Source organism: bacterium, from assembly GCA_035703895.1.
Lineage (GTDB): Bacteria > Sysuimicrobiota > Sysuimicrobiia > Sysuimicrobiales > Segetimicrobiaceae > Segetimicrobium.
This window is the reverse complement of sequence record DASSXJ010000248.1, coordinates 1-48548: the sequence shown is the minus strand read 5'-3', so window position 1 is coordinate 48548 and position 48548 is coordinate 1. Positions and strand designations below refer to the sequence as shown.

45 protein-coding genes are annotated in these 48548 nt (G+C 67.6%); 17 read left to right on the top strand and 28 right to left on the bottom strand.

What is annotated here, in order from left to right:
* Together VFP86_16690 and VFP86_16685 are read left to right on the top strand one after the other, a co-directional pair.
* Window positions 1–778: NAD-dependent epimerase/dehydratase family protein (locus tag VFP86_16690; protein ID HET9001278.1), on the top strand; the 778-nt coding region annotated here is incomplete at its 5' end.
* 12 nt (window positions 779–790) lie between these two features.
* Window positions 791–1414, top strand: a complete 624-nt coding sequence (locus VFP86_16685; GenBank protein ID HET9001277.1) for a hypothetical protein — start codon at window positions 791–793, stop codon at window positions 1412–1414.
* Here the strand turns inward: VFP86_16685 and VFP86_16680 are convergent.
* The 3 genes from VFP86_16680 to VFP86_16670 are packed head-to-tail and all read right to left on the bottom strand — an operon-like array spanning window position 1411 to window position 5463.
* Entirely contained in the window at window positions 1411–3033 is a 1623-nt protein-coding gene (locus VFP86_16680; protein HET9001276.1) for a glycosyltransferase family 39 protein, read from the bottom strand. The two genes, VFP86_16685 and VFP86_16680, sit on opposite strands and share 4 nt — an antisense overlap.
* Window positions 3034–4203, bottom strand: coding sequence for a lipid-A-disaccharide synthase-related protein (locus tag VFP86_16675; GenBank protein HET9001275.1), 1170 nt, complete (start codon window positions 4201–4203; stop codon window positions 3034–3036).
* Between the two features lie 15 nt (window positions 4204–4218).
* A complete protein-coding gene (locus VFP86_16670) occupies window positions 4219–5463 on the bottom strand; it encodes an MFS transporter (GenBank protein HET9001274.1) in 1245 nt (414 codons plus the stop codon).
* A 209-nt stretch (window positions 5464–5672) separates the two neighbouring features.
* Here VFP86_16670 and VFP86_16665 point away from each other — a divergent pair, with 209 nt between their 5' ends.
* Window positions 5673–6611, top strand: coding sequence for a farnesyl diphosphate synthase (locus tag VFP86_16665; protein ID HET9001273.1), 939 nt, complete (start codon window positions 5673–5675; stop codon window positions 6609–6611).
* 18 nt (window positions 6612–6629) lie between these two features.
* Here VFP86_16665 and VFP86_16660 read toward each other — a convergent pair whose 3' ends face one another.
* From VFP86_16660 to sufC, 11 genes are all read right to left on the bottom strand, one after another.
* The gene (locus tag VFP86_16660; protein ID HET9001272.1) at window positions 6630–8183 is read right to left on the bottom strand and encodes a molybdopterin-dependent oxidoreductase; all 1554 of its coding nucleotides are present in this window, start codon (window positions 8181–8183) and stop codon (window positions 6630–6632) included.
* 92 nt (window positions 8184–8275) lie between these two features.
* Window positions 8276–8941, bottom strand: a complete 666-nt coding sequence (locus VFP86_16655) for an NADH-quinone oxidoreductase subunit C (GenBank protein HET9001271.1) — start codon at window positions 8939–8941, stop codon at window positions 8276–8278.
* Window positions 8938–9411, bottom strand: a complete 474-nt coding sequence (locus VFP86_16650; protein ID HET9001270.1) for an NADH-quinone oxidoreductase subunit I — start codon at window positions 9409–9411, stop codon at window positions 8938–8940. The genes VFP86_16655 and VFP86_16650 overlap by 4 nt, the downstream gene beginning before the upstream one ends.
* A gap of 10 nt (window positions 9412–9421) precedes the next feature.
* Window positions 9422–10525, bottom strand: coding sequence for an NADH-quinone oxidoreductase subunit D (locus tag VFP86_16645; protein HET9001269.1), 1104 nt, complete (start codon window positions 10523–10525; stop codon window positions 9422–9424).
* A 10-nt stretch (window positions 10526–10535) separates the two neighbouring features.
* A complete protein-coding gene (locus tag VFP86_16640) occupies window positions 10536–11132 on the bottom strand; it encodes an NADH-quinone oxidoreductase subunit B family protein (protein HET9001268.1) in 597 nt (198 codons plus the stop codon).
* A 118-nt stretch (window positions 11133–11250) separates the two neighbouring features.
* Complete coding sequence (locus VFP86_16635) at window positions 11251–11676, bottom strand: SUF system NifU family Fe-S cluster assembly protein (GenBank protein ID HET9001267.1); 426 nt, start codon at window positions 11674–11676, stop codon at window positions 11251–11253.
* Entirely contained in the window at window positions 11663–12892 is a 1230-nt protein-coding gene (locus VFP86_16630) for a cysteine desulfurase (GenBank protein ID HET9001266.1), read from the bottom strand. Before VFP86_16630 ends, VFP86_16635 begins: the two co-directional genes overlap by 14 nt.
* A 42-nt stretch (window positions 12893–12934) precedes the next feature.
* Window positions 12935–13279: a non-heme iron oxygenase ferredoxin subunit gene (locus VFP86_16625; GenBank protein HET9001265.1), complete on the bottom strand. Its 345-nt coding sequence runs from the start codon at window positions 13277–13279 to the stop codon at window positions 12935–12937.
* Window positions 13276–14595 carry a Fe-S cluster assembly protein SufD gene (sufD, locus tag VFP86_16620; protein HET9001264.1) on the bottom strand — a complete coding sequence of 440 codons (1320 nt, stop codon included), beginning with the start codon at window positions 14593–14595 and terminating at the stop codon, window positions 13276–13278. The genes VFP86_16625 and sufD overlap by 4 nt, the downstream gene beginning before the upstream one ends.
* Window positions 14596–14743: 148 nt before the next feature.
* Window positions 14744–16153, bottom strand: a complete 1410-nt coding sequence (sufB, locus tag VFP86_16615) for a Fe-S cluster assembly protein SufB (GenBank protein ID HET9001263.1) — start codon at window positions 16151–16153, stop codon at window positions 14744–14746.
* 17 nt (window positions 16154–16170) lie between these two features.
* Window positions 16171–17007, bottom strand: coding sequence for a Fe-S cluster assembly ATPase SufC (gene sufC / locus VFP86_16610; protein ID HET9001262.1), 837 nt, complete (start codon window positions 17005–17007; stop codon window positions 16171–16173).
* A 226-nt stretch (window positions 17008–17233) separates the two neighbouring features.
* Here sufC and VFP86_16605 point away from each other — a divergent pair, with 226 nt between their 5' ends.
* Entirely contained in the window at window positions 17234–18052 is an 819-nt protein-coding gene (locus VFP86_16605; GenBank protein ID HET9001261.1) for a cyclase family protein, read from the top strand.
* Between the two features lie 3 nt (window positions 18053–18055).
* Here VFP86_16605 and pyrE read toward each other — a convergent pair whose 3' ends face one another.
* From pyrE to gltB, 7 genes are all read right to left on the bottom strand, one after another.
* Window positions 18056–18562 carry an orotate phosphoribosyltransferase gene (gene pyrE / locus VFP86_16600; GenBank protein ID HET9001260.1) on the bottom strand — a complete coding sequence of 169 codons (507 nt, stop codon included), beginning with the start codon at window positions 18560–18562 and terminating at the stop codon, window positions 18056–18058.
* Between the two features lie 40 nt (window positions 18563–18602).
* A complete protein-coding gene (locus VFP86_16595; protein HET9001259.1) occupies window positions 18603–19235 on the bottom strand; it encodes a TetR/AcrR family transcriptional regulator in 633 nt (210 codons plus the stop codon).
* Window positions 19236–19344: 109 nt separating this feature from the next.
* Window positions 19345–19689 (bottom strand): metallopeptidase family protein, encoded by a 345-nt coding sequence (locus VFP86_16590; protein ID HET9001258.1) that lies wholly within the window; start codon window positions 19687–19689, stop codon window positions 19345–19347.
* Window positions 19690–19711: 22 nt separating this feature from the next.
* Window positions 19712–19912, bottom strand: coding sequence for a NifU N-terminal domain-containing protein (locus VFP86_16585; protein ID HET9001257.1), 201 nt, complete (start codon window positions 19910–19912; stop codon window positions 19712–19714).
* Window positions 19848–20774 (bottom strand): PASTA domain-containing protein, encoded by a 927-nt coding sequence (locus VFP86_16580; protein ID HET9001256.1) that lies wholly within the window; start codon window positions 20772–20774, stop codon window positions 19848–19850. The genes VFP86_16585 and VFP86_16580 overlap by 65 nt, the downstream gene beginning before the upstream one ends.
* Before the next feature lie 24 nt (window positions 20775–20798).
* Window positions 20799–21701, bottom strand: coding sequence for a nucleotidyltransferase domain-containing protein (locus VFP86_16575; GenBank protein ID HET9001255.1), 903 nt, complete (start codon window positions 21699–21701; stop codon window positions 20799–20801).
* 181 nt (window positions 21702–21882) lie between these two features.
* Complete coding sequence (gltB, locus tag VFP86_16570) at window positions 21883–26370, bottom strand: glutamate synthase large subunit (protein HET9001254.1); 4488 nt, start codon at window positions 26368–26370, stop codon at window positions 21883–21885.
* Between the two features lie 547 nt (window positions 26371–26917).
* Between gltB and VFP86_16565 the strand changes: the two genes are divergently transcribed.
* On the top strand, window positions 26918–28024 hold the full coding sequence (locus tag VFP86_16565; protein ID HET9001253.1) for a hypothetical protein: 1107 nt from the start codon (window positions 26918–26920) through the stop codon (window positions 28022–28024).
* Here VFP86_16565 and nagA read toward each other — a convergent pair.
* Entirely contained in the window at window positions 28021–29190 is a 1170-nt protein-coding gene (gene nagA / locus VFP86_16560; protein HET9001252.1) for an N-acetylglucosamine-6-phosphate deacetylase, read from the bottom strand. The two genes, VFP86_16565 and nagA, sit on opposite strands and share 4 nt — an antisense overlap.
* Window positions 29191–29309: 119 nt before the next feature.
* Here nagA and VFP86_16555 point away from each other — a divergent pair, with 119 nt between their 5' ends.
* From VFP86_16555 to VFP86_16500, 12 genes are all read left to right on the top strand, one after another.
* Window positions 29310–29786 carry a GNAT family N-acetyltransferase gene (locus VFP86_16555; protein ID HET9001251.1) on the top strand — a complete coding sequence of 159 codons (477 nt, stop codon included), beginning with the start codon at window positions 29310–29312 and terminating at the stop codon, window positions 29784–29786.
* Window positions 29786–31327, top strand: a complete 1542-nt coding sequence (locus VFP86_16550; GenBank protein HET9001250.1) for an ABC transporter substrate-binding protein — start codon at window positions 29786–29788, stop codon at window positions 31325–31327. Before VFP86_16555 ends, VFP86_16550 begins: the two co-directional genes overlap by 1 nt.
* A gap of 43 nt (window positions 31328–31370) precedes the next feature.
* Window positions 31371–32324: an ABC transporter permease gene (locus VFP86_16545; GenBank protein HET9001249.1), complete on the top strand. Its 954-nt coding sequence runs from the start codon at window positions 31371–31373 to the stop codon at window positions 32322–32324.
* Complete coding sequence (locus tag VFP86_16540; protein HET9001248.1) at window positions 32321–33181, top strand: ABC transporter permease; 861 nt, start codon at window positions 32321–32323, stop codon at window positions 33179–33181. The genes VFP86_16545 and VFP86_16540 overlap by 4 nt, the downstream gene beginning before the upstream one ends.
* 10 nt (window positions 33182–33191) lie before the next feature.
* A complete protein-coding gene (murQ, locus tag VFP86_16535) occupies window positions 33192–34091 on the top strand; it encodes an N-acetylmuramic acid 6-phosphate etherase (GenBank protein HET9001247.1) in 900 nt (299 codons plus the stop codon).
* 7 nt (window positions 34092–34098) lie between these two features.
* Window positions 34099–35313, top strand: a complete 1215-nt coding sequence (locus tag VFP86_16530; GenBank protein HET9001246.1) for an anhydro-N-acetylmuramic acid kinase — start codon at window positions 34099–34101, stop codon at window positions 35311–35313.
* Window positions 35310–36404 (top strand): serine hydrolase domain-containing protein, encoded by a 1095-nt coding sequence (locus VFP86_16525; protein HET9001245.1) that lies wholly within the window; start codon window positions 35310–35312, stop codon window positions 36402–36404. Before VFP86_16530 ends, VFP86_16525 begins: the two co-directional genes overlap by 4 nt.
* The gene (locus VFP86_16520; protein HET9001244.1) at window positions 36401–38017 is read left to right on the top strand and encodes a glycosyltransferase family 39 protein; all 1617 of its coding nucleotides are present in this window, start codon (window positions 36401–36403) and stop codon (window positions 38015–38017) included. The genes VFP86_16525 and VFP86_16520 overlap by 4 nt, the downstream gene beginning before the upstream one ends.
* Window positions 38018–38071: 54 nt before the next feature.
* A complete protein-coding gene (locus tag VFP86_16515; GenBank protein HET9001243.1) occupies window positions 38072–39061 on the top strand; it encodes a BadF/BadG/BcrA/BcrD ATPase family protein in 990 nt (329 codons plus the stop codon).
* On the top strand, window positions 39058–39762 hold the full coding sequence (locus tag VFP86_16510) for an N-acetylmannosamine-6-phosphate 2-epimerase (GenBank protein HET9001242.1): 705 nt from the start codon (window positions 39058–39060) through the stop codon (window positions 39760–39762). The genes VFP86_16515 and VFP86_16510 overlap by 4 nt, the downstream gene beginning before the upstream one ends.
* A gap of 13 nt (window positions 39763–39775) precedes the next feature.
* Entirely contained in the window at window positions 39776–41584 is a 1809-nt protein-coding gene (locus VFP86_16505; GenBank protein ID HET9001241.1) for a hypothetical protein, read from the top strand.
* Window positions 41585–41715: 131 nt separating this feature from the next.
* Window positions 41716–42204, top strand: coding sequence for a hypothetical protein (locus VFP86_16500; GenBank protein ID HET9001240.1), 489 nt, complete (start codon window positions 41716–41718; stop codon window positions 42202–42204).
* A gap of 9 nt (window positions 42205–42213) precedes the next feature.
* Here the strand turns inward: VFP86_16500 and VFP86_16495 are convergent, their stop codons facing one another.
* From VFP86_16495 to VFP86_16470, 6 genes are all read right to left on the bottom strand, one after another.
* The gene (locus tag VFP86_16495; GenBank protein ID HET9001239.1) at window positions 42214–43569 is read right to left on the bottom strand and encodes a pyridoxal-dependent decarboxylase; all 1356 of its coding nucleotides are present in this window, start codon (window positions 43567–43569) and stop codon (window positions 42214–42216) included.
* A gap of 37 nt (window positions 43570–43606) precedes the next feature.
* Window positions 43607–44518: a CehA/McbA family metallohydrolase gene (locus VFP86_16490; protein HET9001238.1), complete on the bottom strand. Its 912-nt coding sequence runs from the start codon at window positions 44516–44518 to the stop codon at window positions 43607–43609.
* A gap of 98 nt (window positions 44519–44616) precedes the next feature.
* A complete protein-coding gene (locus VFP86_16485) occupies window positions 44617–45981 on the bottom strand; it encodes an ABC transporter substrate-binding protein (GenBank protein HET9001237.1) in 1365 nt (454 codons plus the stop codon).
* A gap of 74 nt (window positions 45982–46055) precedes the next feature.
* On the bottom strand, window positions 46056–46952 hold the full coding sequence (locus tag VFP86_16480; protein HET9001236.1) for a carbohydrate ABC transporter permease: 897 nt from the start codon (window positions 46950–46952) through the stop codon (window positions 46056–46058).
* Window positions 46949–47905, bottom strand: coding sequence for a sugar ABC transporter permease (locus VFP86_16475; protein HET9001235.1), 957 nt, complete (start codon window positions 47903–47905; stop codon window positions 46949–46951). The genes VFP86_16480 and VFP86_16475 overlap by 4 nt, the downstream gene beginning before the upstream one ends.
* Window positions 47905–48548: glycerophosphodiester phosphodiesterase family protein (locus tag VFP86_16470; GenBank protein HET9001234.1), on the bottom strand; the 644-nt coding region annotated here is incomplete at its 5' end. The genes VFP86_16475 and VFP86_16470, both read right to left, overlap by 1 nt.

The following is a 48548-nucleotide window of genomic DNA, read 5'->3' as shown; positions in this document are numbered from 1 at the left end:
CGTCCACTGCGGTGCGCTCTACTCCTTCTCGCCCCATGACCGCCCGGCGCTCCGGCCGGTCAACGTCATGGGCACGGCCGGCCTGCTGGAGGCCGCTCGGATCGCCGGCGTCGAGCGCGCCGTGGTGACGTCCAGCGCGGCGACCGTGGGCCCGGCCGGCCCGGACGGCAAGCCCTCCACGGAGACCGCGTGGGCGGTGAATGGCACGCGCTCCGCCTACCACCACTCGAAGCTCGAGCAGGAGTACGCCGCGCTGGCGGCGCGCGTGCCGACCGTACTGGTGCTGCCAACATCGCCGGTGGGTCCCGGCGACTGGAAGCCGACGCCGACAGGCCGGCTGATCGTCGATTTTGCGCGCGGCCGCGTCTTCGCCGCTCCGCCTCCGGGAGGGACCAATCTCGTCGCGGTCGAGGACGTCGCGCGAGCCCACGTGCTTGCCCTGGAGCGCGGCCGACCCGGAGAACGGTACCTCATCGGGGGCGACAATCTCAGCCTCGACCAGGTATGGCAGCTGCTCGCGGAGGTGACGGGACGCGCCGCACCCCGCTGGCGGATCCCCTATGCCCTGGCCGTGCTGATGGGATGGATTGATGAAGGGCGCTGCCGGATCCAACCGCGCGCCCAGCCGCGCGTACCGCTGGAGGGCGTGCGGATGTCGGTCCAGCAGATGTACGTCGATAGCTCCAAGGCGAAGACGGAACTCGGGTACCAACCGGGACCGGTACGCGACGCGCTCGAACGCGCCGTGGCGTGGTACCGAGCCCATGGGTATGCGTAAGGAGGCCCCGCGGTGGGGGATGCCGCCGCGGTCACCGTAGTCACGGCCACGCGCCTGGAGGCGTGGGCCGTTCGCCGCACGGTGCGGGGCGCGCGCATCATCGAGGCCGGAGTCGGCCTTCGCCGGCTGCGCCGAACAGAGATCGGCCAGGTCGCGGTCACCTGCGGATTGGCAGGCGCGGTGCGTCCCGGCCTGCCGACAGGGTCGGTCATCATTCCGGACAAAGTGCTCCGGCCGGATGGCGGATGGCTCACGTGCGACCCGTCCCTCGTGGCCGCCCTCGTGGCGGCATCACAGGAGCTCGGATGGGAACCGGACCGCGGCCCGCTCGGGACTGCTTCCACGTTCGTTCGGGGCGCGGCGCGCCAATCGTGGGTCGATCGAGGGTGCGTCGCCGTCGACATGGAGACCGGGCTGCTCACCGCGTCGCGGATCGCTGCCGTGCGCGTCATCCTCGATACGCCGGAGCGGGACCTCTCGGAGGTGTGGCAGCGGCCCGCGCTGGCGCTCGCCCACCCAGAAGTGTGGCGAGAGGCCATCTGGCTGTGCCGGGAGGCGCCCCGGTGCGCCCGGCGTGCCGCCGCGGTCCTCGCGGCGGCGTTGCGCGCGTACGCGCGCCGCGCGGCGACACGTTAGGGGCACCGCATCGAGGCGGGCTTGATAAAGACAAGCGTGCCGCGTCGCTCCGCGAACAGGCTGAGCCCCGACAGCGCCTGTGGCAGCTTTGCCATCTCCTCCCTGGTAATCAGGAGAAACACCCGGCCGGGCGCGCAGAGGTCGCTGTGCAGCGCGGCGGGCGTTTCGGCCCACTCGGTCCGGTGACCGGTGTAGAAGATGAGCGATGACGCGATGTCCATCTTGTACCCGACGATGCGATCACCGGGTTGGAGGACGGGTCGGATCTCGCGGGCCAGCGGTTTCGTCGGAGGCATTTGCGCTTCCACGAGAGGGATGACCCAGGTCAGCAGCGCGAGCCACGTGATCGCCACGGCGGCCCACAGGGCGACGAACGACGCGACCGCCCGGCCTGCCACGGCGAGGAGGAGGACGATCCCGATGCCCGCCGCGAGCACCCAGGCCGGAATCAGCAACGCGTGCCGCGCCGTCTGATACGCCCCCGGATGGTACACGGCGAGATACGCGGCCACCGCCGACAGCAACGCCATGACGAGGATCAGGAGCGCCCACAACGCGGTTGTGATCGGCGGGGTCAGCCGCTTCGACGCAAGGACCGGTTCCCACAGCACGGCGACCCCCACCGCCGCAAATGGAAAGATCGGCATGATGTACCCGGGAAGCTTGGTCTGGGCCGCCGAGTAGAAAAGAAACGGTATCGCCACCCCCAACAGGACGAGCAGGCTGCCATCCGAGACCCGCCAGCGGCGGACGTGCAGCGCCGCCGCGGCCGGCCAAAATGCCGTCCAGGGGAACCCGCCAAACAGCGCCACCGGCAGATAGAGGTACCACGGCCCGGCGTGCTTCTCGACGACCCCGAAATACCGGTGCAGAGTGTAGTACCCGAAGTTGGACGAGACAAAGGCTCGTCCATGCAGCGCGATCTGCGCGGCATACCAGGAGAGTCCCACCACCGCATAGACGGCCAGACCCGCACCCCACGGCACCTCCCGCAAGCTGGCCCATGCCCGGCGCAGGCCGACAAATGCGATGAGTACAAGCCCCGGGAGCACGAGCCCGATCGGCCCCTTCGTCAGGGTGGCCAGGCCGGCGAACAGGAAGAAGCGGACGTACTCGGCGCGCCGGCGAGTTGCGTACCCGCGGTAGAAGGCCCAAACGGCCAGCAGCATCCACGCAAGCAGCACGGTGTCGAACACGGCTAGGCGGGACTGGATCAAGTACTGGAAGGTGACCGCGAGCATGGCCCCCGCGAGCAGCCCGACCCGGGGTCCGAACAGGACCCGACCCAACAATACCGTCGCGTACACCGCGACGATACTGAACAGTGCCGACCAGATTCGCACGGACCACTCGGAGAACCCCACCAGGCGCCCGGTCGCGGCGACGAGCCACAAGTAGAACGGGGGGTGCACATACCAGGGCTGGCCGTTGACATGCAGCGTCACCGGGTCGCCGGTCTGGACAATCTCCGCGGCGATCTCCGCGTAGTTCCCCTCGTCCTGATCGAACAAGGGAGGGACACCGAGCCGGTACAGGTCGAGGAGCGCGCACGCCACCAGCAGAAGTGCGACCGCACAGCGCTCTCGCGCGGTCCATCGAGGATCGGACGGAGAAGCCACCTACGCGATCAACTGGTTGAGACCGAGCCTGTCCAGGAGGTACCCCGCGATCATCGCGGCTCCTCCCGGCCCTCCCTGGCGCGCCCGCCCAATCTGTCCCCTGCGCTCGCGTTCATGCGGGTCCGCGAGCAAGGCCGCCAGCGCAACCCCCGCTTCATCCCACGTCGCAGTGTCGATCAACGCGTCGCCGAGGAGCCGCCGTTGGCCTTGAAGGAAGCCGGGCCTGAACTGTGGCCCCGTCCCCGGGAAGGCCACGACCGGTTTGCCAAGTCCGGCCGCGTGCTCGTGCGCAGCCCCCGCCATGCCCAACACGGCGGTCGCGCGCTCGAGGGCGTCAGAATAGTGTGTCGTGGTCACCGTGACCTCGATCTCCTGGAAGCGGAAATGGGTGGGATCCTTCCATACGCCCCCCTGCGCGGTGATGGTGTGCCTGAGGCGAGCCACGGGCAGCTGGGCGGCCCATGCCAGGAGGATCGCCGGCGCCGGCGTCGTCCGAGCCGAGGCCATGTTGGCAGCCCGCAGCAGGGGGATGAGGTTGTCGTAGGCGGGCGACTTACTCCCCGGCAGCACGGTGACCACCGCTCGGCCCTGAGGCAGACCGAACGTCTCCCCCGAGGGCCGGAGGGCATCCATCATCCAGAACCCACAGAACCGGGCATTCACCCCCTGCGCCCGCAAGACGGTCGCCGTGACCTCGTCTCGCGTAAAGACCTGGCTCGCGAGCCGCCGAAGCAGCCAGACCTCGACCGGATTGTAGGGCGCGAAATACTGCGACTTCGTCCCCGCGAGAAATACCCTCGGGCCGCCCGCGGGGCTCGCCATCGCCAGACAGTAGACATCTCCTGAGACGAGCACGAGATCGACGCGGCCGCGTTGGGTTCGAACGGTCCGGCACTGACTCAACCAAAACCGGAGGATGCCCTGGGCGAGGTCCTCCCGGAAGCTGCGCCACCCGGCGATCCAGCCGAACCCGCCGCTGGGGAACTCGCGCCGGGGTTCGAGCAGCGTGACCCCGGGCGGATAGTGGGACCCAAGACCGACGAGCGGATACACGATGACATCCAGGCCCTCGCGGGGCAGGGCCCGGACCACCTCGGACGCGCCGACATCCTCACCGTACCCGTTGCTGACGACCAGGAGGCGCTTCGGATTCACGCCGCGCAGCGCCATGGCGTGCGTCTCTGTTCAGCTGGGGACATCAGGCGCCTCAATTCGATACAAGGTCTCCATCGATCCTGCCGGGTCTGAGGGCCCGCCGCGCTGCTCTCCTCGAGTGAGGAGATACGTCCCCGCCGCCGTCAACACGGCCGCCATCAGCAGCACCAGCACACGATAGTCGATCACGAAGATCAGCATGGCCCCGAGCGCGATCGAAGCGACTTGCGGCACGCCCAACACCGTGCCGAAGGCGGAGGCCACCCGGCCCTGCAGGTGGGCGGGCGTGGCCCGCTGGACCAGCGTGTTGGTCCCGACGATGATCCACGGGAGCCCGATCCCGAACAGAATCACGCCGAGGACCACCCCGGCCAACGAGGGCAGGGCCAGGAGGGGCGACCCGATCGCGCCGAGCACCAGACCCATCCCGGTGACGGCGCCTTCACCAAGCACGGACATCACCCGTGCGGCCGTCAGGCCACCCACCAGGCCGCCGATCCCCATCACGCCGATCAGCACACCGAGGAACGTCGGGGGACGATGCAGTCCCTGGTCGACCACCGCGAAGATGACGGTCTGACCGAACCCAAACACGCACGACGCCAGGATGCCCACGAGCACCAACTGGCGGAGCCGAACCGTACCCATGATGTGCCGGACCCCGGCCAGCAACTCCACGTCGATTCGAGCGTTCCTCCGCTCCGGCACGCCCTCCGCGACGCGGACGAACCCGATCGCGATTGCCGCCACGAAGAACGTCAGGGCATCCAAGACCGCCACAAAGGCTCCGCCCCGCCACGCGAACAGCGCCGCGCCCGCCATCGGACCAATGAGGTGCAGCCCTTGCCAGACCGTCTGCATCGCCGCGTTGTTCTCCCCCAACAGTTCCCGCGGGAGCATCACGGTGAACATCGCCGACTGCGCCGCGTTGATGATGGTGTAGGACGCACCATACAGGAACACGACGAGGTAGATGAGCCACACGTCCCCTTTGCCGTGCACGAGCAGCAGCAGCAGGACCATCGCGCCGGTCGCCACGTTCGCGAGGATGAGCAGCGGCCGCCGCCGCACGCGATCCACGAGCAGGCCGGAGGCGGGGGCGAAGAGCGCAGGCACGCCGAGGATGAAGAAGATGAGTCCGGCGGCCCCGTTGCTCCCCGTGAGGATCTTCACCCACACCGCCACGGCGAGAAAGAGCGCGGTGTCGCCAAAGAGCGACAAGGCGGTCCCGGCGAGATAGAGTTGCGCATTGCGCAGCGTCAGCAGTCGGCTCATATCACCCCATCGCCGGCAGTTGCGTGCCACAGCGCGACCAGGGTATAATACCACAATGCAGGATTGGAAAATCAGCAGGACATTCGTGACCACCGATCCGGTGGTCCATTTCTTTGGCGGCGAGGCGGCTGGGGACGCGAAGTACCGGACGCCGGCCGAGCGCCGCTGTGGCCGCGCGAGACAGACTCCCCGCTAGCGAGGATGCGTGCGTGTCGGATACCCAGCCCGGTCGATCCTTGACCCTCTCGAGAGAAGCCCTGGACGCGGTGGGGACGCGTCTGGAAGAGCACCGCCGAGCGATCGAGCGCGCGCTCGACCGGTTCGTCGCTGCGGACGACGAGCCGTCCCGGCAGGTGCTCGAGGCCATGCGCCACAGCCTGTTCGCGGGCGGAAAACGCCTCAGGCCGATCCTGGTGCTCGCCGGGGCGGAGGTGGCGGGGATGGCCGCGGAGGCGGTGCTCTCCGCGGCGTGCGCGGTCGAACTGATCCACACCTACTCACTGATTCACGACGATCTTCCCTCGATGGACAACTCGCCGACCCGGCGGGGCCGGCCCACGTGCCATGTCCTCTACGGCGAGGCGATCGCCTTGCTGGCCGGCGATGCGCTGCACGCGTACGCGTTCGAGCTGCTGGCGCGAAATGCGGCCCCCGAGGTGCCGGCCGACCGGGTGGTGAGGGCGATCGCCGAGCTGGCGCGGGGGATCGGACCCCACGGCATGGTGGGCGGGCAGGCGCTGGACCTCTTCGCCTCCGGAGAGCCGTTAGCTGCGGCCGACGTGCACGAGATCCACCGCCTCAAGACCGGATCCTTCATCCAAGCCTGCGTGCGAATTGGAGGCCTGCTCGGTGGCGCGGCGGCGGGAGATCTCGACGCCCTGAGCCGCTACGGCAAACACGTGGGGCTCGCGTTTCAGATCGTGGACGATATCCTCGATGTCGTTGGCGAAGAGACGAAACTCGGCAAGGGCACCGGCAGCGACGCGGCCCAGGCCAAGATCACCTTTCCATCCGTGTTCGGTCTGGCCCCCTCCCGGCGCCTCGCCCAGGAAGCGACGGCCCAAGCGATTCTCGCCCTCGAGCCGCTCGGGGACCGAGGCCGATGGTTGCGGGATCTCTCGATGTATCTCCTCAGTCGCGATCGGTAACGGTCGAGCGGTCCTGAGTTATGCGAAGTGCACCTTCACCGTGTGATAGCCTTGACCGCCGTCGGGCAGCGTGGGCTTCGGCTCCGCGGGCTGCAGTACACCCTTCCCGTCGGTCGCGCGGACCTGAATCGTATAGTCGCCCGGTTTGGGGGGCGTCCACGTCGCCGACCAAAACTGCCAGGTATTTTCGCCGAGCGCCTCTTTGACGGCCGCCGGAAGCCACGTCTTCCCGCCGTCGTGGCTGAACTCCACCTTTGAGATCCCCCGATTGCCGGCGAACGCCCACCCGCCCAACGCGAGATCGGCGCCTTCTTTCGTCTCGACCCGGAATGCGCTGTTGACCTTCACGTAGGCGTCCTGGCTCCACCCCTGCTGCTCCCAGTACCCTTTGGTGCTCCGATACTCCTGGGTGGAGACTTCGATGGAGGTGAGCCACTTGGGCTGCTTCATGCCGTAGCGGTTGATCAGCAGCACACGCACGGGGGCGCCGTGCTTCTGCGGGATCGGCTCGCCGTTCATCTCGTAGGCGAGCAGCGTCAGCGGATCGGTGGCGATCTCCAGCGGAATCGACTCCGTGTACCCGTCCGCGGCATGCCAGATCACCGTCTTCGCCCCCGGCTTGACCCCGGCCAGGGCCAGGATGTCCTTGACGCGCACGCCCTTCCACTTCGCGTTGCCGATCAAATCGCCGCCGACCTCGTTGCTGATGCACTCAAACGTCTGGTGCCGTTCGACCGCCGGCGCGGCCTTCTTGAATTCGTCCAAGGTCAGCTTGAGCGGTTTGGACACCGCCCCCTTGACGTCGAGCTCCCACTTGGCGATATCGACCGTGGGATCGAAGAAGTTCTTGGAGATCTGGTAGAACTGGCCGTTGGGTGTCACTTCCGGCGGCATGCCCTTGACGAGGGCGAACGTCTGGGCGGCCGCCGCAGCCACCCGTGATGCCGCGCTGCCGATCCACGTCACACAGCGCGTCCCCGCGGCCGCGGCCACGAGCACGATGGCCGAACGGCGCAGGACGTCACGCCGGGTGACCGCATCCTGAGAGACGGCGGCCGGTGACGCGCTCGAGGGGACTGTGATCGAACCGACCCCGGCCGGTCCGGCGAGGAGCACCAGCACCACCGCGTACACCACGCTGGCCAGCGCCATCGAGACCGCGGGGGACGTCACGAGGGTGGTCAGCGGGACGCCGAGGAATCCCCCCTCGATGAACGGCAGGAAGGCGTAGGTGAGCAGCACCCACGTGATCACCGCCGTCGCCGCAGCGAGGAGCGGACGCGCGCGGCGCGTCTGCCGGGTGCCCCAGGCGTACACCACGCCGCCGAGCCCGAATCCGACCACGCTCGTCACGATCGCCATGACGAACCCCAGCGGCTTCGCGAGGTGCTGAAGCTTGGCCAAAACGAGCGCGAAGAGTTGATACGGGAGCAGCCGGATCATGCGCTCGGCGAGCGCCTCCGGAAGCGTCGGCATCCCCGTCGCGTAGCGGTAGGCAAATAGGACGAGCATCACCGCAGCACCGCCGGCCGCGCCAGCCCAAAATCCACGCACCAGATTAGGCCGTCTCATGGTCACCCACCTCGGAATTCTTGGATGCTGGGGTCCGTGGCCATGCTAAGCCGCCAGTGTAAAGCTTTGATAAAGTCTGGATAACGCCGGGGTCAGGCGCGCTGGCCGCGGTCGGCCCACTCGTCACCCGTGGCGGCGATCTCCCGCTGGCGTTGGGTCGCCAGGTCGACCAACCACTGAGGATCCTCGTAGACGTAGTCTTTCCGCAGCGGGTGGCCCTTCCAATCGGCGCTCATCATGATGCGCCGGAGGTTGGGATGGCCGTCGAACACAATGCCGAAGAGGTCGTAGATCTCCCGCTCGTGCCAGTCCGCGCCGCGCCACAGCCCGGTCACCGACGGCATCCGCGCATCGTCTTTGGAAAGGGGCACTTTGAGGGTGAGGCCGTGGCCTTTGGCGAGCGAACCCAGGTGGTAGATCATGTCGAAGTGATCCGGCCAGTCGATCGCCGACACGAACGACAGATAGGTGAGATCGAACTCTGGATGGTCGCGGAGCCACCGGCAGACCTCGAGGATGTCCTCTTTCGGCACCAAGACGGTGGGCCCCAGGTGGCGGTACACCTTGGACTCTTCGCGCTTGATAGGCCGGGGCGCGGGCTTCCCCTCGGCTTTGGCCTGGTCGACGGCGGCCTGCCATTCCCGCTCCTTGGCCGCCCACTCCTGGTCGGCCTTCGCCTCTTCCCCGTGCTGCTCGGCGACCAGATCGCGCACGCGGGGGAAGCGCTGCAGCAGCTGGGCGATGCGCTCGGGGATCACCGCCGCGCCCCTCCGACGATGCCGCGGGCGATCGGCTCCTTCGGAGCCGCCTGGTGGAGGTCGTCGAGATCGTAGAGGAGCCGGCCGCGGTTGTACGTGGAGGCCTCGTAGTGGGGCACGAACACAATCGCCTCGGTCGGGCAGACCTCGACGCAGTACCCGCAGTAGCAACACTTGTCCATCTCGATATCGAACCGCGTCAGCACCCGCTCCTTGCCCTTGCCCTCGGCCTCGATGTGGATGCATCGATCGGGGCAGATCCGCTCGCACTGGAAGCAGATGATGCAGCGATCCTTGCCGGTCTCCGGGTCGATCGGCAGCGCCAGAAGGCCATGGAACCGGTGAGACACATCGACCCTCTCGACCGGATACTTCACCGTCACCTTGCGGCGGAGCATCACGCGGAAGCTCAGCCCCAGCCCTGTCGCCAGCGCGGTCACCGCGCGTGTCGCGCGAATCAACAACGGCATCTGGATCCCCCTACCGATCGACGTCCGAGAGCACGATATCGATGCTGCCCAGGATCGCGATCACATCGGCGATCTTCCAGCCCTTCATCATCTCGGTCAGCGCGAAGAGGTTGCTGAACGACGGGGCGCGGATCTTCACCCGGTACGGGGTCTCGCCGCCGTCGCTCACGATGTGGATGCCGAGATCCCCTCGAGGCGACTCCGTGTGCACGTACGCCTCCCCGCGGGGCGCCTTCATGGTCATCGGGACCCGCGTGCGAATCTCGCCGCCGGGCAGGCCGCGCAGCGCCTGCCGGATGATCCGGACCGACTGACGCATCTCCGTGAGGCGGACGAGATACCGCGCGTAGCAGTCGCCGTCGGTGAGCACGGGGACGTCAAATTCCATCTTGTCGTAGACTTCGTACGGTGATGCTCTGCGCACATCGTAGGCGATTCCGCTCGCGCGGGCCACCGGGCCGGACGCGCCCATCGCGAGCGCGTCCGCGCGGTTCATCTTGCCGACCCCCTTGGTCCGAGCGATGAAGATCGGGTTCCCCGTCAAGAGGGTGTCGTACTCGTCGACCCGGAGGAGGAAGTAGTCGAGGAACGCGCTGCACTCCTCGGCCCACCCCTCCGCCAGGTCGGCGTAGACGCCGCCGATGCGAAAATAGACGTGGTGGAGCCGGCCCCCCGTGACCTTCTCAAACAAGTCCAGAATCATCTCGCGTTCGCGGAAGCACCACAGGAACACCGTGGTGGCCCCGATGTCGATCGCCCACGTGCCGAGCCAGACCAGGTGGCTGGCGAGCCGGTTCAGTTCCAGGAAGATCGTGCGAATGTACCGGGCCCGGTCGGGGATCTGGATGCCGGCGAGCCGCTCCACCGCCAGGCAGTAGACCTCCTCGTTGTTGAGGGCGATGAGGTAGTCCATCCCCCGATCGACCAGGGCCACGTTCTGCACGTATGTGCGGTGCTCCATCATTTTCTCGACGGAGGAATGGAGGTACCCGATGTCGGGCTGGACTTCGACGATGTTCTCGCCGTCTAGGGTGACGACCATCCGCAGCACCCCGTGGGTACTCGGGTGCTGGGGCCCCATGTTGAGCATGAGCTCCTCGGTCCGAAGCGCCATGCGCCGCCTCCTACGCGCCGCGAAGCGCCGCGGCGGCCTGCTGCCGCAAGATCGGCTCGCGCTTGATCTTTTCCTGAAGTTTGAGGATCCCCTCGATCAGGGCTTCCGGGCGCGGAGGGCAGCCGGCCACGTACACGTCGACCGGGACGACCTGATCGATCCCCTTGAGGATGGAGTAGTTGTCGTAGTAAAACGGACCGCCGCAGGTCGCGCACGACCCCATCGAGATCACGTAGCGGGGTTCGGGCATCTGCTCCCACAGACGGCGGACGATCGGCGCGATCTTGATCGTCGCCCGGCCCGCGACGATGATAAGGTCGGCCTGCCGCGGCGTGGCGCGTGGGATGATGCCCATGCGGTCCAGGTCGAACCGGCTGGCGTACGCCGCCATCATCTCGATGGCGCAGCACGCGAGCCCGAACGTCAACGGCCAGATCGACGAGGCGCGCCCCCAGTTGAGCGCCGCCTCCACGGTCGTCAGAATGAAGCCGCCTCCGGGAAGGCTGTCCAAGATCGCGACCGCATCCGAGATCGGAGTGACCTGGCTCCCGCGCGGAGCGGCTCCGGCGCCATTCGGCTCGGGCCCCGCAACAAACCCTGTGGACATGGTGGTGTGCTCCCTCCGGATCCCGGTTCGCGCTCGATCCGCCCTAACCCGGCCCTAAAATAACACGGCGGCCCGGCGGTCGCAAATCGCCACCGCGCGTTCCACGACCGCGCGGTGGTCAGCGGGAGGCCAGCTCCTGAAGCGCGCCCTCGAGCGTGACCCATCCGAGCGTTGCGCACTTGACCCTGACGGGGAACTTCCGCACGCCCTGCAGGGCCTCGAGGTCGCCCAGGTCCCCATTGGCGGGTTCCCCATGCATCATCGCCTTGAACGCCGCGATCAGGCCGCGGGCTTCCTCGACCGGCCGCCCTTTGATGAGCTCCGTCATCATGGAGGCGGATGCCTGGCTGATCGAGCACCCCTTGCCCTCGAACCGGACGTCGCGCACCACGCCGTCGCGGACGATCAAGAAGATCGTGATCTCATCCCCGCACAGGGGGTTGGCCCCTTCGCCGGTGATGTCCGCCCCCTCCAGCACGCCCTTGTTCCGCGGGTGGCGGTAGTGGTCCAGGATGGTCTCGCGGTACAGGTCATCCAGCGACACGGAACAATTCCCTCGTCTTGAGCAAGGCCTCGGTCAACACGTCGATCTCTTCCTTGACCGTGTACACGTAGAAACTGACGCGCACCGAAGCGGCCATCCCCAGCTTGCGGTGCAGCGGCTTCGTACAGTGGTGGCCGGCCCGTACGCACACCCCGTCCTGATCCAGCACCTGCGCGATGTCGTGCGGATGCATACCGTCCATTGTGAACGAAACCACCCCGCCGCGCTCGTCGAGCCCCGGCCCCAGGATGTGCAATCCGGGAACCTGCCGCAGGCGCTCTAGCGCGTAGCCGGTAATCTCGCGCTCGTGCGCCATGACCGCGTCCATGCCCAGCCGCTCCAGGTAGTCGATCGCCACGCCCAAGGCAATCGTGTCGCCGACGTTTTGCGTCCCGGCCTCAAACTTCCAGGGCACCTCGTTCCACGTCGCGTGGTCGAGCCAAACATCGGTGATCATCTCGCCGCCCCCGAGGAAAGGCTCCATCTCTTCGAGCAGCGACCGCTTCGCCCACAACCCGCCGGTCCCCATCGGACCCAGCATCTTGTGGCCGGTGAAGCCAAAGAAGTCTACGCCGAGGGCCTGCACGTCAACCGGGCGGTGAGGGGCGCTCTGCGCGCCGTCCACGACGACCACCGCGCCGCGCTCGTGGGCGGCGCGGGCGATCTCGGCCACCGGGTTGACGGTGCCGAACGCATTGCTGACGTGCACCAGGGCGACGATCTTCGTGCGCTCGGTGATGAGGCGGTCGAGGTCGTCGAGGATGAGGCGTCCATGATCATCGAACGGGATGTGACGCAGCCGCGCCCCGCGCTCCTGCGCCAGCAACTGCCATGGCACCAGATCGCTGTGGTGCTCCATCTCGGTCGTCAGGATCTCGTCGCCCGGCCCGACATGGTGGCGGCCCCAAGAGTGGGCGATCAGGTTCAGCGCCTCGGTGATGTTGCGTGTGAACACGATCTCGGCCGGCTCCGCCGCGCCCAAGAACCCCGCCACCTTCGCGCGCGCCGCCTCGTACTCCGCGGTCGCGCGCTCGGCGATCGCGTACACGCCCCGGTGGATGTTGGCGTTGTAGTCCTCGTAGTACCGGACGAGGGCGGCGATGACTTGGCGGGGCTTCTGTGACGTGTTTGCGCTGTCCAGGTAGACGAGCGGCTTCCCGTTCACGCGTTGCCGGAGGATCGGGAAGTCCTCGCGGATCGTCGGCGGGATGCCCATTGCCGTGCCTCCTCGTGTGCCTGCCTCGCCCCGCATGGGGTCTTACCTCCGGTGGGGCACGCCCGCAGAGCGCTGCGGATCCGGTGCCACCAGTATCTCATCACCCTCGACGCGAACGGGGTACACCGCCACCGACCGGACGGCCGGGAGCGACAGCACGCGTCCGGTCTTGACGTTGAACCGGGCGCCGTGCTTGGGGCAGACGACCACCTCGCCGGCCAGCGTGCCCTGGCTCAGGGATGCCTCCTCGTGGCTGCAGGTATCGGCGATCGCGAGATACTCGCCGCCGACGTTAACGAGCGCCACGCGGTGGCCGGCCACGTCCACCCGCTTCATCGTGCCGGGCGCGACCTCGGCGGTCTTGGCGACCCGGACGTACTCGATCATACATAGTGCTCCATCTTTCGCTCGACGGTTTCGCTCAGCCGCCGTCGCACCATCTCAAGCGGGATGCGATCGAAGATCTCGGCAAGGAACCCGTCGACCATCATGCGCACGGCGACCGCACGCGGGAGCGCGCGGCTCATCAAGTAGAAGATCTGGTCCTCGTTCAGCCGGCTGGTGCTGGCGCCGTGCGTACACCGAAGATCGTTCGCCATGATCTCAAGCTTGGGCATGCTGTCGGCCCGCGCGCCTTCCGAGAGGATGAGGTTGCGGTTGAGCTGGAACGCATTGGTCTTCTGGGCCCCGTAGTCGGCGCGGATCAACCCGGAGAAGACGGACCGCGCCTTGTCCTTGAGCACCCCTTTGTACAGGAGGTCACTCGTGGTGTTGGGCGCGACGTGCTCCTGCAGCGTGTGAAAATCGAAGTGTTGGGTTCCGTCGCCGAAGGCGATGCCCAGCATCTCGGAGGTGCTGCCCTGCCCGACCAACCGGCTTTCTACGTTGGTCTTCACGAGCCCGGCGCCGAAGGCCACCATCAAGCTGTTCACGGTCGCGTCCCGCTCGAGGACCATCCGCACGATGCCGAACTCCCAGAGGTTCCGCCCCCAGTCCTGGAGGTTGACGTAACGAATCTGCGCGCCGGCCTTGGGGACCAACTCGACCGCGTGATTGACCAGGGCCCGTGCCGCCCCCTGCGCGGACGCGAAGACCTCGACCAGCGTCACCCGGCTGCGCTCCTCGGCGACGACCAAGGTGTGCGGGAGAAACGCGGCGCCGTCCCGGTCCAGCCAGGTCCCCGTGACCAACTGGACATCGACCTCCAGGCCCTTCGGGACGTAGAGAAACGTGCCGCCGCTCCACAACGCGCCATGCAGCGCCCGGAACTTGTTCTCGTCGTCCCGGACTACGGTCCCGAGATACTGACGGACGATCTCCGGATGACTGCGTACGGCGTCGGACAGCGAGGTAAAAATGAGCCCGCGCTGCGCGAGCTCGGCGGCCAGGCGGGAGCTGGCCTGCGCACCGTTGACCACGAGGCGCACTCCCCCCGCGCGGTCGGTATCGCCGAGCAGCGCCAGGAGCGACGCCGGCGCCCGGCCCTCTTGCACGCTGAACGGCAACACACCAAAGGCGTCGAGGTCGAGGGCGCTGATGTCCGTTCGGCGCCACTCCTCGTCGTCGGCGGAGGGCAGCGGAAGGCGCACAAATGCCTCCCAGGCCGCCAGCCGCCGCTCGCGGAGCCAGGCAGGCTCCCCGGACGCAGCGCTCAGTTCCTCGACAAGCGCCCGGCTCAGGGTCATGGTGGCTAGCGAGGGCATCTCACTCACCGCACTCCTCCATCCGTGCCAACACCGGCGGGCCGCCGCGCTCCCACGCACTCAGAGAGGGCAGAGCCGACGCCCTGCCCTCCCCGTGCCTCACACGTATGCCCCCAGGGACGCGCGGCCGGTTGTGACGGCGCGGCAGTTAGCCGACCGACCCCTCCATCTCGAGCTGGATCAGCCGGTTCAGCTCCACGCTGTATTCCATCGGCAGCTCCCGGGAGATCGGCTCGATGAAGCCGCGCACGATCATGCTCATCGCCTCGTCCTGGTTGATCCCGCGGCTCATGAGGTAGAAGAGCTGCTCGTCCGAGACTTTCGATACGGTCGCCTCGTGCGTGACCTGCACGTCGTCCTCGTCGATCTCCATCGTCGGATAGGTGTCCGAGCGGGACTTCTCATCGAGGATCAACGCGTCGCAGCGGACCGCGCACTTGCTGCCCTTGGCGCCGGGGTAGATCTTGACCAGGCCTCGGTAGCCGGCCCGCCCGCCGGACTTGCTGATCGACTTGCTGACCACCGATGATTGGGTGTGCGGCGCGGCGTGGATCACCTTGCCCCCCGGATCCTGGTGCTGTCCCTCCCCCGCGAACGCGATCGAGAGGATCTCCGCCTTGGCCCCCGGCTCGAGCATGTAGACGCTCGGGTACTTCATCGTCAGCTTGCTCCCCAGGTTTCCGTCCACCCACTCCATCGTCGCGTCGCGGTAGGCGACCGCGCGCTTGGTCACCAGGTTGTAGACGTTCTTCGACCAGTTCTGAATCGTCGTGTAGCGAACCCGGGCGCCCTCCTTCACGATGATCTCCACGACCGCGCTGTGCAGCGAGTCGCTCGTGTAGGTCGGGGCGGTGCACCCCTCTACGTAATGGACGTACGAGCCCGGCTCCGCGATGATCAGGGTCCGCTCGAACTGGCCCATGTTCTGCGCGTTGATCCGGAAGTACGCCTGCAGCGGGATGTCGACGTGCACGCCCGCCGGGACGTAGACGAACGACCCTCCGCTCCACACCGAGCTGTTCAGGGCCGCGAACTTGTTGTCCTCGGGCGGGATGACCGTCCCGAAGTATTCCTTGACGATGCCGGGGTGCTCCCGCAGGGCGGAGTCCATATCCAGGAAGACCACGCCCAGCTTCGTCCACTCCTCGCGCAGGCTGTGGTAGACGACCTCGCTCTCGTATTGGGCGCCCACGCCGGCCAGGTACTTCTTCTCCGCCTCGGGGATCCCCAGCCGGTCGAAGGTGTTCTTGATGTCCGCCGGGACATCGTCCCAGGTTTTCCCTTGGTTCTCCATCGGCCTGACGTAGTAGTAGATGTCGTTGAAGTCGATCTCACCGACGTTGCCGCCCCAGGTCGGGAGCGGTTTCTTCTCCCACACCCCGAGCGAGTGGAGACGGAACGCCCGCATCCAATCGGGCTCGCTCTTCATGTGGGCGATCATCTCCACGATCTCGCGGTCCAGCCCCTTGCGAGACTTGAACGCGTACGTGTCTTCGGGATCGTGGAACCCGTACTTGTACTGGTCGAGCTCGATGCCGAGCGGGTTCGTCACTGCCATGATGCGTACCCTCCTCGCTAGTGTCGCACCCAGAACACTTTGCCGGCGGTGCGGACCTCGCCCTCGTGGGCAACCTCCGCCGCCACCTGCTCGTACTGCGCCCGGATCCCATCGTAACCGATCTGGTCCAATTCCTCGGCCAGCACGGCGTCGCCCGAGGTCACGATCCGGCCGTCGAACATCACGTGAACCGTGGTCGGCTTGATGTATTTGAGGATCCGCGGGTAGTGGGTGATGACGAGGACCCCCATCTTCCGCCCTGAGCTCTCGTACATCCTGTTGACCCCGGCCGCGACGATCTTGACGGCGTCTACGTCCAGTCCCGAGTCGGTCTCGTCCATGATCGCGATCTCGGGCTCGAGCACCGCCATCTGCAAGATCTCCGCGCGCTTCTTCTCGCCCCCGCTGAACCCTTCGTTCACGTACCGGCCGAGGACGGTCGGCTCGACCTGGAGCTCCTCGACCTTGGCCTTGACGAGCTTCTGGAATTCGGCGAGGCTCATCAGGCTGTCCTTGTCGTAGCCGCGCCGCGCGCTCACGGCCGTCCTGAGAAAGCTCGCCATCGTCACCCCGGGAATGCTCACCGGATACTGGAACGCGATGAACAGCCCCTTGCGCGCCCGCTCGTCCGGGGCCATCGAGAGCAGGTCCTCACCCTTGTACAGCACCTCGCCCTTGGTGACCTGGTAGAACGGGTTGCCCATCAACACGTTGGCAAGCGTGCTCTTGCCCGATCCGTTCGGGCCCATCAGCGCGTGGATCTCCCCGGACCGCACCGTCAGGTTCGTGCCCTTGAGAATGACCTTGTCCTCGACCTGCGCGACCAGGTCCTTGATGACCAATTCCCCGCTCATTCGCTCCTCCATCCCCCGACCCGCCCCCCAACTCGGGCGTCCGGGGGGTACTGCGACAATCCTCAATTCTGGAGTGTTTTACTCATCTATTATTGTATGATCGGCTCCCCCCTATGTCAACACAGCGCTTGCGTAAGTTTGCGTCACAGTGCTCAGGAGGAGGCGCGGGCGGAACGGGCCGAATACGCCCGGCGACGCAACTTGTGCGATGGGGGGAGCCGCGACGATGCCGTCCGTAGTCGATCTGGTGCAAACCGTGGTCCAACGGCGAGTGTACGATCTTGAACAACCTCGAACGGCGGCGATGCCGATCCATCCGGCCCACCGCCCCGGGTACTCCTACCAGCTGCACCGGCGCCACGGCGACACGTACGCGCCAAGCCGCTTCGGGCCCCGCAGCAGCGCGTCCGGCATCGTCGTCATGATGGAGCACACGGGAACCCACATCGACGCCCTCTCGCATCAAGCCTGCGATCTTCGCCTGTACGGGGACGTCGGGATCACCCCAGACGTTGAAACGTCCAAGGGGTTTACCGTCCACGGAATCGAGACGATGGATCCGATCGTCGCGCGCGGGGTGCTCCTGGATGTCTCGGCGGCACGCCGACAGGATCCGCTTCCCGAGCACTACCGGATCACCGCCGCAGATCTCGAGGCCGCCGCCCGGCTGGGCGAAGTGACCGTCCGGCCGGGCGACGCGCTCCTCGTCCGCACCGGGTTTGCCAAGCTGTGGGGCGACGAAGCCCGCTATCTCTCGGCTGCGGGAGTGAGCCGTGAAGGGTCGGAGTGGGCCGCGTCCAAGCACGTACGCTGCGTCGGGTGCGACAACATGACCTGGGATGAAGTCGAAGAACGCGACCCCGAGTCCGGCGCCACGCTGTTCGCCCACCTGCACCTGATCGCCCGATGCGGGATCGCCATCATCGAGAACCTGAACCTCGAAGCGCTGAGCCGGGACCGGTGTTACGAGTTCCTCTTCGTGTGCAGCCCGCTCAAGCTCGTCGGGGCCACCGGGTCACCGGTCCGTCCAATCGCGCTGGCCTGACGCTCACGCCGGCGGGGGCGCCCACTCGCGCAGATCGAAGAGGGCCTCGAACCGATACCCCGCCCCTTCGACGCCTTCCCGGCCACCCTCATTGCGGTCCACGACCGCGAGGATGAGAATCACCTGCCCCCCGGCGGCTGCGATCGCGCGGGCCGCGCGCACGGCCTGCCCCCCGGTCGTGACGACGTCCTCGAGCACGACCACTCGGTCGCCCGGGGAGAGGCTCCCTTCGATCGTCCGCCCGGTGCCGTGATCCTTGGCCTCGGGCCGCACGATGACGAAGGGGAGTCCCGTTTCGAGTGCGACCGCGGTGGCCAGCGGGACGCCCCCCAGCGCAGGCCCCGCAAGCCGGGTCGTCTCGGGAGGAAGGGACCGGGCGAGCAACCGCGCCACGTCGCGAAGGACGTCCGGGCGGGTCTCAAACAGGTACTTGTCGATATAGTACTCGCTGGTGCGGCCGGAGCTGAGGACGAACGTTCCCCGAAGGAAAGCCGCCTCACTGAGCCGCATCCACGTCCGCCTGCGGAGGTCGGCTGCCATGTGCCGGTCGTTAACGCGACGCGGCGGGAGAGACGGAGAACCCTACGCTCCTCAGAAGCAGGCGGGTGAGTGGGGCCAGCACTTCCTCGAGGGGATCGGGCTTTCCGGTGTTCAGCCACCGAAGCACGACCTCGCTGATGGCCCCGATCCAGACATACGCCGCGGTTTCGGTATCCTGCGGCGCGATCTTGCCGTCCTCAACCGCCCTGTCGAGGTAGCCTCGCAGCACCTCGACCAGCATGGCCTTCAGCGCGATCCGCTTCCCCTGAAACTCAGGGCCAACAGAGAACCAGTCGATCAGCACGATCTTCGCGAGGTCGCGGTGACGCTCGAAGCTCCGTACCAGCGTGACGATCGCGCCCTCGATCTGGGCGACCAACCCTCGGCCCCGCTGCACGGCGGTTTGGATCTCGTAGGCCAGGATCGAGGCGTAGTCTTCGACGAGGCATAGAAAGATCTGGTCTTTGCTTTCAAAGTAGAAGTATACCGCGCCCTTGGATGTGCCCGAGGCCTTGACGATGTCGTCGACGGCGGCGTTGTGGAAGCCCTTTGCCGCGAACACCTGTGCGGCGGATTCGAGGATCCTCTTGCGTGTCTCTTCGCGTTGCAACCCTTTGGGCAGCCGATCGACGGCGGTGGCCATCAACAACTCCCGCTCTATAGACTGACCAGTCGGTCTGATGGGGATTGTACTGCGCCCGTTTTTGGATGTCAACTTTCCGGAACATTCACGCTAGAAGGCCGTCTGTTCGCTAATATTCCATCTGCTCGTCGGTGAGGCCGAAGTGGTGGCCGATCTCGTGGATGACCGTCTTGCGCACTTCCTCGACGATCTCCGCATCCGTCCGGCACACCGCCTCGATGTTCTCTTGATAGATCACGACGACTTCCGGAAGCTCGAAGGGGGCCATGGGGGACTGCTCGAGCTCGCTCGCACCCTGGTACAACCCTAGAATGTCTCCCCCAAGTTCCCGGGCCACCTCGCGGGACGGCCGGGCCTCGACCATCACGGCGATGTTCTTCAGGCGCTCAGCGAACTGCGGGGGGAGATCGTCCAGCGCCCGAGCGACCAGCCGTTCGAACTGCGCTCGACGCATGGCGAGACGGGGGGCGCCGATCCTACCCGGAGAGATACTGCCGGATCAGGGCCTCGGCCTGCGGTACGACGGCGTCCCACTCGACGCCCTCGTGCCGGGTGATCGTGATGAAGTCGTTCAACAGGAACACCTGACGCACGCCCGCGATCGCCAGCAGGTCACGGGCCAGCGGGGACGACGCGGTGCTCGGGTCCGTGAAGGTCTGGCTCCGCCCCTCGGTCATCCGCCGGTTGGTGACAAACTTCAGGGCGTTTACGTTGGGAGTCGGCTGCACAGTCAGTTGAAGCGGATCCGACACGCGTGCCTCCCTCCTGTCCCTTCTGCGGGGTGATGGTCCGATGCTCATCGGGAGCCGGGACCAAAGTGCCCGGTGCGAGATCGATCCAAAGCGGCACCGCGAGGGGCGCGGCGGTGGAGACGACCGCCCGACTCTCCTGCGCGACCGTCGCTCCCGCGAGCGACACTCCATGTGGTGTCGCCGTAAGCACCGCCGTCGTCGCATCCTGGTGCGGCCCGTCACTGACCAGCACATCTACCGGACTGTTCGCGTCGATCCGGTGGCCCGGCGGGGTGAACTGTTCGAGGACGGTCCCGGGGGCCGCGCCGTCTTCGATGTCCCGGACTCGGCCCAGCCGGAGTCCGACGGCCTCCAGCCGCTGCGCGGCTGCGGAGACGAGATCGCCGCGGAGGCGCGGAACGACACCGGAGCCCTGGCTGACCTTCAATTGAATGATCGACCCGATCGGAAGGAGACGTCCTGGAGCGGGATTCTGGATCAGCACGACGCCGATGCGCGCGTTGCTGTCCTGAATGGACCCGGTGACGATGATGCCAAAGTGGAGCGGCACCATCATGCGCGCCGCCTCCGCCACCGTTTTCCCCACCAGGTTCGGCACCGCCGGGTGGGTGCGCAGATAAGCATCGCGCTCGGCCGATGCCATCACAGCCACCGCGACCGCTCCGACGGTGGCGATGGCCGCGACCCCCACCGCCCACCACCGGGGTCGCCAGCGTGGACGCGCCGGCGCGGAAGCCTTCCGGCCGGGCGTGGGAAGCGTAGCGACCGTTGGTTCATCTTGTCGCATGCGCAGCCTCGCTCCTGACGTTGCCTAATGCAGCCGCTGGTTCGTCGACAGTCCCGGCAGCTCGGTCGTCCAGGAAGCCCGCCGCGCGAAGGTGATGATGGGAGGAAGGTAGCTGCGAATCTGCGAGATGACCCGTTCGGGCATCATGATGCCGCTGCCGGTCAGCAGGGTCCAGCGCGTCTCGACCATGGCCGCAAGGTGGAGCGCCAGCTCCATCGGGATGATTCCCGTGTCGGCGAGGGGCAGGAACACCTCCCACCGCCGGCTGGGACGCAGTGTACCAAAGGTCGTCAACATCGCTTTCGCGATTCCTGTGGCGGCCCCGCTGGCGTTCCCAAACACGCCGATGATCTGCGTGACCCGCTCGGCGTCCGCCGCGACCGACTCAATGTCCCGAGTGAACATCTCGATGATGGGTACCGAGGTCAGGACTCGCCCGAGCCGCCACCCGATCCGGACCGGATCGAGCGGGCGAACAGGCTGTGCGACCGTCGGGACCGGGTCTCCCGTCGCCGGCAGGCCGAACGTCCGCGCCTGCATGATCGACTCGTGCGCTTCCTCCAACAGTTTCGGACGCTCCTGCTCCATCCGATCGCTGATGCGGCGGGCGAAGGATTCGCGTTCGGAGGGTTCGTTGTCTGCGACGAGGCGCCCCCAGGTCATCACCTCGTGCACGACCGGGAGAATGTGCGCGTTGAGCGAGAACGGCATCAAGATTCCGGGAGATTCCCCCAGCGGATTGTTCCCCGCCAGCCCCTCGAGATACTCCGTCGCGGCCTCGCCGCCGACCGCGCTCCGGAAGAGCAGCCCGATCTCGATGTCGGAGTCGGGCCACGTACGATCCGTCGCCGGCTGGCCGTACAGGTACGCCGCGGCGATCTCCTCTTCACCGCTGAAAAAGGTGGTTAGGTGTTCGATCGCCGTCATGCCCGATCCCCCAGGCCTCGATTCTATCATACCCCCTCGGGGGCCGGGCTTCGCCGTGGGAGGTAGGCATACCCCCATCCGGGTGACCATTTTTGCAGGGTCCCCCTTCGGAGGGTCCTCCTTCAGAGGATCCTCCTGAGGACCCTCCGTGCGGAGGGCAGGCGACCTGGTCGCCGCCTCGCTAGCGGCGCTCGCTGCGGTCCTTCGGTGCGTCCGTGGAGGCGCTCGCCGGTGCGGCGCGCGGCACGACCTTCCGGAACAATGGAATCCACCGATCCCAGTCCTCGAGGATCTCGCGTGCCCTGGTGCTTCCCGTCGTCTCCACGTGCGCGGTCACGAGATCGCGCAGACGCGCGGCGTCGGCGGGATCGTCGACCGGGTGAAGCGTCACGAGGGTCGGGTTGAACCGGCGTTCGAATCCCTCCGATTCGTCGAGGACGTAGGCGGTGCCTCCGGTCATGCCGGCTCCAAAGTTGCGGCCGGTCTCTCCGAGCACCACCACGGTCCCGCCCGTCATGTACTCGCACCCGTGATCGCCGACGCCTTCGACCACGGCCACGGCGCCGCTGTTCCGAACCGCGAACCGCTCCCCCGCCCTCCCCGCGGCGAAGAACCGGCCGCCCGTTGCGCCGTAGAGCACCGTATTGCCCGCGATGACGTGTCGGTACGAGGTCCACACCAGCGGTTCCGGCGGCGTGATCACGATCTCCCCGCCCGTCATCCCCTTCCCCGCGTAATCGTTGGTCTCTCCGACGAGGTGGAGCCGCATCCCGCCGACGCACCAGGCGCCAAAGGACTGACCGGCGCTGCCCGCAAAGCGGAGCGTGATCGTTCCATCAGGAAGCCCGGCGTTTCCGCACTTCCTGGCGATCGCGCCTGCGATGCGGGCCCCCACGGTCCTGTCGACGTTCCGGATCGGAAAGGCGCGGTCCACCGGCCGGCCTGCGACGAGGTCTTCGCCAATCTCCACGAGGATGCGGTCGTCGTAGGGCTCCCCCGGACGGTCATTGCGCTCGAACACATGGCGCCGGGCGCGCGTGCCGGAAGGATCGGGGTCGGCCAGGATGGCATCGAGCACGAGCCGCTTGGCCCGGGGGACCGGAAGATCCGCACGCACGCGAAGGAGGTCGGCGCGACCGACGACTTCAGCGAGCGCTCTGAAGCCGAGCGACGCCAGAAGACGGCGGACGTCATCTGCGATCGCGAGGAAGAAATACACGACGCGCTCTGGGGTCCCGGGAAACTTCGCCCGAAGGTCGTGCCGCTGGGTCGCGATCCCCACGGGACAGCTGTTGAGGTGGCACTGGCGGGCCATCACACACCCCAGGGCCACGACCGCGGCGGTCCCGAACCCGAACTCCTCGGCGCCCAGCATCGCCCCGATGACGACGTCTCGCGCGGTCTTCATGCCGCCGTCGACGCGCACCCGCACGCGGCCCCGGAGGTTGTTGGACACCAGGGTCTGCTGGGTCTCGGCCAGGCCCAATTCCCACGGCACGCCGGCGTTCTTGATCGAGTCCAACGGCGAGGCGCCGGTGCCGCCGTCACAGCCCGCGATATGCACCGTATCGGCGTAGGCCTTGGCGACCCCCGCCGCGACGGTCCCGACGCCGGCCTCGCTGACGAGCTTGACGGACACCCGCGCCCTGGGGTTCCCCTGCTTGAGATCGTAGATCAACTGCGCGAGATCTTCGATGCTGTAGATATCGTGGTGAGGCGGGGGTGAGATGAGCGCGATCCCGGGTTGCGCCCGCCGGATCTGCGCGATCTCTTCGGTCACCTTCGTGCCCGGGATCTGGCCGCCTTCGCCGGGCTTGCTGCCCTGCGCCATCTTGATCTCGAGCTCCTGGGCGGCCACCAAGTATTCGGTGGTCACGCCGAAGCGACCGGAGGCCACCTGCTTGACCGCGCAGTTCGCCCAATCTCCGTTGGGGGCCGGCTTGAAGCGCCGGGGATCCTCCCCCCCTTCGCCGCTGCTGCTCTTGGCGCCGAGACGGTTCATCGCGATCGCCAGGGTCTCGTGGGCCTCCTTGCTCAGGGAGCCGTGCGACATCGACGACACGACGAATCGCGTGACGATCGCCTCAGCCGGCTCCACTTCCTCAACCGCGATCGGGCTCCCCGTCCCGAACTCCAACAGGTCACGGATCGCGGTCGGCGGCCGGTGCGTCACCTCCCACGCGTACGCCAGATAGTCGTCGCGACTCCCACTGAGGGCCAAGCGATGGAGACTCCGCACCACGTTGGGATGGAACGCGTGATACTCCCCGTCCTTCCGAAACCGGAACAACCCGGGATCTCCCAACGATCCGGGCGGGGGATCGCCGAACGCCTTCCGGTGGCGCTCCAGCAGGTCATCCGCGATCTCACCGAGGCCGATCCCGCCAAGACGCGAGGGCGTCCCTGTCAGCGCGAATTCAACGAGCGCGTGGTCCACCCCGACCGCCTCGAAGATCTGGGCGCCGTGATAGCTGCTGATGGTCGAGATGCCCATCTTCGACATGACTTTCAGGAGCCCGGACTCGATCGTCTTGCGGTACGTGACGAGCGCGTCGGTCGGCTCGGCCCCCGCCCGCGCGGCTTCCTCTGCGATCACCTCGTACACGAGATACGGATTGACGGCGCCGGCCCCGTAGCCGATCAAGGTGGCGAGATGGTGAACATCCCGCGCCTCCCCTGTTTCCGCGACGAGACTGACCCGCATCCGAAGCCCCCGCCGGATGAGCTCCTGATGCACCGCGCCCACGGCCAGCACCATGGGGATGGGGGCGCGGCCCGCGTCCACCCCGCGATCGGAGAGGATCAAGAGGGCGGCGCCTTCCTCGACATGATAGGCTGCGTCATCGCACAATCGGACGAGTGCCCGCTCAAGCCCTTCGCCCCCCTGCGCCACCGGGAACACGGTGGGGAGGGTGCGGGCCTCGAACCCCGGGACATCCCGCAGGTGGCTGATCTGGGCGTTCGTCAGCAGCGGACTCTGGAGCTCGATGAGGCGGGCATGCTCCAGGCTCTCCTCGAGAAAGCACGGGCGCGGCCCCAGCAGGGTCCTGAGCGACATGACGAGGCGCTCGCGCAGCGCGTCGATCGGTGGGTTGGTGACCTGCGCGAACCGCTGCTTAATGTAGTTGTAGAAGAGGCGTGGCTTGGAGGAGAGCACCGCGAGCGGCGTGTCGTCCCCCATCGACCACACCGGGTCCGACCCATCCTTCCACATCGGCTGCAGGATCCGCCGGACCTCCTCTTGAGTGTAGCCAAACGCGACGAGGTCGCGCAGCAGACCGTCTCCGGGGCGCTTTGCGGAGTCACCGGGATCGGTGCCCTCTCCTCGGATCTCGCCGACACCGCTCGTCTCCAACCGGACCCGGCCCGCGGATACCCACGCCGCGTAGGGCCGCCGCCAGGCGCGCTCGCGCTTGATCGCCTCGTTCGTGAGGATCCTGCCGGAGGCCGTATCGACCGCGATCATCCGTCCGGGGCCGAGCCGCCCTTTCTCGACGATCCGCGCCGGATCGAGATCGATCACGCCCACCTCGCTGGCGACGATGACGAGGCCGTCGTCCGTGATCGTGTAGCGGGACGGGCGGAGGCCGTTGCGGTCGAGCGTGGCGGCGGCGAACCGGCCGTCGCTGAAGGCCAGGGCTGCCGGACCGTCCCACGGCTCAGACAGGCCCGCGTGAAACTCGTAGAACGCCCGCACGTCGTCCGGCATGTCGGCGATATTCTCCCATGCCTCGGGCACGAGCATCATCATGCCATGGAGCAGGTCGCGGCCGGAGTGGACCACGAGCTCCAGGACATTGTCCAGCATCGCGCTGTCGCTGCCTCCCCGCTGGATGACGGGCAGCAGATCCCGCATCCGCTCACGCCAGCAGGGCGCACGGAGGTCGACCTCCCGGGCCCGGGTCCAGTTGACGTTCCCCCACAGGGTGTTGATTTCCCCATTGTGGGCCAGGAACCGGAACGGCTGGGCCAGGGACCAGCTCGGAAAGGTGTTCGTGCTGTACCGCTGATGGAACACGGCCAGCGCGGTCTCGAACTGCGGATCCTCAAGATCCGGATAGAAACGCGGGAGTTGGGTCGCGATGAACATTCCCTTGTACACGATCGTCTGGTGCGAAAACGAGGGGATGTAGGCATCGGCGATCCCCTCCTCCGCCCAGCGCCGCTCGATCAGCTTGCGGGCGAGGTAGAGCGATCGCTCGAACTCCGCGCTGCCCAGCCGGTCCGGCCGGCCGATCAGCACCTGCTCGATCTCCGGGCGGGAGCGGCCCGCATCTTGACCGAGCGCGGAGAGGGCCACCGGGACCTTCCGCCAGCCGAAGAGGACCAGCCCTTCTCTGATGATCGCGGCCTCGACCACGGCCCGCGCGCGAACCTGCATCCCAGAGTCTGTCGGGAGAAAGATCATGCCCACACCGAGATCGGTGTGCCGCGTCACCCGGGCGCCCAACCGGTGGAGCTCGGGAGCCAGGACTTGATGGGGAATCTGCGTGAGCACCCCGGCACCGTCGCCGGTCTTACCATCGGCCGAGACGGCCCCACGATGGGTCAGGTTTGCAACCGCTTCGAGAGCCCGCTCGAGCACCGTGTGGCTGCGCCCGGTCGTCGTGGCAACAAAGCCCACCCCGCAGCTGTCGTGCTCGAACCGCGGATCATAGAGCCCGTTCATGCGCGAAGTCGACCCTCCTCATCCTCGTGGTCGCGGGGGTCCCGCATCGCATGGCGGCTGCGTGTAGGAAAGCCTGAGGGAGATCCTCGAGTGCGAGAACCGATCCCTCAGGCTTTTGTCCCGTGGGTGTGGTGGTCCAGTCGGTCCGGCTTGCCTATTGTGGAGGCCGCAGAACCCGCCTGTTTTGTGACGGTCGGCGTGATAGATTTCTCAACAATTACCAAATATACGAAGGATTGTCAAGAACAACAGCCAATCGTACGGGTTTTCAGAACGTGTCGAATCGGACATCGCCCCTCGACTCGAGAAATGGATGTGCTCAGAAACGGACGGCCCAGCCATCGCAGGCTCGGCCCACGCGACGGCGTTTTCATGGGCCGCTCACGCAGTCTATGGCGGCGACGCCCCGGGTATTTTCCTACTACGGCAGTGACCTGGGAGCTGGAAGAGGAGGATCGGACACCCCCTGCGACGCGCAGCCGTCTTGGCTCGGCGGTTTCTGCGAACCCGATCCCGGGCCCTCAAACGTGTGGCCGGGGCAGCCCTCATGGCTCTCGACCGGGCGCTCCGGGCGTTCGTCCGGGGGGCCCGAGCCCGCCTGAATCTCCTCGCGTCGGTCGAAGAGGCGGCCGCTCACGTGAGCGCCCTGGGCGCGCAGTTGGCCGTGGCGCAGGATCAAATTGCGGCGCATCAGGAACGCGAGCGCCTCCTTGCACGGGCGCTCCAGGCCGCCGAGAGTGAGGCGGCGGCGCTCACCCGCGCCACCAGGGCGAGCGCCGAGGAAACGATCGAGCGTACCCGGGCTGCCACCAACGAGATCATCGGGACGGCACAGGTGGCCGCAACCGAGACGCTCGCCGAGGCCCGCGCGGCTGCGGACGAGACCATCCGCGCGGCGCGCGCGATGGCCGCTCGTATCCTCGAGCACACCCGGGCTCACGCGCAACAAGATGTTGACAGGATCGGAGGCGATGCGGCCGACAAGATCGCGCCACTCGTCTCTGCTGCGGACCGCCTCACGTCAGATGCCCGCAAGATGGTTGAGGACATGGAAGGCCGCATCCAGGCGGCCGCGGGGGAGCTCTCCGCAAAGATCGCCGAGTTCGAGGCGGAGCGGGACGGATATGCAGAGGGGCTTGCGGCCCTCATCACGCGTCACGCAGAGATGCTCGAACGAGTGAGCCACCTCCAGGCCGATGTCGAGGATCGTCTGGTCCCCGCGCTCAGCCGGCTGGCCGAGGGACTTCGGAGCCTTGATACGTCGTGGCTCCGGTCACGAGACAAGACCGCGTCCGGGCGGGAACGGAGAGTCAGCGCGCCCCACGGGCCTGCCCGGCCTGCGACCGCGCCCCCGGTCGATGACGGAGCCCGGCGGGCCTCGCGGTCATCCGGGGAGATCTCGGTGTCTGGCGTCGGTTCGTTCCGGGAAGCGACGAAGCTCGTCCGGGCGCTGTCGGGGCTCGCCGGAGTCGAAACGGTCCGGTTGCGGACGTACGCCAATGGGGTGGCGACCGTCGACGTGACGGCCGCGGGATCGCTTGCGACCCTCGATGTCAAACACCTGGATGGACTTTCGCTGGAGCCCGTCGAAGCGGCGCCGACGCGGCTCGTCCTCCGGCTCACCCGCCGATCCAACCTCGCGCTCCCGGGCTAAGCCGCATCACGGGGGGCTTCCCGCCGGAACGCGACCTCCCCGCGCACCAACGTCAGGACGAGGCTTCCCTCCCTGTCCAAGACGATCAGATCGGCGTCGGCGCCGGATGCAATCCGTCCCTTATGCGCGAGGCCGAGCAGGCGCGCGGGCACGAGGCTCGCGGCCTGCACCGCATCGCGGAAGCTCACCGACGCCGCCCTGCTGAAGTTGTGGACGCCGCGGATCAGCGCCAACACGCTGCCGGCGAACGTCCCGTCTGCCAGCCGCGGGACGCCGTCTCGAACCTCCACGGCCTGACTTCCCAGGGAGAACGTTCCCCGTCCCATCCCCGCCGCGGAGATGGCGTCCGTCACGAGGGCCACGCGGCTCAATCCCGCGACACGCGCGACGACGTGCAGCACCGCCGGGTGCAGGTGTACGAGATCGGCGATCACCCCCACGGTGAGCCCGGGAGCGAGGAGTGCGCCTCCGGCCGCTCCGGGCTCACGGTGGTGGAACCCCCGCATCGCGTTGAAGACGTGCGTGACCATGCGGGCACCCCACGCGGCCGCGGTCATCATCTCGTCGTATCCCGCGTCGGTGTGCCCGAGGGACACCGTGACCCGCTCCGCCACGAGCCAGCGGACGACCGCTTCTGCGCCCTCGAGTTCGGGAGCCAGCGTAACCATCCGCAGTGCCCCATTCGCCCGGCGGTGGGTCTCGGTGATCTCGGCCACCGAGGGATGCCGGAGATCCTGCGCGCGGTGCGCGCCACGGCGCAGGGGATTCAGGTAGGGGCCTTCCACATGCACGCCGAGGATTGCGGGAAACGGACCCCGCCGCTCGGCCGCCGCGGCCGCGACGTCGATCGCCCCGCGCATCTCTTCGAGTGGCGCGCTCACAATCGTAGGGAGATACGCGGTCACTCCCGTCGCCGCGAGGTACCGCCCCAGGGTCTCGTAGGCCTGCGGGGCGCACCGCAGACAATCGACTCCCGCGCCCCCATTCACCTGGAGATCGATGAACCCGGGAGCCAGGGTCCCGTCGGGGAACACGAAGGTTGGTCCCGGCGCGCTGGACGGAGCCGGGCCGGACCCGATCTGCGCGATGCGGCCGGCGTCGATCACGACGTATCCCGGGCTGAAATCGCGGTCGGCGGCGAGTACGGTGCCGGCGGAAACGATCACGGAGGCGTGCTTTTCGGCCCGCAGGCACCACTTCCTGCGTTGTGAGGCGACCCGCCGCGGCGCTCGGGGGAGGCCCGCTGGCACGGCCCGGAGAATACTGGGATGTGACGATCCGCCCGATGCGAGACGCCGACGTGGTCGCCTGCGCCTCGATCATGCTGGCCGTCCCGCTGTGGACGCGATACGGGATCACCAGCATCGACGCGGCGCGCGCGGCGTTCGCGGACGTGGTCGCGGGCACGACGCTGGGGCTCGTGGCGGAGGAGGACGGGCGGATCGTGGGGTTCGTCGTCTACACGGTCAGGGGGACGTTCGTCCACAGCGGATACGTGCGGTCGGTCGCCGTGGCGCCGGGTGCGCAACACCGGGGCGTGGGGGCTCGGTTGATGGACGCCGCAGAAGCGGCGATCCTCGGCCACGGGCCGAACGTCTTTCTGCTCGTGTCCACCTGGAATACCGGCGCGCGCCGGTTCTACGAACGCCGGGGGTACCGGCGCATCGGCGAGGTCGAAGACTATCTGCGACGTGGGATCACCGAAGTCGTGTACCGCAAGACCCTCGGCCCGATCCAGGATGAATCACAGGGAGGTGTTTGATGCACGCGATCCGTAGTCTCGCGCTCGTGATGACCCTGCTGGTGGTCGCGGGCCTTGCGGCCGCATCCGCGGTACCCGGCACGCAGGCGGCCCCCACCAAAGTCACCCTCACGGTGGGTGTCGATCAGGAGGTCGTGGGTCTCGACCCCAACAAAGTCACCGCGTTCTCTTCGTTCCGGCGGATCGACCTCTTGTACAACAAGCTGGTCACCTATGACGCCGATCTGCATGTCGTCGGCGACCTCGCGGAGTCCTGGGACACGCCGGATGCTCGGACGTACGTCTTCCATCTTCGCAAAGGCGTGCGCTTCCACGACGGCCAGGAGATGACGTCCGAGGACGTGGCCTTCACGATCGAACGCATCCTCGATCCGAAGACCGCGTCGCCCGGCCGGTCGTACATCGACGCTGTGGATGCGGTGACGGCGGCGGACCGGTACACGGTGCGCGTGCACCTCAAGTACCCCCTCGCCTCCATCCTCTCGGGACTGGCCTCCGGCAACGCGGCAGTCGTCGAGAAAGCGGCCGTCCTCCGGTCTTCGACGGGCGACCTCCAGAAGACCGAGGCCGGAACCGGCCCGTTCACGTTGGCGGAGTGGGTGCCCGACAACTTTATGCGCTTGGCCCGCAACCCCGCGTACTTCAAGCGCGGGCTCCCCAAGGTGGACGAGGTCGTGTATCGCATCATCCCCGAACAGGCCTCGCTCCTCGCGGGCGTCCGGACGCGGAGCCTCGATATGGCGTCGATTTCGGACGGCAGCGTCTCGAAGCAGGCGCAGGCCGATAAAGCCCTGGTCGTGCTGCAGGCGCCCAGCCTCAATCTTCGGATCTTCTCATTCAACACGACCCGAGCGCCGTTCACCGACGCGCGCGTCAGGGATGCGATCGCCTTCGCCATCGATCGCGACGCCATCGTCAAGGCGGCGGAGTTCGGGCTGGGGGAGATCAGTGGACCCGTGCCGGCCCCTGCCAAGACCTGGGCGCTGCCGGTCGCGGCGTTCCCCGAGTACCATCCCAACCCGGCGAGAGCGCGGCAGCTCCTTCAGGACGCGGGCGCCGCCGGCGCCGCGTTCAAGATCGTCGCCTCCCCCACCTACGAGGGGGGACTGGCCGTGGCCGAGGTGATCCAGAATCAGCTGCGCGCCGTCGGGCTCGCCCCCGCGATCGAGAACATCGAATGGGGCACGTACATCAACCGATGGGTCAAGCGAGACTTTGACACGATGGTGGAACTCCGCGGCGGCGATCCCGATCCCGACCGGTTCCTGTACCGGACGTTCTACAGCACGGGGGCCGTGAACAACTTCCTCTTCAAGGACTCTGCGATCGACCGGCTGCTCGACCGCGGCCGCGTGCACGTCGTGGCGACGGAGCGGAAACCGATCTACGACGAACTGCAGAAGGCGCTCGTCCAAAAAGCGCCCGCCGTCTTCCTATATACTCCCTACAACACCGAGGTGCTGCAGTCGTACGTCAAGGGGTTCCGCCTGATCCCGACCGGAGCACTCAACTACATCGAACAGACCGCGATCGAGCGATGATCCACCGCCGGACCGGGGCATCGCCCCCGGTCCGGCCGGCCGCGTGACCGGATTTATCGCGACCAGGCTGCTCACCATGCTCCCCGTCCTGTGGGGCGTCTCGATCGTGGTATTTCTGCTGATTCACCTGATCCCAGGAGACGCCCTGCAGATGTTTCTGGGGACCCAGGTGGCCCTGACGTCCGCGCAGATGGAAGAGTTGCGGCGGCTGTTTGGCCTCAACAAGCCGTTGCCGCTCCAGTACATCGACTGGATCGGCCAGCTGGTGCGGGGAGATTTGGGGGTCTCGCTCCGCACCAGCCGTCCGGTGCTCCCCGACATCCTCGCCCGGCTCCCGGTGAGCGCCGAGCTCACCGTCCTCGCCCTCCTCGTCTCCCTGGCGATCGCGCTCCCCGTGGGCGTGCTCTCCGCGCTCCGGCGGGGAACGGCCTCCGACGCGGCGATCCGGGTGGGCGGCCTCATCGGCCTCAGCATCCCCAACTTTTGGCTCGCCACGATGCTGCTGCTCTTCCTGCCCGGACGCATCCTCCCGATCGCGTCGATCGGGATCTACGTCCGGTTTTTCACGAATCCCATCGCCAATCTGACGGTGATGGTGCTGCCGGCGTTCTCCCTCGGCGTCGTGCTGGCCGCGGTGATCATGCGGTTCGTGCGTTCCTCACTCCTCGAGGTCCTCGGACAGGACTACGTTCGCACGGCGCGCGCCAAAGGGCTCCGGGAGCGGTGGGTCATCAACCGGCACGCGCTGCGCAACGCGTTGATTCCGGTGATCACGGTGATCGGTTTCCAGGCCGGCTATCTGCTCGGCGGGACGGTCGTCATCGAAGACGTCTTTGCGCTCCCGGGCATGGGCCGTCTGGCGCTCAACGCCATCGCTCAGCGGGATTACCCGGTCGTGCAGGGCGTGGTCCTCGTCATCGCCCTCTTGTTTGTCCTGAGCAACATCGTCGTCGATGTCCTGTACGCCTACGTCGACCCAAGGGTGCGGTACGGGTGAACCGACCGGTGGCGGCGGTGCGGCCGCGGCGGACCTTCGCGTCCCGGTTCGTCCGCACCCCGGTGGCGGTGGCCGGCGCGGTGATCGTCGGCGCCTACCTCTTCGCGGCCGTCACGGCGCCGGCACTGGCCCCGCACGACCCTCTTTCCATGGCCTCGCAATCGCTGCTGGCGCCCCCGGGCGGACCCTACCCGTTCGGAACTGATCAGTTTGGCCGGGACCTGCTGAGCCGGCTACTGTATGGGACGCGGGTGTCGCTCGTCGTCTCGATCGCCTCGGTGGTCTTGGCACTCGCGGCGGGAGGAAGCGTGGGAGTCGTGAGCGGCCACTACGGCGGCCGCATCGACGGCACCCTGATGCGGGTGATGGACGTCATTTTCGCGTTCCCGGCCGTGCTACTCGCGATCGCCATCATGGCGGCCGCTGGGACCGCGGTCTGGACCGTCATCGTCGCGATCGGCGTCGTTTACACCCCGCAGTTCGCCCGGATCAGCCGGGCCAGCGTGCTGGCCACGCGCACGTTAGAGTACGTGGAGGCGGCCGGGGCGCTCGGCGCGAGGACGCGCCGCGTTCTCCTCCGCCACATCCTGCCGAACATCTCGGCCCCCCTGATCGTGCAGACCTCGCTCAGCCTCTCGCTCGCGATTCTCACCGAATCGGCGCTGAGCTTCCTCGGGTTGGGAACGCAACCGCCCACCCCCTCGTGGGGAAACATGCTGGCGGACTCCCGCCGGTTCATGGCCACCGCCCCGTGGACCGCCGTCTTTCCCGGAGCGACGATCGCCATGATCGTGCTGGGGTTCAACCTCCTCGGGGACGGATTGCGCGACCTGCTCGACCCGCGCCTGCGAATATAAAGGAGGAACCATGCCCGAACGCGAGCCCCCGACGGAAGCGATCAATACGCACACCCGGGACCTCGACCTCCGGCCGCTGCTCGAGCAGGCCCGGCTGATCAACGAGGAGGACCGTCGGGTCCCGACCGCCGTGGGCACCGTGATTCCGCAGATCGCCGATGCCGTCGCCCGGATTTCGGACGCGCTCCGCCGCGGGGGACGTCTCGTGTACATCGGCGCTGGGACGAGCGGCCGGCTCGCGGTCCTCGATGCCGCGGAGTGCCCGCCGACCTTTGGGACCGATCCCCGTCAGGTCCAAGCCGTGCTCGCGGGGGCCCCGCGATCGCTGACCGAGGCGGTTGAGGGCGCCGAGGACGATGAGCGCGCCGGCGAGCGGGAGGTCGACTCGCGCGGCATCGGCCCCGACGATGTGGTCGTGGGAATCGCGGCGAGCGGAGCGACACCCTTCGTGCTGGCCGCGGTGCGGCGCGCTCGAGCGCGGCGCGCGTTCACGATCGCGGTGACGTGCGTCGCCGGCTCCCCGCTCGTCTCGGCGTGCGATCTGGCCATCGTCCCCGTGGTGGGCCCTGAGGTGATCGCCGGGAGCACCCGGCTCAAAGCGGGCACCGCGCAAAAACTCGTGCTGAACATGCTCAGCACCTTGACCATGGTGCAGTTGGGGAAAGTGTACGGGAACCTGATGGTGGATCTTCGCGCCACGAACGAGAAACTGCGCCGCAGGGCCGTGCGCATCGTGGCGACCGCCGCGGGGGTGCCGGAGCGGGAGGCGGCCGAAGCGCTCGGCCGCGCCGGGGGCCGCGTGCCGGTGGCCATCGTGATGATTGCCGCGCGCACGACCGCGGAGGACGCGGCGGGACGGCTGGCCCGCGCCGGAGGAAACGTCCGGCGGGCGCTGAGCGCGTCCTCGTGATGCCGCGATGAGCGTCGACCCCTTCGCCCGCATCCGGGCCAAGCCCGTCACGTTGGTGATCGGGCTCATCTCGGGCACCTCCGCCGACGGCATCACGGGAGCCCTCGTCGAGATCACCGACCGCGGGCGCGAGCGACCGGGGATCGCCCTGCGCGGGTGGGCCACGACGCCGTACCCGCCCGAGGTGCGGCGCCGCGTGATCAACCTCTTTACCGAACCCGCCACGATGCAGGACGCGGCCACGCTCAACTTCCTCTTGGGGGAGCTCTTCGCCGACGCCGCGATCGCGGCGGCCCGCGCCGGCGGATGCGATCTCGAGACGGTGGACCTCATCGCCTCGCACGGACAAACCGTCGCGCATGTGGGCACGCCCGATCCTGCCGACTCGTTCAGCCGCGCCGCGACGATGCAACTGGGGGAGGCGGCGGTGATCGCGGAGCGGACGGGCCGGCCGGTCATCGCCGACTTCCGCCCCGCCGATATGGCGGCCGGGGGCGTCGGTGCGCCCTTCGTCCCTTACGCAGACCTACTGCTGCTCGGCAATCGGACCGGCCGGATCGCGCTGAACCTCGGCGGGATCTCCAACCTCACCGTCCTCCCGGCGGGCGCAACGTTCGAAGATGTCTACGCCTTTGACTGCGGCCCGGCCAACATGGTGAGCGATGGCCTCGTCCGCCACTTCTTTGGCGAGGCGTACGATCGAGACGGCAGCCGCGCCGCGCGCGGCCGGGTGCGCGAGGACCTCCTCGCTGCGCTCATGCGCCATCCCTTCGTCACCGCGTCGCCGCCCAAGGCGGCGGGGCACGAACAATTCGGCCGCCCGTTTCTCCACGACCTCCTCGCCGCCTGGGGAACCCTTCCCGCCGACGACTTGATCGCCACCGCAACCGCATTTGCGGCGGAGGCGATCGCGTCCAACGTCTCCCGGTTTGTGCTACCGCGCCATGCGATCGAGGAGATCGTCGCCTCCGGGGGAGGCGTGCACAACCCCACGTTGATCCGGCGCCTCGCAGACGCGGTGACCCCCCTTCGCGTCCGGGCGATCGACGAGTTCGGCATTCCCTCCGACGCCAAGGAGGCCCTCGCGTTTGCGCTCATTGGACACGCGAGCCTGATGGGCCGTTCGGGGAACCTCCCCCGGGTCACCGGTGCGCGCCACGGCCGCATCCTCGGCAAGTTCACGTGGCCCCCGGGCGCGGCCAGCCGGGAGTCAACCAAGTGAACGGCGCCCGCGCGCTCGCCCCGGTACGCGATCTGCTCGAGTCCGGAGTCGGCCGCGCCTATCCGGGTGCCGTTCTCGAAGTGTGCCGCGGTGGCGAGATCGTCATCCGGTGGGCGGTCGGCTTTCGCTCTCTCGTCCCGGACCGGCAGCCGGCCACCCCCGAGACCATCTACGACCTCGCCTCCCTCACCAAGGTCGTCGCGACGACGCCGCTCGTTCTCATGGCCGCGGCCGAGGGGCGCCTTCGGCTCGACGATCCGGTGACCACCCATCTCCCGGAGCTCCGAGCCCCGGGCATCACCCTCAGGCACCTGCTCTCCCACACCGGCGGGCTGCCGGCGTGGATTCCCTTCTATCTCGAGGTCTCAGGATACGAGGCGGTCGTCGCGCGCGCGGCCTCCACGCCGGCCACGGCGGCGCCGGGCACGCAGGTGGTCTACAGCGATGTGGGGTTCATCCTGCTCGGCGAGGTGGCGCGGCGCACGCTCGGAGCGCCACTCGACGTGCTCGCCAAGACCAGAATCTTCGATCCCCTCGCGATGCACGACACCACCTATCGCCCCGACCCCCGTCTGCGCGACCGCATCGCGCCGACCGAGGACGGCACCGGAACCGAGCAGGCGATGGCCGGTGAGGCCGGTCACAGACACACGTGGCGGCGATACCTCATCTGGGGCGAGGCGCACGACAGCAACGCGCATGCGATGGGGGACGTCTCCGGGCATGCCGGCCTGTTCGGCACGGCCGACGATCTGATCGTGTACGCAGGCACGTGGCTCCGCCGCGGGCGGACGGATCGCGGCGACGTGCTGCCGGCGGATCTCGTCCGGACGGCCGCCCGCGGCCAGCCCCCGGACTACACGCGGGGGCTGGGATGGGCGTTGACCGGGCCCCAAGGATGGTGGGGGGAGTCGCTCTCGCCAAGCGCCTTTGGACACACTGGGTTCACGGGCACGTCCGCCGCGATCGATCCGGAGCACGACCTCGCGATCGTCCTGCTCACGAATGCCATCCACCTCGGACGAGACCGGACCGAGATCCTGACGCTCCGCCCGCAACTCGCGGGCGCGATCGCGCGCGCTCTGCTTTGAGCCGGGCCGGCGGGAGCGCGGGACGCTGGGGGCTGCTCGCGGTCCTCGCCCTCGCCGCGTTCCTCAACCTCTACCGGCTGGGGGCCGGGTCGCTGTGGGACCAGGACGAAACGCGGTACGCGGAGATCGCCGCTGAAATTGTCCAGACGGGCGATCCCATCACCCTGCACTCGAACGGCGAACCCTGGTACGTTCACCCCCCGCTCTACATGTGGCTCGTCGCCGCCACCGGCCGCGTCCTGGGGTTCACCGAGTTCAGCGTGCGGCTCTGGTCGGCGCTCGCGAGCCTCATCGCGGTGTATGCCACGTTCCTGCTCGGGCGCGCATTCTTCGGGGAACGGACGGGGCTCGTCGCCGCGGCCATCCTCGCCGTCACGCTCCAGTACCTTATTCAGTCTCGCCTGGCGGTGTTCGACACCGTGCTCGTCGCGTGGATGCTGCTCGCCGTCTACGCGTTCTACCAAGGCTACCGCCGCGGATCTACCGGCGACTACATCCGCTTCTTCCTCTTCGCCGGCCTGGCCACGCTGACCAAGGGGCTCGTCGGCATCGTCCTTCCGGGGCTCATCATCGCCGCGTTCGTCACCCTGCGCGGGGCCTGGGCTCGGTGGCGCGAGGTGCCGTGGACCGCCGGACTCGCCCTCTACACGATGGTGGGGCTGTCCTGGTACGCCGTGGAAACCATCCTGCACGGCCGGCCGTTTGCCGCCTCCGCGCTCGGTTACTACACGTTTGGCCGGTTCTTCGGGATCGTGGAGAATCAGGCCAATCCGTGGTGGCTGTACGTACCCACCCTCGGCTTCGGCGGATTCCCGTGGAGCGTGTTCTGGCCCGCGGCCGCGGCCTGGCACCTTCGCCGAGCCCGCGCGGACGACGGGAGCCTGTTGGTCCTGCTGGCGTGTGGGGGGACGTTCCTCTTCTACACCGCGGCCGCCACGAGACTGCCGAACTACATCCTGCCCGTCTATCCGTTCGCGGCGATCGGCGTCGCGACGTTGTGGGTCCACGCGATTGAGCGAAGGCGGATCGATCGAACGATCGGGGTCCCGCTCGGTCTGCTCGTGGTCCTCATGGGGATGCTGTTCACGGCGGTCGCTTGGTATCTCCGCAGCAGGTACCCCGAGGCGTATCGCGCGCACGCCGATGCGCTGCGCCTGCCGGCCGCTGCGATCGCGGTGGGCATCGGGACGGCCCTGGCGCTGGCGGCGAGGGGGCGCGCGTTCGGAACCTTCGTGGCGCTCGCCGCAACCATGGCGGTCATCTGGATCGGCGTGCTAACGTGGGCGGTCCCCGCCGTGGAGGCGCGCAAGCCTATGAAACCCTTGGCGCTGGCCATAAAGCGCGCCCTCCGTCCGGATGATCGCATCATCGCCTTCGGCTCGGACGTGCCCCAATCGTTGATCTTCTACACCGGGCACCGCGTCGAGCGGGCGGCGAGGCCGCAGGACCTCCGGGCCTTCGTGTGCGCGCCCGGCCGCGTCTTCGTGGTGCTCAACTCGGCTAACGCGGCCGCGATGGGGAAGACGCTGCCCCGAACGCTTGCGCCGTTCGCGGAGCGCACCGACGTCCGTGTGCTGGTGAAGCCGGCCGCGCCGGCGCATCGATGTGTATGACCGGACGATACTGGGAGGACCGGCTGCGGCCATCCGCGAACCCCCCTTCCGCCAATGGCGTATTTCCTCGGTGTCGATGGGGGCGCGACAAGCACGGCCTGCGCGATCTGTGACGCCGACGGTCGCATCCTCGGCGCCGGTGATGGGGGCCCCAGCAATCACATCTTGGCACCGGGAGGTGAGGAGCGCGCCCGGACCGCGGTGGAAACGGCGCTGGGCGCTGCGGAGGCCTCTGCGGGACTCCACCGCGTGGAGTTCGACTCGGCCTACTTCGGAATGACGGGGATCAACCGCAACACCGAACAGGCGCGCCTGTTCGAGCGCGCGGTCTCGGGTCTGCTCACCACCAGGATCATGCAGATCGACAACGACGCGTCGGCGGCACTCGCCGGCGCGCTCGCGTGCCGGCCGGGGGTGATCGTCATCGCGGGGACCGGCTCTGTGGCCTATGGCCGCGATCCTTCGGGCCGGGAAGCGCGGGTCGGCGGATGGGGATACCTCTTCGGCGACGAAGGAAGCGGGTTCGCGCTCGGCTTGGCCGGCGTCCGCGCGGCGCTGCGCGCCCGCGACGGCACGGATCGCCCCACCGTGCTCGAGACCCAGATCCCCACCCGTTTCGGGAAGAGCCTCGGAGAGATCCCGCTTCTCTATTACCAGGGTCTCGTGTCACGTCCGGCCATCGCCGCGCTCGCCCCGGCGGTCACCGATGCGGCCGCCGCCGGGGATGCGGTGGCGGTCGCGCTCGTGGAGGACGCCGCGCGGGGGCTCGCGGGTGTCGCCGCCGCCGTGATGAGGCAGCTCACTTGGCCCGATAGCACCGTGCCGCTCGCCCCGGTCGGCGGCGTCTTCAGAGCGGGACGGGTCATCCTCGATCCGCTGAAATCGGCCCTCACCGCCCGCGTTCCCGGCGCCGTCCTCGTTCCCCCGCGGTTCGTCCCGGTCGTCGGCGCGTTGCTGCTCGCGCTGGCGGCGGCCGGCGTTCTCCATACGCCCGAGCGGCTGGCGCTCCTCGCCGCGACCTGGGAACTGCGCAGCGGAACGTGACACACACCGTAGTGGCCCGCCTGCGCGGCCGGCTGATCGTGTCATGCCAGGCCCTCGAGGGCAGCCCGCTCCGGGACCCTAAGATGATCGCCGCGCTCGCGCAGTGCGCGGAGCGCGGGGGGGCGGGCGCGGTGCGGGTCGACAGCCCGGGCGATATCGCCGCCGTCCGGAGGAGCGTCACGATCCCGATCATCGGGATCTACAAGATCCGCGGACCGTCGCCGGTCTACATCACGCCGACGTTCGAAGCCGGCCGGGCGGTCGCCCAGGCCGGCGCGGAGATCGTGGCGGTCCAAGCGACCCAGGACCGCGCCTCGACCCCAGATCGGCTCGAGGAGGTGATCGCCCGCCTGCAGGGCGAATGCCGGGTGCTCGTGATGGCGGACGTCTCGACGCTGCAAGAGGGGGTCGACGCGGCGGAGGCGGGCGCGGATCTCGTGGCGACGACGATGTCGGGCTACACTCCCTACAGCCCGAAGATGGACGGGCCGGACCTCGACCTGGTGAGCACGCTCGCCCGCCGCGTCTCAATCCCCGTCGTGGCCGAGGGCCGGATTCGCACACCCGAGGAAGCCGCGCGGGCGATCCGCGCGGGCGCGTGGGCGGTCGTCGTCGGACGGGCGATCACGATGCCGGAGGCGATCACCGAGGGATTCGTTCGCGCCATCGGGGACGCCCGCCCCTCGGCCCGATCGACGTGACAGGCCGGCGACGATGATGCACGGTTGGCCCGCGCCGCGCGTCCCGCGCGATCTCACGGTTCACGCCCTGGCCGCGCTCGCCGCCTACACAGCCGTGTCGATCGTCTTCTTTGGGCTGCCGGTCTTGGGCAATCTCTCTCGCTCGTATATTGGCGGGGCGACCGGGAACCCCCACGATCCATCGCTGTTCATGTGGCATCTGGTCTGGTGGCCCCACGCGCTCGGGCACGGGCTCAACCCGTTTCTTCCGAAGGTCGTCTGGGCGCCGAGCGGGGCCAATCTGGCCTGGGTGACCAGCGTCCCGGGCGCGAGCCTGCTGGCGTCTCCGATCACGATGACCGCCGGACCGGTCGTCGCGTACAACCTCCTGGTCCTGGTGGCTCCGGCCCTCGCGGCCACAAGCGCGTTCATGCTGTGCCGGTACGTGACCAAGGCGTTCTGGCCGTCGCTCATCGGCGGGTATCTCTTCGGATTCTCCACCTATGAGCTCGGCCACATGTTGGGACACCTGAACCTCATCCTGATCTTTCTGATCCCGGTGTGCGTCGCACTCGTGCTCCTGCGCCTCGATGAGCGATTGACGCCCCGCGCCTTCACGCTGCTGCTGGCGCTGGCGCTCACTGCGCAGTTCTCGTTCTCCACCGAGATCCTGGCCACGTTGACCCTGTTCGGCGGCATCGCCGTGCTGGTCGCGCTCGCGGTCGTGCCGCCCGCATCACGGAGGCGGCTTCGGGCCACCGCGGCGCAGATCGTCTGCGCGTACGCCCTGGCCGCGATGGTGCTCAGCCCATACCTCTACTACGTCTTCGCCCAAGGCTTCCCGGCGACACCCCTCTATCCGCCGACGCGCTTCTCGTCCCCGCCGGAAAACTTTCTCATTCCCACGCCCATCACGTACATCGGGCAGCATTGGTACGAGGCGATCACCGGAACCCAAATCCCTGCGCAGCGTTATGACGAACGCACCGCCTATCTGGGTGCGCCGCTCCTGGTCATCCTCTGCTGGTGCGCGGTCCGGCGGTGGAAGACGCCTGCCGGCAAGCTGCTGGTCATCATCTTCGGCGTCATCTGCGTAGCAACGCTGGGGCCGGAGCTGCGCCTCGGGGGCCGGCTGCTGCTCTCGCTGCCGTGGGCCCTCCTGACGCCATTGCCGCTCATCAATCACGCGATCCCCGGCCGCGCCATGGTATACGCATTCCTCGTGGCCGCCGTCGTGACCGCTGTCTGGGCGCGTGCCGAGGAGACGCCCCGGTGGGCGGTATGGACGCTCGTCCCGCTCGCCGTGCTCTTCCTCGTGCCGAACCTTGGGCTGGCCGTTTGGAAGTCCAACCTCGACACCCCGGCGCTGTTCACCCAGGGGTTGTATGCCCAGTACATCGCTCCCGGGGAGAATACCCTCGTCATCCCCTACGGTCCGGTCGGCAACAGCATGCTGTGGCAGGCGCAGACCGGGATGTATTTTCGCATGGCGGAGGGATACCTCGGCCCCATCATCCCCGAGGAATTCAAGCGCTGGCCCGTGGTGAAGGGGTTTTATGCTCGGCGGTTTACGGCCGATGACCAGCGGGAGCTCGGGGCGTTTCTCCGCGCGCACCATGTCCGGACGATCATCGTCGCGGAGGGGGCCTCGGGCACCTGGCCGCAGGTGTTTGCGGCGATCGATGCGGAGCCCATTCGTGCGGGCGGCGTGCTGCTCTACAAAATGCCGGGTAGCCCGTTTGAGGCGCCCCACGCGTGGCAGGGGCCGCCGCACGCGCTCCAGGCGCAATCCGGCCTGAACGGGATACACATTTCGGCGCGCGACGTCGAGCTTCGCCCCTAAGGAAACACCGCGCCCCACGGCATCTCAGGATCGGCCCACCCGCATCGAGCGCAAGGTCTTAAGAAAACCCAGCCGGGGCATCTGTATATGTAAGAGGTGAGTGAGACATGAGGATTGGACGCCTCGCATTAGTGTCACTGATTCTGCTGGCTCTCCCGACGATGTCCCCCGGCTGGGCGAATGCCAAGGACAAGCACACGAAGGTCAAGGAGTATGAGGAAGGGCACGCATTTTGCCCGCCGAGGGCACTCGTCATCAGGAATGTGCTCGTCCCGGCGGGGCGGTGCTATACTCTCGCCGTCCTCCGCGACAACCGCGGAGCATTCCTCGCATTCATGGATCCCTCTGTGCGGATCCCTGCGGGGAGGATCGAGCGTCTAGACGATTCCGAGGGACGCAGAGTCAAGAGGTCCATCTTCTTTCTCGTCCCAATCCAGCCGACTGCGCGGATCGCGCTGATCCCGGTGAACACGATTCAGCTGATCCGCTTACACGAGGAAGATGAAGAAGATGAAGACGAGGACGCGCACAACGTGCAGTTGAGGCGCTCCACGCTGATTGTGGCGCTTCCCAACTTGCCCGTTCCAAACGTGAGCGTCACGTTCGTGGTGACATTTTAGGCGATCCCATCAAGACCGTCTGCGTCTCGCAGCGACCCGCAGCACGGCAGCCAGCGACCGATCAATATCCTGTTCCGTTGTGGCCCATGACGAGACGCTGATTCGCATGGCGGCCCGGCCATGCCACACCGTTCCTCCGCACCAACAGGTTCCATCGGCTTGGATACCGTCTATGACCAAGCGCGTGTTGTCATCGTTGCCAAACGACACGAGCACCTGATTGAGCACCACCTCATTCAGGGACGGATAACCTGCGCTCGCGAGTCCTTCGGAGAAACGCCTGGCGTACCGGCACGTGCGCTCGATGAGGTCGGCGAGGCCCGACCGGCCGAGGCTGCGGAGCGCGGCCCAGATCTCGACCCCCCGTGCCCGCCGCGATACTTCTGGTGTGTACCGCATCGGGTCCCGCCGCCCGTCCTGTGGCAGGTATGCAGCAGACGCGCTCATCGCCGCTGTCAAATGACCGGCGTCCCGAACGAAGGCGACCCCACCGTCGTACGGCGTGTTCAGCCATTTGTGCGCGTCCACCGCCCACGAATCCGCGTCTTCCGCCCCTCGCACCAGATGGGCGAGGGCGGGGGAGACCGCCGCCCACAACCCGAACGCTCCGTTGACGTGCACCCAGGCGGCCGCGTCATGCGCCGCAGCACAGATCTCCCCGACCGGGTCGAGCGCGCCGGTGTTCACATTACCCGCCTGCGCGCAGACGATGGTATGATCCGTCAGCGGCGGCAGCGCCTCCGCCCGCATTCGTCCCTGAGCATCCGGCGGGACCCGCAAGACACGGTCACGCCCCAGGCCCAGCAGGCTGAGCGCTTTGAGCAGACTCACATGGACCTCATCGCCGACGATCACCGTGATCGGCGGTGCTCCAAACAGGCCATCGGCTTCCACGTCCCATCCAGCTCGAGCGAGAAGCGCGTGCCGGGCCGCGGCGAGTGCGGAGAAGTTGGCCATCGTGGTGCCGGTGACGAACGCGCCTCCAGACTGTTCCGGCAAATGGAGCACGTCGATGAGCCATCGAAGGGCAATCTCTTCCAACACAGCGCACGTGGGGGAGGACACCCAGAGCCCGGCGTTCTGGTCCCACGCCCCCGCGAGCCAGTTCGCGGCCAGCGCGGCGGGGAGCGCCCCCCCGATGACGAAGCCGAAATAACGTCCGCCGGCCGATGCTACCGTCGCCGGGGACCCGATGGCATCGAGGGCCGCGAGAACCCCTTCCGGATCGGTTGGGTCTTGAGGGAACGGACCTCCGAGATCGGGAAGGCGGTTGACCGCTTCGGAGGACGGCGCGACGCTGCGCCTTTCGAGCTCCTCCAGGTAGCGATTTGCCCTGGCGGCCGCGTCAAGCAGAATTGGGCGCATCGGCCCCTCCCCCTAGAGAGTCTTTCATGCTGCTACGCTAACGCTCGAGAAACAGCGGATTGGTCCATGCGCGCCCGCCGGAGGGGGAAGTCATCTCTACGCGCACGTACTTCTCCCGGCCGCGGAGCGCGTAGGTCGCCGTCTCGAGCGGAGCGGCGTCGGCCACAACGCGCTGGCCCCAGCGCCCGTCGCAGATGAAGCGAAACTCCGCTGCGCCGGGCGGCGCGGCGCGGACGGTCACCGCGGCGCCGTTGAAGCTCACGTCCTCAAAGGCGGCCCCGGTGGAGGCGTAGAACGCCCCGCTCCGAAGCCCCTCGACGACCGATTCCGCCGTGAGGGTCTCGGCCCGCAGCAGCGTCCATGCCTGGCCGTAGTCGCGCATACGCCAGTGCGCGTCGTCGTTGGCCGCGCCGAAGAGAAGCTTGCCGCGGCTGAGGCAATCGTCCCAGTGGACCCCGCTGTACCCCTTGCCGATGTCGACCTCGGTGTTTGCGTTGAACACCTCGATCCCCGCGATGCCGTCCAGCCGGAGCAGGTCGTCGGCCACGAGACCGCTCCAGTATGGATGGGCCACAAACACCACCGCGCCGGCCCGGCGGAGCGTGTTGACGACCTCCTGCGGGGCGAGGCCGTGCCGGGTGGCCACGTCACGAGGCATCTCGATCATCGTCCGAAGACCGATCCCGACGATGTGGAAGGACTCTCCCAACTGCGATCGGCCGACATCGACCTCTGTCCCGGGAACGAGGAGCATCTGATTGCCGCGCGGGCGGGAGGCGGGCGTCAGTTGATTGTGGTCGGTGATCGAGATGAAGTCGTACCCCTGCTCGGCGTACCACGCGATCACGGCCGCCGCGGACCGCGCGCCGTCCGAGTTCGTGGTGTGACAGTGAAACACGCCCCGGAACCACCGGCCGGGGCGGGCGAACGGGTTCAGGAGCGCCGTCACGCTTCCCCCTGATCGACCGCGGCGACAACCGAGCCGGGGCGCCTCCCGGCGTCCGGCCCCTCCGCGTTAGCCATCAGCGCAAGGCGGCGATGGCGGGACTAGGCGACGCCCATCGTGCGGTTGTAGACGGCGATCGCCTGATCCACGTTTCTTGCGGCATCGTCGAGCGCCTGCTTCGTGGTTCTGCGGCCGAGGACCGCGGCCTCGATGGCTTCCTCGACCCTGGCCCTGGCTTCCGGGAAGACGCCGAGCAGCGCGCCCTGCGTCGGGCGGTTGATCGGGCTGTTCCGCAGCTCGCTGATCGCGGTCAAGAACTGTGGATTCTTGGCGAGGTTGTCCTTGGCGATCTGCTCCCGGTACGCTTCTTTCCGGATGGGGAAGTAGCCGGTCCCGACGTACCACGCCGCCTGCTGCGGGGGCGCCGTGATGAACTTCACAAACTCCCACGCGGCCTGCTGCTCGACCTGGGGCCGGTTCTTCAGGATCCAGACGGAGGCCCCGCCGACGATACTGCCGCCGTTCTTGGCCGCCGGAGGCTTGGGGAAGTACCCCGTGCCGAGCTCGAACCGGCCGCCGGCATTCGTCAGCAGGCTCCGGAGCGTCGCGGTCGACTCGAAGATCATCGCCGTCTGCCCTCCGGCCAGCGCCCGCTGGGCTGCGGGGTTCCCGACGGACGCGCGGCCCGGGTTGGACGCGACCCCCGCCTTCACCATACGGACCCACCAGTCCAGGATTCGGGCGCCTTCCTCCTCCTGGTTGTAGATGACCTCGGTCGCGGCCTTGTCCCGGCCGTTGCCGTTGTTGGCGTAGAGTGCGCCCTGCCGCGCCAGCAACTGCTCGAAGAACCATCCGTAGATGGAGATGGTGATCCCGGAGGTGGTGGCCCCGCTTTGGACCAGCTTCTTCGCGTAGTCTTCGATCTCCTCAAAGGTTCGCGGCGGTTGATTGGGGTTGAGCCCGGCCTTCTTGTACATGTCCTTGTTGTAGTAGAGGATGGCGGTCGACGTGTTGAACGGCATCGAGTTTAATCGGTCCCCCACCCGATAATAGGCGAGGATATTCGGCTCCAGCTGCGTGAGGTCGAACTTCTCTTTATCGATGAACTCCTGCACCGGGACGATCCCCTTGCTGTCGATCATGAACCGCGTCCCGATATCGTACACCTGCGCCACCGCGGGCACCGACGGCGATTGAATGGACGCCCGGAGCTTGTTGACGAGGTCATCGTAGGACCCCTGGAACTGCGCTTCGACCTGGATGTCTTTGTGCGCGCTGTTAAAGGTGTTGACGAACGCCTTGACCACCGTCTCTCCGAGGTTCCCACCCATCGCGTGCCAGAACACGATCCTGGTCGGAGCCTGGGCCCTGACCAGCGCGGGCGCCAGCCCCGCCCCGGCCATCCCGAGCGCCGTTGCGCCTGCGGCCCTGAAGAACGAACGTCTGGTAATGCGCTTCCGTGGCATCTGCCACCCCTCCCTATGATGTGAGGCCACCGACCCCACAGATCCCCTTTTGTGGTGCGGGGCCGCTCCCCTGCTCAGCCTTTGACGGCGCCGGCGGTCAGACCCCGCACGACGTGCCGATACCCGATCAGGAACAAGAAGATCGTGGGGGCGACGATCAACACGATCCCCGCCATCACGAGGCTCCACGACACCGATTCCTGCGATTGCAGGATCGCGAGGCCGATCTGGACCGTCCGCATCTGCTGTGAGTTGATCACCAGCAGGGGCCAGAGGTACTGGTTCCAGGTCGAGAGGAACGCATAGATCGCCAGCGTCGCGAACGCCGGACGCGCGAGCGGGGCGAGAATCTGCACCAAAAAGCGGCGCCGGGAGCACCCGTCGATCCGCGCCGCATCCCACAGCTCCCGGGGAACGGTCAGGAAAAACTGGCGGAGGAGGAATGTCCCAAACGCGGTCGCCAGGAACGGGGCGACGAGGGCTGGATAGCTGTTGAGCCAGCCCAGGCTTCGCACCGTCAGATAGTTGGGGATCAAGGTGACCTCGGCCGGGATCATCAAGGTGGAGAGGAAGAGGAAGAAGAGCGCCTGCCGTCCCGGGAATTCGATGAAGCTGAATGCGAAGGCGGCGAGGGCCGCCGTGACGATCTGGCCTATGGTCACCGCCCCGGACTGAATGAACGAGTTGAGGAGGAACCGGGCGATCGGCGCGACCCGCAAGGCGTCCGGGTAGTTGGCGGCGTTGAAAACATGAGGCCAGAGCGTGGGAGGGTACTGGTTCACTTCGGCGGCGGTCTTCAGGCTGGTGCCGAGCGCGTACAGCAGCGGGAACAGCACGAAAAGCGCCAGGGCGACCATCAGGAGGTCGAGCCCGCGGTCCGCCGCCATGCGCCGCAGGTCACGCCGGCCCTTGCGGAGGAGTGGCACCGCCGCGGCCGGCCGGGACTGGGCGACGGGGGTCGGGGCTGTCACTGGTAGGTCACGAACCGCTCGAACACGGTGAACTGCAGGCCGGTCAAGATCAGCACCAGAACGAACAGCAGCATCGCCTGGGCCGCGGCCAGGCCAAATCTAAAGTTGAAGAACGCGTTGCGGTAGATCGAGTACACGATCACGTTGGTCGCGTCCACAGGACCTCCTTGGGTCAGGATGTTGACCTGGCCGAACGACTGGAGCACGCTGATCGTGGAGACGACGCCGACGAAGAACAGCGCGGGCGAGATCGCGGGGACCACCACGTTACGGAACGAGGCCCATCGCCCCGCGCCGTCGATCCTCGCCGCCTCGATCAGTTCGTCCGAGACCCCCTGGAGCGCCGCGAGCAGCACCACCACGTTGAAGCCCAGATCTTTCCACACCGTCGTGGCGGCCACCGCGGGAAGGGCGAACCGAGGGTCGATGAGCCACCCGACTTTGTGAACGTGGAGAAAGCTCAGCAGGTAGTTGAGGACGCCGACGTTCGGGTCGAGCAGCCACTCCCAGATCAGCGCCGCTGCGGCAATGCTCACGGCGATCGTGAACGAGTAGGCTGTCCGGAATATTACGATCCCTCGGATCCGCCGGTTCGCCAGCATGGCGAGTGGCAGTCCGAGCAGGATGCCGGCCGGAACCGTGTACAGGGCGAACAGGAAGCTCACCCGCAGGCTGTTCAGGAACGCGGGGTCATGGATCAACTGGGTGTAGTTGGCCACCCCGACGAACAGGCCCAGCCCTCCAAGAGGACTCGTCTCATACAAGCTCAGCTGCAGGTTCTTGATAAGGGGGTAAAAGACAAACATCGCGAAAACGACGAGCGACGGGAGGAGGTAGCCGAGCGCCGCCACGAACTCGCCTCTCCCCGCGGAGCGGGGCTCACGCCAGACGCCGGCAGGGGTCGCGGCGGTCCCCGGCATCACGGGGCGTGCCTCCGGCTGAAGCGCGGTCATCACCCGCGCGCCATCCGTGCGATAAGGCGCGTGTCGTTCGAGGTCACGCCGTCGACGCCGAGGTCCAGGCATCGCCGAAACATCTCCTCATCATCGACGGTCCACGTAAAGATCCCGAGCCCGGCGCGGCGGGCCCGCGCGACGACCTCCTGATCGAGGTACCCCCACTGGACGCAGAGGGCGTCGGCGTCCGCCGCGCGCGCGGCCGAGACCGGATCGACGAGCCGTGCAGCGTACAGGACGCCGGTCGCGATCCGCGGGGCCGCGCCTCGCACAGCAAGGACGGCCTGATGGTCGAAGGACATCACGAACGCCTCCTCCTCCATCTGGTGACGCCGGACGGCATCGACAACCTGGCGCTCGATCCCCTCGGCGGGTGCGGGATCGTTCTTGATCTCGATCTTGATCAGCGCGCGCCCGCGAACGGCCTCCAGCACCTCGTCGAACAGCGGCAGCCGCTGACCCGCCCACTCAGGCCCGAACCATCGACCCGCGTCGAGCCGGCGCAGTTCGTCGAGAGTCAGTGATCCGACGAGGCCCCCGCCGTCCGTCGTCCGGTCCACGGTGGGATCGTGGATGACGACTAGGTGGCCGTCTCGCGTGCGGCGCACATCGCACTCGACGGCCGGGGTCCCATCCTCCA

What these genes read in the sequence shown, in the direction of transcription:
- VFP86_16675 (HET9001275.1), bottom strand. Translation starts at nt 4,203, where the DNA reads ATGGCGCTGCGCGGCGTGAATCCGAAGCGCCTCCTGGTCGTCAGCAAC.
- VFP86_16670 (HET9001274.1), bottom strand. Translation starts at nt 5,463, where the DNA reads ATGAGCCGACTGCTGACGCTGCGCAATGCGCAACTCTATCTCGCCGGG.
- VFP86_16660 (HET9001272.1), bottom strand. Translation starts at nt 8,183, where the DNA reads ATGAGACGGCCTAATCTGGTGCGTGGATTTTGGGCTGGCGCGGCCGGC.
- VFP86_16650 (HET9001270.1), bottom strand. Translation starts at nt 9,411, where the DNA reads ATGCCGTTGTTGATTCGCGCGACACGCGCGGTGACCGCGCTGGCGACA.
- VFP86_16645 (HET9001269.1), bottom strand. Translation starts at nt 10,525, where the DNA reads ATGGCGCTTCGGACCGAGGAGCTCATGCTCAACATGGGGCCCCAGCAC.
- VFP86_16640 (HET9001268.1), bottom strand. Translation starts at nt 11,132, where the DNA reads ATGTCCACAGGGTTTGTTGCGGGGCCCGAGCCGAATGGCGCCGGAGCC.
- VFP86_16630 (HET9001266.1), bottom strand. Translation starts at nt 12,892, where the DNA reads ATGGGCATCCCGCCGACGATCCGCGAGGACTTCCCGATCCTCCGGCAA.
- VFP86_16625 (HET9001265.1), bottom strand. Translation starts at nt 13,279, where the DNA reads ATGATCGAGTACGTCCGGGTCGCCAAGACCGCCGAGGTCGCGCCCGGC.
- sufD (HET9001264.1), bottom strand. Translation starts at nt 14,595, where the DNA reads ATGCCCTCGCTAGCCACCATGACCCTGAGCCGGGCGCTTGTCGAGGAA.
- sufB (HET9001263.1), bottom strand. Translation starts at nt 16,153, where the DNA reads ATGGCAGTGACGAACCCGCTCGGCATCGAGCTCGACCAGTACAAGTAC.
- sufC (HET9001262.1), bottom strand. Translation starts at nt 17,007, where the DNA reads ATGAGCGGGGAATTGGTCATCAAGGACCTGGTCGCGCAGGTCGAGGAC.
- VFP86_16605 (HET9001261.1), top strand. Translation starts at nt 17,234, where the DNA reads ATGCCGTCCGTAGTCGATCTGGTGCAAACCGTGGTCCAACGGCGAGTG.
- pyrE (HET9001260.1), bottom strand. Translation starts at nt 18,562, where the DNA reads ATGCGGCTCAGTGAGGCGGCTTTCCTTCGGGGAACGTTCGTCCTCAGC.
- VFP86_16595 (HET9001259.1), bottom strand. Translation starts at nt 19,235, where the DNA reads ATGGCCACCGCCGTCGATCGGCTGCCCAAAGGGTTGCAACGCGAAGAG.
- VFP86_16590 (HET9001258.1), bottom strand. Translation starts at nt 19,689, where the DNA reads ATGCGTCGAGCGCAGTTCGAACGGCTGGTCGCTCGGGCGCTGGACGAT.
- VFP86_16585 (HET9001257.1), bottom strand. Translation starts at nt 19,912, where the DNA reads ATGACCGAGGGGCGGAGCCAGACCTTCACGGACCCGAGCACCGCGTCG.
- VFP86_16580 (HET9001256.1), bottom strand. Translation starts at nt 20,774, where the DNA reads ATGCGACAAGATGAACCAACGGTCGCTACGCTTCCCACGCCCGGCCGG.
- VFP86_16575 (HET9001255.1), bottom strand. Translation starts at nt 21,701, where the DNA reads ATGACGGCGATCGAACACCTAACCACCTTTTTCAGCGGTGAAGAGGAG.
- gltB (HET9001254.1), bottom strand. Translation starts at nt 26,370, where the DNA reads ATGAACGGGCTCTATGATCCGCGGTTCGAGCACGACAGCTGCGGGGTG.
- VFP86_16565 (HET9001253.1), top strand. Translation starts at nt 26,918, where the DNA reads ATGGCTCTCGACCGGGCGCTCCGGGCGTTCGTCCGGGGGGCCCGAGCC.
- VFP86_16555 (HET9001251.1), top strand. Translation starts at nt 29,310, where the DNA reads ATGCGAGACGCCGACGTGGTCGCCTGCGCCTCGATCATGCTGGCCGTC.
- VFP86_16550 (HET9001250.1), top strand. Translation starts at nt 29,786, where the DNA reads ATGCACGCGATCCGTAGTCTCGCGCTCGTGATGACCCTGCTGGTGGTC.
- murQ (HET9001247.1), top strand. Translation starts at nt 33,192, where the DNA reads ATGCCCGAACGCGAGCCCCCGACGGAAGCGATCAATACGCACACCCGG.
- VFP86_16530 (HET9001246.1), top strand. Translation starts at nt 34,099, where the DNA reads ATGAGCGTCGACCCCTTCGCCCGCATCCGGGCCAAGCCCGTCACGTTG.
- VFP86_16515 (HET9001243.1), top strand. Translation starts at nt 38,072, where the DNA reads ATGGCGTATTTCCTCGGTGTCGATGGGGGCGCGACAAGCACGGCCTGC.
- VFP86_16505 (HET9001241.1), top strand. Translation starts at nt 39,776, where the DNA reads ATGATGCACGGTTGGCCCGCGCCGCGCGTCCCGCGCGATCTCACGGTT.
- VFP86_16495 (HET9001239.1), bottom strand. Translation starts at nt 43,569, where the DNA reads ATGCGCCCAATTCTGCTTGACGCGGCCGCCAGGGCAAATCGCTACCTG.
- VFP86_16485 (HET9001237.1), bottom strand. Translation starts at nt 45,981, where the DNA reads ATGCCACGGAAGCGCATTACCAGACGTTCGTTCTTCAGGGCCGCAGGC.
- VFP86_16475 (HET9001235.1), bottom strand. Translation starts at nt 47,905, where the DNA reads ATGACCGCGCTTCAGCCGGAGGCACGCCCCGTGATGCCGGGGACCGCC.